This window comes from Geodermatophilus sp. SYSU D00742 (assembly GCF_054049935.1).
On sequence record NZ_JBJGYJ010000011.1, the window covers coordinates 1 to 57,671 of the forward strand.

The 57,671-nt window shown below is 74.4% G+C and carries 45 protein-coding genes and 1 pseudogene (1 of these 46 running past the window's edge); 23 read left to right on the forward strand and 23 right to left on the reverse strand.

What is annotated here, in order from left to right:
- Window positions 1-146: 146 nt before the first annotated feature.
- Together ACI78V_RS09655 and ACI78V_RS09660 are read right to left on the reverse strand one after the other, a co-directional pair.
- Complete coding sequence (locus ACI78V_RS09655) at window positions 147-2,117, reverse strand: BCCT family transporter (RefSeq protein ID WP_456850667.1); 1,971 nt, start codon at window positions 2,115-2,117, stop codon at window positions 147-149.
- Between the two features lie 256 nt (window positions 2,118-2,373).
- Window positions 2,374-5,124 carry a helix-turn-helix transcriptional regulator gene (locus tag ACI78V_RS09660; RefSeq protein WP_456850669.1) on the reverse strand — a complete coding sequence of 917 codons (2,751 nt, stop codon included), beginning with the start codon at window positions 5,122-5,124 and terminating at the stop codon, window positions 2,374-2,376.
- 74 nt (window positions 5,125-5,198) lie between these two features.
- Here ACI78V_RS09660 and ACI78V_RS09665 point away from each other — a divergent pair, with 74 nt between their 5' ends.
- Window positions 5,199-6,455: an FAD-dependent oxidoreductase gene (locus ACI78V_RS09665; RefSeq protein WP_456850670.1), complete on the forward strand. Its 1,257-nt coding sequence runs from the start codon at window positions 5,199-5,201 to the stop codon at window positions 6,453-6,455.
- Window positions 6,456-6,588: 133 nt separating this feature from the next.
- Here ACI78V_RS09665 and serA read toward each other — a convergent pair whose 3' ends face one another.
- Both serA and ACI78V_RS09675 read right to left on the reverse strand, forming a co-directional pair.
- The gene (gene serA, locus ACI78V_RS09670; RefSeq protein WP_456850672.1) at window positions 6,589-7,794 is read right to left on the reverse strand and encodes a phosphoglycerate dehydrogenase; all 1,206 of its coding nucleotides are present in this window, start codon (window positions 7,792-7,794) and stop codon (window positions 6,589-6,591) included.
- A 167-nt stretch (window positions 7,795-7,961) separates the two neighbouring features.
- Window positions 7,962-8,765, reverse strand: coding sequence for a PaaX family transcriptional regulator (locus ACI78V_RS09675; RefSeq protein WP_456850674.1), 804 nt, complete (start codon window positions 8,763-8,765; stop codon window positions 7,962-7,964).
- Window positions 8,766-8,990: 225 nt separating this feature from the next.
- Here ACI78V_RS09675 and ACI78V_RS09680 point away from each other — a divergent pair, with 225 nt between their 5' ends.
- The 4 genes from ACI78V_RS09680 to ACI78V_RS09695 all read left to right on the forward strand — a co-directional run bounded on the left by ACI78V_RS09680 (window position 8,991) and on the right by ACI78V_RS09695 (window position 15,196).
- Window positions 8,991-10,583 (forward strand): FAD-dependent monooxygenase, encoded by a 1,593-nt coding sequence (locus tag ACI78V_RS09680; protein ID WP_456850675.1) that lies wholly within the window; start codon window positions 8,991-8,993, stop codon window positions 10,581-10,583.
- A complete protein-coding gene (locus ACI78V_RS09685) occupies window positions 10,580-12,631 on the forward strand; it encodes an acetate--CoA ligase family protein (RefSeq protein ID WP_456850677.1) in 2,052 nt (683 codons plus the stop codon). Before ACI78V_RS09680 ends, ACI78V_RS09685 begins: the two co-directional genes overlap by 4 nt.
- The gene (locus ACI78V_RS09690; RefSeq protein WP_456850678.1) at window positions 12,628-14,325 is read left to right on the forward strand and encodes a (2,3-dihydroxybenzoyl)adenylate synthase; all 1,698 of its coding nucleotides are present in this window, start codon (window positions 12,628-12,630) and stop codon (window positions 14,323-14,325) included. Before ACI78V_RS09685 ends, ACI78V_RS09690 begins: the two co-directional genes overlap by 4 nt.
- Before the next feature lie 223 nt (window positions 14,326-14,548).
- Window positions 14,549-15,196: a cysteine hydrolase family protein gene (locus ACI78V_RS09695; protein ID WP_456850679.1), complete on the forward strand. Its 648-nt coding sequence runs from the start codon at window positions 14,549-14,551 to the stop codon at window positions 15,194-15,196.
- Between the two features lie 434 nt (window positions 15,197-15,630).
- On the opposite strand, the gene ACI78V_RS09700 is transcribed toward ACI78V_RS09695, so the two are convergent.
- Window positions 15,631-16,671, reverse strand: a complete 1,041-nt coding sequence (locus ACI78V_RS09700) for an NAD(P)-dependent alcohol dehydrogenase (RefSeq protein WP_456850680.1) — start codon at window positions 16,669-16,671, stop codon at window positions 15,631-15,633.
- A gap of 143 nt (window positions 16,672-16,814) precedes the next feature.
- Complete coding sequence (locus ACI78V_RS09705; protein ID WP_456850682.1) at window positions 16,815-17,837, reverse strand: zinc-dependent alcohol dehydrogenase family protein; 1,023 nt, start codon at window positions 17,835-17,837, stop codon at window positions 16,815-16,817.
- A 132-nt stretch (window positions 17,838-17,969) separates the two neighbouring features.
- Here ACI78V_RS09705 and ACI78V_RS09710 point away from each other — a divergent pair, with 132 nt between their 5' ends.
- Window positions 17,970-18,851: a helix-turn-helix transcriptional regulator gene (locus tag ACI78V_RS09710; RefSeq protein WP_456850683.1), complete on the forward strand. Its 882-nt coding sequence runs from the start codon at window positions 17,970-17,972 to the stop codon at window positions 18,849-18,851.
- A gap of 132 nt (window positions 18,852-18,983) precedes the next feature.
- On the opposite strand, the gene ACI78V_RS09715 is transcribed toward ACI78V_RS09710, so the two are convergent.
- Window positions 18,984-19,832, reverse strand: a complete 849-nt coding sequence (locus tag ACI78V_RS09715; protein ID WP_456850684.1) for an oxidoreductase — start codon at window positions 19,830-19,832, stop codon at window positions 18,984-18,986.
- Between the two features lie 203 nt (window positions 19,833-20,035).
- Between ACI78V_RS09715 and ACI78V_RS09720 the strand changes: the two genes are divergently transcribed.
- On the forward strand, window positions 20,036-20,467 hold the full coding sequence (locus tag ACI78V_RS09720) for a hypothetical protein (RefSeq protein ID WP_456850685.1): 432 nt from the start codon (window positions 20,036-20,038) through the stop codon (window positions 20,465-20,467).
- A 64-nt stretch (window positions 20,468-20,531) separates the two neighbouring features.
- Here the strand turns inward: ACI78V_RS09720 and ACI78V_RS09725 are convergent, their stop codons facing one another.
- Window positions 20,532-21,986 carry a sugar porter family MFS transporter gene (locus ACI78V_RS09725; protein WP_456850687.1) on the reverse strand — a complete coding sequence of 485 codons (1,455 nt, stop codon included), beginning with the start codon at window positions 21,984-21,986 and terminating at the stop codon, window positions 20,532-20,534.
- Window positions 21,987-22,319: 333 nt separating this feature from the next.
- Between ACI78V_RS09725 and ACI78V_RS09730 the strand changes: the two genes are divergently transcribed.
- A complete protein-coding gene (locus ACI78V_RS09730) occupies window positions 22,320-23,558 on the forward strand; it encodes an FUSC family protein (protein ID WP_456850688.1) in 1,239 nt (412 codons plus the stop codon).
- A gap of 102 nt (window positions 23,559-23,660) precedes the next feature.
- Here the strand turns inward: ACI78V_RS09730 and ACI78V_RS09735 are convergent, their stop codons facing one another.
- Together ACI78V_RS09735 and ACI78V_RS09740 are read right to left on the reverse strand one after the other, a co-directional pair.
- Entirely contained in the window at window positions 23,661-24,053 is a 393-nt protein-coding gene (locus tag ACI78V_RS09735; protein ID WP_456850689.1) for a tautomerase family protein, read from the reverse strand.
- Between the two features lie 201 nt (window positions 24,054-24,254).
- Entirely contained in the window at window positions 24,255-24,992 is a 738-nt protein-coding gene (locus ACI78V_RS09740; protein ID WP_456850691.1) for a GntR family transcriptional regulator, read from the reverse strand.
- A 217-nt stretch (window positions 24,993-25,209) separates the two neighbouring features.
- Here ACI78V_RS09740 and iolC point away from each other — a divergent pair, with 217 nt between their 5' ends.
- The 9 genes from iolC (at window position 25,210) to ACI78V_RS09785 (ending at window position 35,494) form a co-directional block, all read left to right on the forward strand.
- Entirely contained in the window at window positions 25,210-26,196 is a 987-nt protein-coding gene (gene iolC, locus ACI78V_RS09745; protein WP_456850692.1) for a 5-dehydro-2-deoxygluconokinase, read from the forward strand.
- Window positions 26,189-27,112, forward strand: a complete 924-nt coding sequence (locus ACI78V_RS09750; RefSeq protein ID WP_456850694.1) for a class I fructose-bisphosphate aldolase — start codon at window positions 26,189-26,191, stop codon at window positions 27,110-27,112. The genes iolC and ACI78V_RS09750 overlap by 8 nt, the downstream gene beginning before the upstream one ends.
- Window positions 27,113-27,131: 19 nt before the next feature.
- The gene (gene iolB, locus ACI78V_RS09755; protein WP_456850696.1) at window positions 27,132-28,076 is read left to right on the forward strand and encodes a 5-deoxy-glucuronate isomerase; all 945 of its coding nucleotides are present in this window, start codon (window positions 27,132-27,134) and stop codon (window positions 28,074-28,076) included.
- Window positions 28,073-30,022 carry a 3D-(3,5/4)-trihydroxycyclohexane-1,2-dione acylhydrolase (decyclizing) gene (iolD, locus tag ACI78V_RS09760; protein WP_456850697.1) on the forward strand — a complete coding sequence of 650 codons (1,950 nt, stop codon included), beginning with the start codon at window positions 28,073-28,075 and terminating at the stop codon, window positions 30,020-30,022. Before iolB ends, iolD begins: the two co-directional genes overlap by 4 nt.
- 24 nt (window positions 30,023-30,046) lie before the next feature.
- Complete coding sequence (locus ACI78V_RS09765; protein ID WP_456850699.1) at window positions 30,047-31,027, forward strand: sugar phosphate isomerase/epimerase family protein; 981 nt, start codon at window positions 30,047-30,049, stop codon at window positions 31,025-31,027.
- The gene (locus ACI78V_RS09770; RefSeq protein WP_456850701.1) at window positions 31,024-32,106 is read left to right on the forward strand and encodes a Gfo/Idh/MocA family protein; all 1,083 of its coding nucleotides are present in this window, start codon (window positions 31,024-31,026) and stop codon (window positions 32,104-32,106) included. The genes ACI78V_RS09765 and ACI78V_RS09770 overlap by 4 nt, the downstream gene beginning before the upstream one ends.
- Entirely contained in the window at window positions 32,103-32,978 is an 876-nt protein-coding gene (locus tag ACI78V_RS09775) for a sugar phosphate isomerase/epimerase family protein (protein ID WP_456850702.1), read from the forward strand. Before ACI78V_RS09770 ends, ACI78V_RS09775 begins: the two co-directional genes overlap by 4 nt.
- A gap of 29 nt (window positions 32,979-33,007) precedes the next feature.
- On the forward strand, window positions 33,008-34,501 hold the full coding sequence (locus ACI78V_RS09780) for a CoA-acylating methylmalonate-semialdehyde dehydrogenase (RefSeq protein ID WP_456850703.1): 1,494 nt from the start codon (window positions 33,008-33,010) through the stop codon (window positions 34,499-34,501).
- Between the two features lie 138 nt (window positions 34,502-34,639).
- Window positions 34,640-35,494: a mycofactocin-coupled SDR family oxidoreductase gene (locus ACI78V_RS09785; protein WP_456850704.1), complete on the forward strand. Its 855-nt coding sequence runs from the start codon at window positions 34,640-34,642 to the stop codon at window positions 35,492-35,494.
- Here the strand turns inward: ACI78V_RS09785 and ACI78V_RS09790 are convergent.
- From ACI78V_RS09790 to ACI78V_RS09805, 4 genes are all read right to left on the reverse strand, one after another.
- Window positions 35,448-37,091: a molybdopterin-dependent oxidoreductase gene (locus ACI78V_RS09790; RefSeq protein ID WP_456850705.1), complete on the reverse strand. Its 1,644-nt coding sequence runs from the start codon at window positions 37,089-37,091 to the stop codon at window positions 35,448-35,450. The two genes, ACI78V_RS09785 and ACI78V_RS09790, sit on opposite strands and share 47 nt — an antisense overlap.
- A gap of 70 nt (window positions 37,092-37,161) precedes the next feature.
- Window positions 37,162-38,280, reverse strand: coding sequence for a flavin-containing monooxygenase (locus ACI78V_RS09795; RefSeq protein ID WP_456850706.1), 1,119 nt, complete (start codon window positions 38,278-38,280; stop codon window positions 37,162-37,164).
- Between the two features lie 55 nt (window positions 38,281-38,335).
- Window positions 38,336-38,809 carry a DUF6010 family protein gene (locus ACI78V_RS09800; RefSeq protein ID WP_456850707.1) on the reverse strand — a complete coding sequence of 158 codons (474 nt, stop codon included), beginning with the start codon at window positions 38,807-38,809 and terminating at the stop codon, window positions 38,336-38,338.
- A gap of 116 nt (window positions 38,810-38,925) precedes the next feature.
- Window positions 38,926-41,643, reverse strand: a complete 2,718-nt coding sequence (locus ACI78V_RS09805; protein ID WP_456850708.1) for an ATP-binding protein — start codon at window positions 41,641-41,643, stop codon at window positions 38,926-38,928.
- Window positions 41,644-41,771: 128 nt separating this feature from the next.
- Between ACI78V_RS09805 and ACI78V_RS09810 the strand changes: the two genes are divergently transcribed.
- On the forward strand, window positions 41,772-43,334 hold the full coding sequence (locus ACI78V_RS09810; RefSeq protein ID WP_456850709.1) for an MFS transporter: 1,563 nt from the start codon (window positions 41,772-41,774) through the stop codon (window positions 43,332-43,334).
- A gap of 350 nt (window positions 43,335-43,684) precedes the next feature.
- Complete coding sequence (locus tag ACI78V_RS09815) at window positions 43,685-44,317, forward strand: GNAT family N-acetyltransferase (protein ID WP_456850710.1); 633 nt, start codon at window positions 43,685-43,687, stop codon at window positions 44,315-44,317.
- Window positions 44,318-44,462: 145 nt separating this feature from the next.
- Here ACI78V_RS09815 and ACI78V_RS09820 read toward each other — a convergent pair whose 3' ends face one another.
- The 5 genes from ACI78V_RS09820 to ACI78V_RS09840 all read right to left on the reverse strand — a co-directional run bounded on the left by ACI78V_RS09820 (window position 44,463) and on the right by ACI78V_RS09840 (window position 50,627).
- On the reverse strand, window positions 44,463-45,209 hold the full coding sequence (locus ACI78V_RS09820) for an SDR family oxidoreductase (RefSeq protein WP_456850711.1): 747 nt from the start codon (window positions 45,207-45,209) through the stop codon (window positions 44,463-44,465).
- A gap of 125 nt (window positions 45,210-45,334) precedes the next feature.
- On the reverse strand, window positions 45,335-47,440 hold the full coding sequence (gene tkt, locus ACI78V_RS09825) for a transketolase (RefSeq protein ID WP_456850712.1): 2,106 nt from the start codon (window positions 47,438-47,440) through the stop codon (window positions 45,335-45,337).
- A 43-nt stretch (window positions 47,441-47,483) separates the two neighbouring features.
- Window positions 47,484-48,011: a ribose-5-phosphate isomerase gene (locus tag ACI78V_RS09830; RefSeq protein WP_456850713.1), complete on the reverse strand. Its 528-nt coding sequence runs from the start codon at window positions 48,009-48,011 to the stop codon at window positions 47,484-47,486.
- Between the two features lie 45 nt (window positions 48,012-48,056).
- On the reverse strand, window positions 48,057-49,784 hold the full coding sequence (locus ACI78V_RS09835) for a dihydroxyacetone kinase family protein (protein ID WP_456850714.1): 1,728 nt from the start codon (window positions 49,782-49,784) through the stop codon (window positions 48,057-48,059).
- A gap of 72 nt (window positions 49,785-49,856) precedes the next feature.
- Window positions 49,857-50,627, reverse strand: a complete 771-nt coding sequence (locus ACI78V_RS09840) for a GolD/DthD family dehydrogenase (protein WP_456850715.1) — start codon at window positions 50,625-50,627, stop codon at window positions 49,857-49,859.
- A gap of 195 nt (window positions 50,628-50,822) precedes the next feature.
- Between ACI78V_RS09840 and ACI78V_RS09845 the strand changes: the two genes are divergently transcribed.
- The 4 genes from ACI78V_RS09845 to ACI78V_RS09860 all read left to right on the forward strand — a co-directional run bounded on the left by ACI78V_RS09845 (window position 50,823) and on the right by ACI78V_RS09860 (window position 55,577).
- Window positions 50,823-52,358, forward strand: a complete 1,536-nt coding sequence (locus ACI78V_RS09845) for a sugar ABC transporter ATP-binding protein (protein ID WP_456850716.1) — start codon at window positions 50,823-50,825, stop codon at window positions 52,356-52,358.
- 40 nt (window positions 52,359-52,398) lie between these two features.
- Complete coding sequence (locus tag ACI78V_RS09850) at window positions 52,399-53,418, forward strand: ABC transporter permease (protein WP_456850717.1); 1,020 nt, start codon at window positions 52,399-52,401, stop codon at window positions 53,416-53,418.
- 95 nt (window positions 53,419-53,513) lie between these two features.
- Window positions 53,514-54,554: a substrate-binding domain-containing protein gene (locus ACI78V_RS09855; RefSeq protein ID WP_456850718.1), complete on the forward strand. Its 1,041-nt coding sequence runs from the start codon at window positions 53,514-53,516 to the stop codon at window positions 54,552-54,554.
- A 156-nt stretch (window positions 54,555-54,710) separates the two neighbouring features.
- A complete protein-coding gene (locus tag ACI78V_RS09860) occupies window positions 54,711-55,577 on the forward strand; it encodes a DeoR/GlpR family DNA-binding transcription regulator (RefSeq protein WP_456850719.1) in 867 nt (288 codons plus the stop codon).
- Between the two features lie 248 nt (window positions 55,578-55,825).
- Here the strand turns inward: ACI78V_RS09860 and ACI78V_RS09865 are convergent.
- From ACI78V_RS09865 to ACI78V_RS09880, 4 genes and pseudogenes are all read right to left on the reverse strand, one after another.
- Window positions 55,826-56,206, reverse strand: a pseudogene (locus ACI78V_RS09865) (acyl-CoA dehydrogenase family protein); the annotation flags it as partial.
- A gap of 57 nt (window positions 56,207-56,263) precedes the next feature.
- Window positions 56,264-57,016 (reverse strand): SDR family NAD(P)-dependent oxidoreductase, encoded by a 753-nt coding sequence (locus ACI78V_RS09870; protein WP_456850720.1) that lies wholly within the window; start codon window positions 57,014-57,016, stop codon window positions 56,264-56,266.
- Window positions 57,017-57,307: 291 nt separating this feature from the next.
- Window positions 57,308-57,553 (reverse strand): ANTAR domain-containing response regulator, encoded by a 246-nt coding sequence (locus ACI78V_RS09875; RefSeq protein WP_456850721.1) that lies wholly within the window; start codon window positions 57,551-57,553, stop codon window positions 57,308-57,310.
- 6 nt (window positions 57,554-57,559) lie between these two features.
- Window positions 57,560-57,671 carry the end of a GAF domain-containing protein gene (locus ACI78V_RS09880; RefSeq protein ID WP_456850722.1) on the reverse strand. It continues 341 nt past the right edge of the window, so only the last 112 of its 453 coding nucleotides appear in the window; the start codon falls outside the window, past its right edge; the stop codon is at window positions 57,560-57,562.

Sequence of the window (57,671 nt, forward strand, 5' to 3'; positions counted from 1 at the left end):
CGTGTACGGGCCGCGCAGGCGGCGGTGCGCGCTCACGACGGCGAGCGCCGGCGGCAGGTCCAGTCCGGCGGTGTCGAGCGTCGGGGCCCCCCGCCCCGCGGCGGCCCCCCCCCCCGCGGGGGGGGGGGGGGGGCGGGGCCCCGGGCCTAGTCGCGCGGGTCCTGCGGGCGGCCGACGGTCTCCGCCTTGGCCTGACCCTGCGCGGGGACGGCGGCGCCGCCGGCAGGCGGCGACACGAAGTTGCCGTTGGGGGTGATCGACACCGGGCCCTCGGCCTCCGGGCCCGCCGGGGTCGGCTGCGTCGCGGCGTCCGACGGTGATCCCGGGGTCTTCTCCACGACCAGGACGAAGTCGTCGCCGTGGCGGCTGATGCCGTCGACGACGGCCTGCTCGATCGCCAGGGTGGCGTAGTTGCCACGCAGCACGATCGGGTCGCGGCGGAGGTCCTTGACCAGACTCACCGCCATCGCCGCCATCACGAGGGCGAACGGCAGGGCCGCGATGATGGTCAGGTTCTGCAGGCCGGTCAGGGCCGCACCGTCCTCGCCCAGGAGGAGCATGATCGCGGCGACCGAGCCCATCACCACGCCCCAGAAGACGACGACCCAGCGGCTCGGCTCCAGGGTGCCGCGCTGGGAGAGCGACCCCATGACGATCGAGGCGGCGTCCGCGCCGGACACGAAGAAGATCGCCACGAGGACCATCACGAGCACGGTCGCGGCGGTGGCCAGCGGGTACTGGCCCAGGACGGCGAACAGCTGCCCCTCGGTGGTGCCCTGGCCGGCGACGTCGGCGCCGTCGCGCTGGGCGGCGATCCCGGCCCCACCGAAGACGGCGAACCACAGCAGGCTGACCAGGCTGGGCACCAGGAGCACGCCGGTGACGAACTGGCGGATGGTGCGGCCGCGGCTGATGCGCGCGATGAACAGCCCGACGAACGGCGTCCAGCTGATCCACCAGGCCCAGTAGAAGACCGTCCAGCCGCGCAGCCAGGCGGCCATCGGGTCGCCGCCGGTGGCCTCGGTGCGCGCGGCCATCTCGCCGAGGTCGGAGAAGTAGCTGCCGACCGCGTCGGGGATGAGGTTGAGGATGAAGATCGTCGGCCCCGCGAGGAAGACGAACAGGGCGAGCACCAGGGCCAGGACCATGTTGGTGTTGGACAGCCACTGGATGCCCTTGGCGATGCCCGAGACGGCGGAGGCGACGAACGCCGCGGTCAGCACCGCGATGATCGCGACCAGGACGCCGTTGCCGACGTCCCCGGCCCAGCCGAGGATCTCCACCCCGCTGCCGATCTGCAGGGCACCCAGGCCGAGGGAGGCCGCCGACCCGAACAGCGTCGCGAAGATGGCCAGGACGTCGATGACCCGGCCGGCCGGGCCGGTGGCCCGCCGCTCGCCCAGCAGCGGGATGAAGGCGGAGCTGATCAGCTGCCGGCGGCCGCGCCGGAAGGTCCCGTAGGCGATGGCCAGGCCGACGACGGCGTACAGCGCCCACGGGTGCAGCGTCCAGTGGAACAGCGTGGTGGCCATCGCCGTCTGGATGGCCTCGGACGACTCGGCCTCGGTCGTGAGCGGCGGCGGGGCGACGAAGTGCGACAGCGGCTCGGCGACGCCGAAGAACATCAGGCCGATGCCCATGCCGGCGCTGAACATCATCGCGATCCAGGAGATCGTGCGGAACTCCGGCCGTTCGTCATCGCGCCCCAGCGGGATCCGCCCGTACTTGCTGGCAGCCAGCCAGATCACGTAGATGACGAACGCCGACGCCAGGAGCACGAACAGCCAGCCGAGGTTCCCGGTGACCCAGCCGAGGACCGACCCGCTCACCGTGCCCAGCCCCGTGGGCGTCGCGAAGCCCCACACCACGAAACCCAGCGCCATGGCCGCGGCGACGGCGAACAGCACCCGGTCCACGGCCCAGTGGCGGTCGGCGACGCAGGGTGGCGGCTCCGCGATGGCGGGGTGGGTCCCGGTGGCCGACACCCCCGTCGCCGGGACCGAGCGCTCCTCCCCCGCCACGCCGGCGCCGTCGACAGGGGTCGGATCGGCGCCCACGTCCAGCGCCTCGCTCAGCGGGTGCGGGCGCGAGCCGTGCTCGCGGCGCGGTTGCTCCATGACACTCCCCAATCGTGTTGCGTCATTCGAGACTCACTTCGCAAGAGGGAACCAGAGGCGCTGTCCCAGAACAAGGGCCCGAAGTGATTCTCCACACACCCCGGCACCACGGGACGGCGTGTGCTGCGGGGGCCACGAGATGCCCGTTCTGATCGCCGGTCCCGCCGCGGCACCTCGGGCCCGGTCTCCGGCCGGGGGCACGCGTCCCCCGCCCTGCCCGGGACAGGCTCTCGGCCTGCCGACGGCACTGCCCACCTCAGAGGTCGTGGGACGTCACCGCCCGGACGAGCTCGCTCCTCCCGCCGAGGCCCAGCTTGGTGAACACCTTGTGCAGGTGGTACTCCACGGTCTTGCGGGAGAGGAACAGCTGCACGGCGATCTCGGGGTTGGAGGCGCCGCCTGCGGCCAGCCGCGCGATCTGCAGCTCCTGCGGCGTGAGGCGGGCCCAGTCGGTGGCCTGCCGCCGGCCGAGGGTCTCCCCTGTGGCACGGAGCTCCGCGAGCGCCCGGTCCGCCCACGGCACCGCGCCCACGCGGTCGAAGGCCTCCGCGGCCGCGCGCAGTGCGACCCGGGCGTCCACCCTGCGCCGCAGCCGCCGCAGCGTCTCGCCGTAGGACAGCCGGGTACGGGCCTCGTCGAGGGGCCGGGTCGCCGCGTCGTGTTGCTCCAGCGCCTCCTCGTAGCCGACCGGGTCGCCGCCCGCGAGCTGCGCGGCGCCCCGGCGGGCGAGGGCGAGCCCCCAGGGCGTCCCGGCGCGCCGGGCCCAGCCGCCGAACCGCTGCAGCGCAGCGCGCCCGTCCTCGGGACGACCGGCCCGTGCCGCGGCCTCGACCAGGTCGGGGGTCGCCCACAGCGCCACTCCCGGGTGGCTCAGCCCCCGACGGGCCACCACAGGAGCGAGTCGCACGAGCGCCTCCTCCGGCCGGCCGAGACCGAGCTCGAGCAGGCCGAGCGCCCACGACGCCCCGGCCCCGACGGCCCCCAGCCGATGCGCCTCCGCCTGCGCCGTCGCGTCTCGGACGTGCCGCCGGCACGACTCCTCGTCGCCACGCCAGGCGGCGACGAGGGCGAGCACGACGTCGGCCGTGGCCGACTGTTGACCCAGCTCGCGGGCGAGCCGGAGACCCTCCTGACACGTCGTCACGGCGTCGTCGAGCAGCCCGGACTGCGCGTAGGAGAAGGCGAGCCGGTTGAGCGTCGTGGCCAGCAGACCGATCGTCCCGGTCCGGCGCACCGTCGCCTGCGCCCGCAGGTAGAAGCGGCGGGCCGCGACCTCGTCACCGACCAGCAGGGCCGCCTGTCCGGCGCGCAGCAGCGTCAGGGGATCCTCGGCCTGCCCGGCTCGGCTCACGACCCGGCGCAACCGGGCGGTGCCGTCCCCCCACTCCCCCGCGCAGAGGTCGGCGACCCCGGTCAGCAGGTCGACCACCGGCTCCCCGTCACCCGCGGCCCCCGGCACGAGCTGTCCGACCAGGCGGCCGAGCTCGACGGCCCGCTCACCACCGGCGAGCGAGGCGGCCTCACCTGCGAGTGCGAGGTGCGCCAGGGCAGCGGACCGGTCTGCGGCCTCCTGCGCCGCGGCGACGAGGAGCGGGTAGGCGGTGTCGGGCGATCCGCCGCTGAGCTCGATCAGCCCGCGCAGGCCGCGGAGGGACGCCCGCTGGTCCGGGTCCCGGAGCAGCGGTCCCCCCTCGTCCAGCAGCTGGAGGGCGCGGGCGGGCCAACCGGCGGCCCAGCTCGCCTCGGCCGCCGCCACGAGCCGCCGGCCACGCCGGTCGGGCGCCCCGGTGAGCGTCGCGGCCCGGCGGAGGGCGGCCGCGGCCGCGGCCGGCCCGGACCGGGCCCGTGCCCGCTGGGCCGACGACTCCAGGAGGTCGGCCACGGCGTCGTCGGGCGCCACCGCCGCCGCCGCGAGGTGCCAGGCCCGGCGGTCGACGTCCTCGGCACCGTCGAGCGCCGCCGCCAGGCCGCGGTGCGCTGCCTGCCGCCCGGCGTGACCGGCATCCTGGTACACGGCCGAGCGCACCAGCGGATGGCGGAACTCCACCCGGTCGCCGGTGACCCGCACCAGGCCCCGCGCCTCGGCGGTGGCGAGGTCGGCCGTGTCCAGGCCGCACACGGCGGCCGCACGACCGATCACGTCGAGCCGTCCGGTGTCGTCCGCGGCCGCCAGGACCAGCAGCCGGCGGGTGGGCACCGGCAGCTGCGCGGCCAGGTCGGCGAAGACCCGCTCGATGCCGGTGCCGACCGGCAGCGGGTCGGGCAGGGGCTCCAGCCCGGCCAGCTGTCCGGGCGTCAGCACCCCGGGCAGCTCGACCAGCGCCAGCGGGTTCCCGCCGGTGCCCTCCACCAGCCGCCGACGGACCGGCTCGGCCGCCGTGGGCGCCCGTGCGGCGACCAGGGCATCGGCCGCCTGCGGGTCCAGGCCCCCGAGCACGAGCTCCGGCAGCCCCGCGGCGGCGAACGCGTCCCCTCCCGGGGCGCGGGTCGCGGCGATCAGCACGACACCCTCGGCCTCGAGCCGCCGGGCCGCGAACACCAACGCCCCCACCGACGCGGGGTCCGCCCACTGCGCGTCGTCGACCAGGCAGACCACGCCGGACTCCACCGCCACCTCGGCCAGCAGCGACAGCACGCCCACCGCCACCAGGAACCGGTCGCCGCCCCGTGCCGGCCCCAGGCCCAGCGCCCCGCGAAGGGCATCGGCCTGCACCGGGGGCAGCGCCTCGATCCGGTCGACCACCGGGAGGAGCAGCTGGTGCAGCACGGCGAACGGGAGGTCGAGCTCGGATCCCACACCCGCGGCCCGCAGACAGCGGGCGGTCCCGGCCTGCTGCGCGGCCCAGGAGAGCAGCGCCGACTTCCCGACCCCCGGCTCGCCGCGGACGACCAGCACCTGGCTGCGCGACGTCCGCGCACCCGCGAGCGCGTCGTCGAGGCGCATGCGCTCGGACCTCCGGCCGAGCAGCAGCCGACCGGGCTGGTGCTGCAGCACTGGGGAGGTCATGGATGCGACCGCGGCTCCCGGCCGACCACCCTGACCACCGGCACAGGTCCAGGGAGGGACGAGGGGAGCCGGCCATGTCCGACCACGCCGACGAGGAACCCGGGGCACGGGAGCACGAGGACCTCCCCCGCATCGCCGTCGTCGGCGGCGGCCCCGCGGGCTTGGTGGCGGCCATCGCGCTGGCGCGGCGCGGGATCCGGACGACCGTCCTGGAGCGCGACGGGCACCCGGAGCTGACCCCGCGGTTCAACCCCGACCGCTCCTACACCATCGACATCACCGGGCACGGCCTGCGGGCCCTGCGGCACATCGACGCCACCGGGTACTTCGACGCCCGCCTGCTCCCGTTCCGGGGCATCCAGTACGCCGGCCGGGTGGTGGAGGACTGGCCGGGACCAGGGTGGACCGGCTCGCGCGGCGACATCCTCCGGGCGCTCACCGCGGTGGTGACCGACCGCCACCGGGACGCCGTCGAGGTCGAGTACGGCTGCCGCGTGACCCATGTCGACGTCCGCACCGGAGCCGTCTCCGCCACGGCGCCGGGCGGGGAGCCGGTGACGCGACAGTTCGACCTGGTCGTCGGGGCGGACGGGGCCGGCTCGGTGGTCCGCCAGGCGATGCAGCGGCAGGTGCCCGGCTTCACCGTGGCCAAGAAGTCGCTGCCCAACCACGTGACGATGATCGCGCTCGACCGGCTCAGCGACCAACTCGACGAGACCCGCCTCCAGGCACTGGCGACCCGGCCCTTCTGCGTCGCCGGTGCGATCCCGGGCGACGAGGAGTCCGACGGCCCGCGCTGGTTCTGCGCGATCGGCACCCGCCGGCCGCTGTCGTTCTCCTCGGTCGGCGCGGCCCGCGCCTACCTCCGGCAGCACTGTCCTCGCGTGCTGGACCTCGCCAGCGACGCGGCCGTCACCGCGTTCGCCGGCCGGACCAGCCACCACATCGGCCAGAGACTGACGTGCTCCCGGCTGGCCGGCGGCCGGGCCGTCCTGCTGGGCGACGCCGCCGGGCCCTTCCCCCCGATCGGCCAGGGCGTCAACGCCGCCATGGAGGGGGCCATCGAGCTCGACCGGTGCATCGGCGCAGCCGGACCCGGCGCCGCCTCCCTGGCCGTCGCGGCGGCGGGCTACAGCGCGGCGTGGAAGCCGGAACTGGACGCCATCTCCTGGATCAGCGAGAAGATGCTCTTCGAGAACCGGCTGCACACGGTGCGGGCCAACGTGACGATGCGCTGGGGCGCCAACGTCATCGGCCGGGCCAAGATCGCGGAGGTCCCCTGGTCCCGGGTCCGGGCAGAGGCACGTCGCTGGGGTCCGCTGTGGTGGTGACCGCGGCAACGGAGGGTGAGGGGAACGCGAGACCCGGTCCTCCGCCACCCGCCGGTGCGGCTCCTCGCCCACCGGAGCCCCCGGAGCGGCGCACCGCTCTGCTCCTGCTCCGGTCGCACCCGGGGACCCGGGCTCAGGGGCGCTGGGGCAACGTCGTCAGGCGCACGGTCTCGGGCAGCGCCTCCAGGGCGGCGAGCAGGGCAGGGGGCATGTCGCCGCTGACGTCGGTGACGACGTAGCCGAGCTCGCCGCGGGTGGCCAGCACCTGACCGTCGACGTTGAGGCCGTGCTCGCCGACCAGCGCGTCGACCCGCGCCAGCACGCCGGGGACGTTGCGGTGCAGCAGCGCGAACCGGGCCGCCGAAGACCCGTGCAGGGCCACCGCGGGCAGGTTCACGCTCAGCGTCGTCGTCCCGGTGCGGCAGTAGTCGGCCAGCTTGCCGGCGACGAACCGCCCGATGTCGTACTGGGCCTCCTGGGTCGACCCGCCGACGTGCGGGGTGAGGATGACGTTGGGCAGCCCGCGCAGCACCGAGTCGAACGGGTCCCCCTGCTCGCGCGGCTCGTCGGGGAAGACGTCGACGGCCGCGCCCGCGATGTGGCCGCTCTCGATGTGCTCGCGCAGCGCCCGGTGGTCGACGACGAACCCGCGGGAGAGGTTGAGGAACAGGCTGCGCCGGCGCATCCGGGCGAACTGCTCGGCGCCGAACAGCCCCGCGTTGCCGGCCCGCCCGTCGACGTGCAACGTCACGGTCTCCGCGCGCTCGAGCAGCTCCTCCAGGCTGCCGCAGGCCTCCGCGTTGCCCAGGGCGAGCTTGTCCTCCAAGTCGTAGAACAGCACCCGCATGCCCAGCGCCTCGGCCAGCACCGACAGCTGGCTGCCGATGTTGCCGTAGCCCACGATGCCCAGGGTCCGCCCCCGGATCTCGTGGCTGCCCTTGGCCGACTTGTCCCAGGTCCCGGCGTGCAGCGCGCGGTCCCGGTCGACCAGCCGACGGGCCAGGCTGATGATCTCCGCGATCGCCAGCTCCACCACGCTGCGGGTGTTGGAGTACGGCGCGTTGAACACCGCCACCCCCGCCGCGGCCGCCCCGACCAGGTCGATCTGGTTGGTGCCGATGCAGAAGGCGCCCACGGCCGCCAGGTGCGGCTGGGCCTCCAGCACGTCGGCGGTCACCTGCGTCTTCGACCGGATGCCCAGCAGGTGGACGCCGTCCAGCGCGGCGGTCAGGTCGGCCTCGTCCAGCGCTCCCCGCAGCGACTCCACCTCGTAACCAGCCGAGGACAGCAGCTCCACCGCCACCGGGTCGATGTTCTCCAGCAGCAGAGCTCTGGGCATGTCGGTCTGATCTCCTCGAGGAATGCGGTGCCGCCGTTCCTCGACGTCGCGAGCGCGGGGGCCGGACCGGCGGACTCCGCTCCAGGCTAGGGGACGTGGATGTGTCGGGTTCCGCCCAGGCGGGGGTCGGGGCGCGGCGCCGGACACCCCCGGGCGTGCCGCCGGGCTCAGGGATCGTGCCGGCCCAGCACCGCCGTCACGAACGCGTCGGCCGGTTGCGCCAGCGCCTCGTGCGCCGCGACGAACAGCTCGTGCGCGCGGCGACCGGGCCAGTCCTCCGGCAGCAGCTCGGCCGGCAGGTCGGGGTCCCGGAAGGGGAAGTGCCGGTAGCCGGAGACCAGCTCGATCCGCAGTCGGAGTGCGTCCTGACCGGGCAGGGTGGCGAGCTCGGAGGTCGGGGGCAGCTCCTCCAGGCGGGTGACGAGGTCCTGGTAGTCGCGGCCGAGCGCCTTGAGGTCCCAGCAGCGCTCGACCATGTCCAGGTCGGTCGCCCGGTCACGGGAACGGCAGGTCAGCAGGTCCAGCCGTGCCGACGTGTCCGGCAGGGCGCGCTCCACCTCGTCGAGCCGCTCGTGCGGGCTGAGCCACGTCGCCGTCGCCAGCGGCCCGAAACCCAGCCAGGAGAGGGTGCGCCGCAACCGCTCCCGCTCGGCTCGGTCCTGCTCGGAGACCGCGTAGATGACCATGCGCCACTGGCCGTCCCACGGCGGGTGCGCGCGCTCGAAGATCCTGGTGCGCCCCTCGTCCAGCAGCTGCCAGGCCTTGTCCGTCAACGTGTAGACGGCGTGACGGCCCTCCCGGTGGGTGTCGAACCACCCCTCCTTCCGCATGCGGGCCAGGACGATGCGGGCGGTCGGCTCCCCGACGTCGAAGACCCCCAGCAGGTCGACCAGCGCCTGGATCCGCGCGGCGCCGCCGTGGTAGCGCAGGTGGTCCCCGAACAGGTCGAAGACGACGGACCGCGGTCTCATCCAGCTCCCATCGTGCGCGCGGCGACCGGTCTGGCCACTCCTCCCGATTGTCCGACCGGGACACCACGCCGGCGCTACGGGGCTGCGACACGCACCCGGTGCGGCACCCGGATCTGCTCGACCCGGCCGGCTGCCGGTGGCGGGTTGCCCCCGTGGCGCAACCTGTGTCAATCTCACGCTGCTCGACGGATATTGTGACACACCAGGGCGCGAGGGGGACGCACGATGCGCGTAGCGGTACTGGGCGGTGGTCCCGGGGGCCTGTTCGCCGCCACTCTCGCGAAGGCCGGCGCACCCGATCGCGAGGTCACCGTCTTCGAGCGCAACCGTGCCCAGGACACGTTCGGCTTCGGGGTCGTGTTCTCCGACGCCACGCTGGAGGGCATCCACGCGGCAGACCCGGTCGTCCGGGACGCACTGGCCGAGCACGGCGTGCACTGGGACCCGATCGAGCTGCGACTGCACGGCGAGCGATTCCTGTGCCACGGCAACGGGATGGCCGCCGTCGAGCGGAGGACGCTGCTCGACCTGCTGCAGCGGCGGGCGGTCGAGGCCGGCGTCGACGTCCGGTTCTCCACCGAGGTCGACCCCGAGGAGCTCCTGGCGGCCGGATACGACCTGGTGGTCGCCGCCGACGGGGCCAACTCGCGCCTGCGGGACCGGTTCGCCGACGTCTTCGGCCCGACCGCCGAGACCGCGACCGCGAAGTTCGTCTGGCTGGGCACCACGTACCCCTTCGAGGGGCTGACGTTCGTGCACGAGCGCGGCCCGCACGGGGTCTTCGCCGTCCACGGCTACCCGATCGGCGACGGTGTGTCCACGTTCATCGTCGAGACCGACGAGGACACCTGGCGCGCCGCGGGGCTGGACGAGTTCGACGTCACCCAGCCGCCCGGCCCCAGCGACGAGAAGACGCGCACCTACCTGCAGGAGCTGTTCGCCGAGCAGATCGACGGGCACCCGCTGCTGGTCAACAACTCCCGGTGGGGCAACTTCCGCACCCGCCGCGCCCGCCGCTGGCGACACCGGGTGGGAGGGACCGCGATCGCGCTGCTCGGCGACGCCGCCCACACCGCGCACTTCTCGGTCGGCTCCGGCACGAAGATGGCCATGGAGGACGCCGTCGCGCTGGTCGCCGCCCTCGACGAGCACCGGGACGACGTCGACGCCGCCCTGGCGACCTACGAGACGATCCGGCAGCCCCAGGTCGCGAAGATCCAGGACTCCGCGCGGCCGAGCCTGTCGTGGTGGGAGCACTTCGGCCGCTCCCACGACACCCTCCCGGCGTGGCAGTTCGCCTACCACTTCTTCACCCGCAGCCTGCCCGAGTCCAAGCTGCGCCGCCGCGACGACGCGTTCGTCGCCGGGGTCCACGACCGCTGGCGGGCGGTCCACGGGGCCGAACCGCTGGACAGCCCCCTCGAGGTCGCCGGTCAGCGGCTGACGGGGCGGGTCGTCGTGGTCGGCGACGGAGCGGCCCACCTGCCCGGTGGTCCGCTCCCCCTGCGGCCGGGGCCGACCGACGACGGCGGCCCCTGGGGCCTGTGGGTGGCCGCCCCGGACAGCGAGGACCGGTTGCCCGCCGCCCTGGACGCCGTGGCGAAGGGCGTGGCCGCCGGCACCGCCCTGGTCGCGGTCGGCGGCGGCACCGCGCTGACCCGCCGGCTGCTGTGCGAGGCGGCCCGGCTCGAGCACCGGGCGGTGAGCCTGCTGGTCGAGGAGGTCGACCCGGGGCTCGCTTCGGATGTCGCCGTCACCGCCGTGCTCTCCGGGCGCACCGACCTGGTGGGCGCACCCGTCGAGGAGGTCGGCTCGTGAGCCGTCTGGACCCGCTGTTCGCACCCCGCGGGATCGCCGTCGTCGGGGCCTCGCGCGACCCGGGCAAGCTGGGCGCGGTCATGGCCCGCTCCCTGAGCCGCTTCCCGGGCACCGTGGTGGGGGTCAACCCCCGCGACGTGGACCCGGCGGCCGGCCGGTTCGCCACCGTGGCCGACGCCGCCGCGGCCTCCCCCGACCCGATCGAGCTGGCGGTGCTCTGTGTACCCGCGGCCGTCTCCGCGCAGGCCCTGGCCGACGCGGCCCGGGCCGGCGTGCGGGCGGCCCTGGTCACCTCCGGCGGCTACGCCGAGGCCGGCGGCCCGGGTGTCGGCTATCAGCAGGACCTGCTGGCTGCCGCGCGGGACAACGGGGTCGCGCTGCTGGGGCCGAACACCTCCGGGTTCCTCGTCCTCTCGCGCGGCCTCACCGCCACCTTCGTGCCCGGTGCGGGCGCGGTGCCCGCCGGCCCGGTGGCGGTGGTCGCGGCCAGCGGCGGGGTCAACCACGCGCTGGCCTTCCTGCTCGCCGAGGCCGACATCGGCGTCTCGCTCGCCGTCGGGCTGGGCAATGCCGTCGACGTCACCGCCGCCGACGTGCTCACCCACCTGGTCGACGACGAGACCACGCGGGCCGTGGCCCTGCACGTGGAATCGGTCGCCGACGGCCCGGCGCTGACCGCCGCGGTGCGGGCCCTGAGCGCGCGGGTACCGGTGGCCGCGCTCGTCGTCGGGCGCAACGACGTCGCCGAGTTCGCCCGCTCGCACACCGGCGCCCTGGCCACCTCCTGGCGCACCACGCGTGCCGCGCTCCGGGCCGCCGGCGCCGTGCTGGTCGACGACGAGCGCGAGCTGGTCGACGCGGTCACCGCGCTCTCGGCGCTGCGGCTGTCCCCCGTCATCGACCCGGGGGTCGGGGTCCTCACCGCGCAGGCCGGGCCCGCGCTGCTGCACGTCGACGGGTTGCGCGGCCGCGGGGTCGCCGTCCCGCCGCTGGCCGACGCCACGCGGACCGCGGTGGCCGAACTGCTGCCGCCGCTCACCTACCAGGTCAACCCCGTGGACACCGGCCGCCCCGGCCCCGGCTTCGGCCAGGTGCTGGCCACGGTCGCCGCGGACCCGGGCATCGACCTCGTCAGCGTCTACGCCCTCGCCGAGCCCGACGCGCTCGACCTCCCGGCCGCCGTGGAGGGCGCGCTCGCCACCGGCGCCGGGCCGGTCGTCGTCGGGCTGGGCGGCCCGCCCGAGCAGGTGACGCCGCAGCGCCAGGCGCTGCGCAAGCTGGGCGTGCCCGCCCTCGACGGCCCCGCCGCGCTGACCGTCGCGGTCTCGGCCCTGGTCGACGACGCCCGCGCGCGGGGCCGCAGGAGCGGTGCGACCGAGCGGAGGCCCGTGCAGGTGCCCGTTCCGCACCGCGACCTCGACGAGGACGAGGCCAAGACCCTCCTCGGACGGCTCGGCATCCCCACGCCACCGCGGCGGGCCTGTGCCGACCGGGCGGAGGCGCACGGCGCCCTGGCCGACCTGCCCGGACCGCTCGCGGTCAAGCTGCTCGACGCCACGGTCACCCACAAGTCCGACGTCGGCGGCGTGCACCTGGGCATCCGGGACGCCGCCGGACTCGATGCCGCCCTCGACGCCCTCGAGGGGATCGGCGTCACGCGCTTCCTCGTCGAGTCCATGGCGCCCTCCGGCGTCGACCTCGTCGTGGGGGCCTCCCGCGACCCCGTCTTCGGGCCGGTCGTGCTCGTCGGGCTGGGCGGTGTCGTGGCCGAGGCACTGGCCGACGTCGCCATCGCCCCGGCACCGCTGGGTCCCGAGGCAGCCGGGGAGCTGGCCGACGAGCTGCGCGGCCGGGCCCTGCTCGACGGCTTCCGCGGCGGCCCGGTCGCCGACCGCACCGCCCTGGGCTGCGCGCTGGCCGCCCTCGGGGACCTGCTCGTGGGCCATCCCGAGATCGAGGCCGTGGAGGTCAACCCGCTGCGCGTGACCGCCGGCGGGCTGCTCGCGCTCGACGCCGTCCTGACCCTGGGCAAGGAGGCCCGTCCATGACCCGCACCCGCGCCGTTCCGCCCATCGCCGAGGGCGTCGTCCCCTGGCCCGACGACCTCGCGCACCTCTACACCGAGAAGGGCTGGTGGCGCCAGGTCGCCCTGGGCACCGAACTGCTGGCCGCCGCCGACGCACACCCCGACGCGGTCGCCCTGGTCGACGGTGACGTCCGGCTGACCCACCGGTCACTGGCCGCGCGCGCCGACGCCCTGGCCGGCCGGCTGGTCGACGACCTCGGCCTGCAGCGGGAGGACCGCATCGTCGTCCAGCTGCCCAACTGCTGGCAGTTCGTCGTCCTCACCGTGGCCTGCCTGCGCGCCGGGATCGTGCCGGTGATGGCCCTGCCGGCCCACCGGCAGCACGAGCTCGGCCACCTGGCCGCGCACAGCGCGTCGGCGGCGCTCGTGGTGCCGGCCACGCTGCGCGGGTTCGACCACGCCGAGATGGCCGAGGAGCTGCGCGCCGGATCGGACACCCTGGAGCACGTCCTGGTGGTCGGCGACCCGGTGCGGCCCGGCCACGTGGACCTCACCGCCCTGTGCGCCGAGCCCGACGACCCGGCCGCGGTCCGCGCGCGGTGGGACGCCGACCAGCCCGCCAGCCGGTCGGTGGCCGTCTTCCTGCTCTCCGGCGGCACGACGGGTCTGCCGAAGCTGATCGCGCGGACCCACGACGACTACGCCTACAACGCCCGGGCCAGCGCCGAGCTCTGCGGGCTCGGCCCGGACTCGGTCTACCTGGTGTCGCTGCCCGCCTCGCACAACTTCCCGCTGGCCTGCCCGGGCATCCTCGGCGCCCTCCTGAGCGGCGGGACGGTGGTCATGCTGCCCTCCCCCGAGCCCGAGCGGGCCTTCGCCACCATCGACGCCGAGGGCGTCACCGTCACCGCCGCGGTGCCGGCGGTCGCCCAGCGCTGGCTCGCCCACGCCGGCGAGAACGGTGCCGAGCAGCTGCGGTCGCTGCGGCTGCTGCAGGTCGGCGGCGCCCGGCTGGCCGACGAGATCGCCCGCACCGTCCGCCCGGTTCTCGGCTGCACCCTGCAGCAGGTGTTCGGCATGGCCGAGGGGCTGCTCAACTACACCCGTCTCGACGACCCCGAGGACGTCGTCTGCACCACCCAGGGCCGGCCCCTGAGCGAGGGCGACGAGGTCCGCGTCGTCGACGAGCTGGACCGGGACGTGCCCGACGGCACGCCCGGCGCCCTGCTCACCCGCGGGCCCTACACCCCGCGCGGCTACTACCGCGCCGCGGAGCAGAACGCGCGCGCCTTCACCGCCGACGGCTGGTACCGCAGCGGCGACGTCGTCCGGCGGCGGCCCGACGGCAACCTGGTCGTCGAGGGCCGCGACAAGGACATGATCAACCGCGGCGGCGAGAAGATCAGCGCCGAGGAGGTGGAGAACCTCGCCTACCAGCTCCTCCCCCAGGTCGCCCACGTCGCCGCCGTGGCCATGCCCGACCCCCAGCTCGGCGAGCGAGTCTGCCTCTACGCCGTCCTCAAGCCCGGCACCACCCTCACCCTCGACGACGTCCGCCGGGCCCTCGCCGCGGCCGGCGTCGCCACCTTCACGTGGCCCGAGCACCTCGAGATCGTCGACGAACTGCGCACCACCAAGGTCGGCAAGATCGACAAGAAGGCGCTGCGGGAGGACATCGCCGCGCGTCTGACCGCGCGACAGGACCCCGTGTCATGACGCGGCGACGGGGTTCCCGGTCCCGTCGACCGCGGTCGACGGGACCGGCCGGGATGCGGTCACGGCTCTGCCGCGGAGCAGGACCCTGCCGCCGGGGGGTGTCCCTCCTCCGCCTCCAGGTGTCACACTGACGACGTCCGATGTCGACATGACACATCGGAGCTGATCCGTTCCCGGCGGCCGACCGGCCGCGTCCCTCGTCCCACCTCACCCGGAGGTCGCCGTGCCCTACACCTTCGACCGCATCGACCCCGCCCGGACGGCGATGATCGTCGTGGACATGCAGAACGACTTCGTCGCCGAAGGGGCGGCACTGCAGTCCAAGCAGGCCCTCGCCATGGCCGACGAGCTCGCGCAGACGCTGGCGTTCTGCCGGGACAACGGGATCCGGGTCATCTACACCGCCCACGTCCACCGCGAGGACGGCTCCGACATGGGGCTGTACGACGATCTCTACCCGCCGATCGACCAGCGGGCCGCGCTCGTCGACGGCACGCCCGGCTCCGAGATCTTCCCGGCGCTGGCACCGGCGCCCGGTGAGCACGTGATCAAGAAGCACCGGTACAGCGGCTTCTTCGCGACCGACCTGGACCTGATCCTCCGCGAGTGGGGGATCGACTCGGTGGTGGTCTCCGGGACGACCACGGAGAACTGCTGCCACGCGACCGCGCGCGACGCCATGTTCCACAACTACAAGGTGGCGTTCCTGTCCGACGCCACGGGGACCTTCGACTACCCGGACGTCGGCTGGGGTGCCATGTCCGCCGACGACGTCCACCGGGCCACGCTGTCCATCCTCGCGTTCTCCACCGCCCACGTGATGACCGCGGAGGAGTTCCGACGGCTCGTGACGGGCCCCGCTGCCGAGTAGGCGCACCGCGCGCGTGGTGCCCGCCGCCGTGCGGTGACCGGGCACGGCGGCGGCGCCACCTCCCTGGTGCCCTCCCGCTCCGCGCCCGCCGGGCGCCGTGCCCTCCGTCCGGCCGGCGCGGCGACCGCAGGCCCCCGTCCCGGCCGCAGCGCCGGGCGGCTGCCGCCGGGTCAGCAGCGCCATCGCCGGTGCCCCGACGATCATGCCGACCGCGAGCACCGTGATGAGCAGCCCGGCCCGGGCCACGCTCACCTGCAGGTCGCCGGCGATCTCCGGGAGCAGGCCCGCGACGACGAACTCGGTGGTGAGCATGAGGAACGTGCCGACGGCCAGCACGTACACGACGAACGGGAGCCGCGCCGGCGGCCCACCGTCACCGGCCGGGCCGGCGGGCGGTGCCGCCGGCCCGGCCGGGCGGGTCAGGTGGCCCGCGGTCACCGCAGGGTGGCGGCGTCGATGACGAACCGGTAGCGGACGTCGGAGGCCAGCACCCGCTCGTAGGCCTCGTTGACCCGGTCGGCGGGGATGACCTCGACCTCGGCGCCGATGCCGTGCTGCGCGCAGAAGTCCAGCATCTCCTGGGTCTCGGCGATGCCGCCGATCATCGAGCCGGCGTACGTGCGGCGCCCGCCGATCAGCGACATGACGTCCAGGCTCAGCGGCTCGCCCGGGGCACCCACGTTGACCAGCGCGCCGTCCACCGCCAGCAGCGACAGGTGGGCGTCGACGTCGATCGAGGCGCTGACGGTGTTGAGGACGAGGTCGAACCGGCCGGCCAGCCGGGGAAACGTGTCCGGGTCGCTCGTGGCGAAGTAGGAGTCGGCGCCCAGCCGCAGGCCGTCCTCCTGCTTCTTCAGCGACTGCGACAGCACCGTCACCTCGGCGCCCATCGCGTGCGCGATCTTGACGGCCAGGTGGCCCAGCCCGCCGAGGCCGACGACGGCGACCCGCCTGCCCGGCCCGGCGCCCCAGCGGCGCAGCGGCGAGTAGGTGGTGATGCCGGCGCACAGCAGGGGCGCGGCCGCGGCGGGGTCGACGCCGTGGGGGACGCGCAGCACGAAGCCGGCGTCCACGACGACGTGGGTGGAGTAGCCGCCCTGGGTGGTGGTGCCGTCGCGGTCGGTGCCGGCGTAGGTGGGGACCATGCCGTCCAGGCAGTACTGCTCGTCGCCGGTGCGGCAGTTGGCGCACTCGCCGCAGGAGTCCACCATGCAGCCGACGCCGACGCGGTCGCCGACCCGGTGGGTGGTGACGTCGGCCCCGACCTCGGTGACGACGCCGACGATCTCGTGGCCGGGGACGACGGGGAAGGGCTGCGGCCCCCAGTCGCCGTTGACGGTGTGGATGTCGGAGTGGCAGACGCCGGCGTACTCGACGGCGATGAGGACGTCGTTCGGGCCGACGGCACGGCGCTCGATGGTGGTCGGGGCCAGGGGCTCGCCGGCGGAAGGGGCGGCGTAGGCGGGAACGCGCACGGGGAGGTGCTCCTCGTCGATGGTGGGGGTGGGTGTCGGTCGACGGCCGGGGCGGCCGCGTGGTGGGCGTCAGGTGCCGGTGGGCACGGCCGGCACGTCCCTCCCGCAGCACGCGGGAGCGACGGCCTGCCGTGACGGTGTGCTCAGGGGCGCAGCAGCGCCTTGATCGCGCGCCGCTCGTCCATCGCCCGGTAGCCCTCGGCGGCCTGCTCCAGCGGCAGCTCGAGGTCGAAGACCCGGCCCGGGTCGATGGCCCGGTTCCAGATCAGGCTGATCAGGTCGGGCAGGAAGCGGCGCACCGGCGCGGGCCCGCCGTGCAGGTGGACGCCGGAGAAGAACAGCTCCTCGCCGGGCAGCTGCACGTCGTGGGAGACGCCGACGTAGCCGACGTGCCCGCCGGGTCGGGTGGCGCGGATGGCCTGCAGCATCGACTCCTGGGTGCCGACGGCCTCGATGACCGAGTGCGCGCCCAGGCCACCGGTGAGCTCCCGGACCTCGGCCACGCCCTCGTCGCCGCGTGAGGTGACGATGTCGGTGGCCCCGAACTCGCGGGCCAGGGCCTGGCGGGGCTCGTGCCGGCTGAAGGCGATGATCCGCTCCGCCCCCAGCTGCCTGGCGGCCAGCACCCCGAGCAGGCCGACGGCGCCGTCACCGACGACGGCGACGGTCCTGCCCGGCCCCGCCTCGGCGGCGACCGCGCCGAACCAGCCGGTGCCCAGCACGTCGGAGGCGGCCAGCAGGCTCGGGACCAGGTCGGCGTCCGGCGTGCCCGGGGTGGCGACCAGGGTGCCGTCGGCCAGCGGAATGCGGGCGAACTCCGCCTGCGCGCCGGTCGGGCTGGCGAACTCGCCGTGCACGCACCGGGACTGGTACCCGGCCCGGCAGATCTCGCAGGTGTTGTCCGAGGCGAAGAACGAGCCGACGACGAACTGGCCGGGTGTGAGCGTGGTGACCTCGCTGCCCACCTCCTCGACCACGCCGACGTACTCGTGGCCCATCGGCCGCGGCCCGTCGATCGGCTCGATGCCGCGGTAGGGCCACAGGTCCGACCCGCACACGCACGCGGCGGTCACCCGGATGACCGCGTCGGTGGGCTGCTCGATCCGCGGCTGTGGACGGTCCTCGACCCGGACGTCACCGGGGGCGTGGAGTACGGCTCCTCGCAAGACGCTGCTCCTTCGGGAGTGGTGTGCTGTCCCCTCCACCGAACCCCGCCGGAGGCGGGCGCGGGGAGTCGCGTTTGTGGGGGTAGCGGCTCCACCCCCCTCCCCGGGCCCGGCCGACGTAGCGTCGACCGCGTGGACAACCGCTCCGACATCCGCGACTTCCTCGCCAGCCGGCGCGCCCGGATCACCCCCGAGCAGGCCGGGCTGCTCCCCGGGGGTGGCCGGCGGCGGGTCCCCGGGCTGCGCCGCGAGGAGGTCGCCGTCCTGGCCGGGGTGAGCACCGGCTGGTACGAGCGGCTGGAGAAGGGGCACATCGCCGGCGTCTCCGAGGAGGTCCTGGAGGCCGTCGCGCGGGCGCTCCTGCTGGACGAGGCCGAGCGGCTCCACCTGTTCAACCTGGCCCGCGCCGCCAGGCCGGCCCGCGCGGTCCAGCGACGCGGCAGGGCGCGGATCCAGCCGCGCGTGCAGTGGATGCTGGACTCGATGACCGGGTCCGCCGCGTTCGTCGCCAACGGCCGCCTGGACATCCTCGCGACCAACACCCTGGGGTGGGCGCTGCACTCACCGCTGTTCGAGGACCCTCGGCGGCCGGCGAACTTCGCGCGCTTCCAGTTCCTCGACCCGCGGGCGTGCGACTACTACTCCGACTGGGAGAGCGCGGCCAACATCACCGTCGCGCTGCTGCGCACCGAGGCCGGCCGCGACCCCCACGACAAGGACCTGCGCGAGCTGGTCGGGGAGCTGTCCACGGTCAGCGAGGAGTTCCGGACCCGCTGGGCCGCCCACGACGTCCGCATCCACCACGACGGCGCCAAGCAGTTCCACCACCCCGTGGTCGGCACCCTCGACCTCGGCTACTGCACCCTCGCCCTGCCCACCGAGGACCGCTCGGACCTCCGCCTGACCATCTACACCGCCGAACCCGGGTCACCGTCCGAGGACGCCCTCAAGCTGCTGGCCAGCTGGGCGGCGACCAACGCCGACGCGACGGTCCCCGTGACGGGTGCGCCGTGAGCGTGGCGTCGCAGACGCCGGCGTGCGGACCCCTGCGCTGACCTGACCCGCGCCGCCCCGACCGGAACCGCGGAGGCCCCGCAGGGTCGGACGTCGACCCGGCCGAGGGGACCCCGCGAGAGGCGACCGGCGTCACTCGGTGAAGTCGGTGCTGCGGCCGACCTCCTCCCACGCGTCCAGGTCGTCCCGCAGGGAGTCCAGCGCGGCGCGGATCGCGTCGGAGGCGTCGTTGCCGAGCACCAGCAGGTAGGGCGCCTTGCCCGAGTCCACGACGTCGACGAGTGCTGCCGCCGCCCGGGCCGGGTCACCCGGTTGCCTGCCGTGGCCGGTGTCGTGGTCCTTGCGGCGCCTGCCGGCGGTGTCGGCGTAGTCGGCGATCGGCGTCTCCGCCTGGGTGAGCGACCGGCCGGCGAAGTCGGTGCGGAAGCCACCGGGCTCGACGGTCATGGCGGTGATGCCGAGGGGGGCGACCTCCTTGCGCAGCGACAGCGTCAGCGCCTCGATCGCCGCCTTGACCGCCGAGTAGTAGCCCGACCCCTCGGGGCAGATCCGCGCGCCGATCGACGAGAGGTTCACGATCGTGCCGGAGCGGCGGCTGCGCATACCGGGCAGGACGGCCTTGACGGTGCGCACGGTCCCGAAGACGTGCGTGTCGAACAGCTGCCTGACCGGACCGTCCTCACCCTCCTCGACGGCCGCTCGATAGCCGTACCCGGCGTTGTTCACCAGGACGTCGATGCCGCCGAAGCGGGCCTCGGCCGCGGCCACGGCCGCGGTGACCTGCTCGTCACTCGTCACGTCGAGCGTGAGGGCCAGCGCGGTCTCCGGGTGGGCGTCGGCCAGGTCCTGGACCGCCGCGACGTCCCGGGCCGTCACGACGACGTTGTGGCCGCGCTCCAGGGCCGTCTCGGCGAAGGCCCGGCCGAGTCCGGTCGAGCAGCCGGTGATGAACCAGGTACGCACCTCGGCGTCTCCCCCCATACCGCTTCCTCCCATGCCGGTCATGCCTGCCGGATCGGCCGGGCGGACATCTCCACGGTGGTCAGCATGGTGGTCCAGGGGTGCCGACAGCACCAGGTGGGGTGGTCAGGGAGCGTGACGGTGCCCGGAAGGCGCTGGAGGCACCAGGGAGGCGTCCCACCGCAGTCGGAGCCGAGCGCCGCCCAGGCCATAGCATCGGCGAGATGCATGACCGCTCGCACGCCCAGGTTGCCCTGGGCCAGCAGCTGTACCCCGTGCTCGAGCAGTGCAGGAAGCCCGAGACGCTGTGGGCGAAGCTGGCCACGGGCAACTACGACTGGCTCGGCGTCCGCGGCAACGGCAAGTACGTGCTCGGACGGCCGCGGCTGTCCGCCGTCGTCCCGGAGGCGGACGGTCCGCCACCGGACGACGTCCGAGCGCCGCACCGCATCGAGGCACTGGGGCCGCTGCAGCGGATCCCGCGATGGGAGGCCTACGCAACGCCCGAGGAGGCCCGGGACACATTCCGTCGCCTGGCCCAGGGTGACCCGATCACCCCGCTGCGGACATCCGGCGTCTGGCGGGCGCGCCTGGTCCTCGATGGCCGTACGGTCGAGGAGCGGCTGGTCGTCCGCCCGCTCCCGCGGCTGTTCTGATCCGGACACGGCGGTGCCCGCCACCCCGGTGGAGGGGTGGCGGGCACCGCCGGTGGTGGACCGGTCAGCCGCCGTGGACGCCGACCGGGGCCTCGCGGACCTCGGCCGGGGAGTGGGTCCGGAAGTCGTCCTCGAGCTCCTCGAGCGAGCGCCCCCGGGTCTCCGGCGCGAACTTCATGATGAACATCAGCGACCCGATGTTGACCAGGGCGAAGAGCCCGAAGGTCGGAGTGGCGCCCAGGGCCTTCACCAGGGGCGGGAACGCGAAGGAGATCGCCGCGTTGACCGTCCACAGCACGAAGACGGCGATGCCCATCGCGAACCCGCGGATCGTCATCGGGAAGATCTCCGACAGCAGCAACCACACCAGCGTGCCGATGAACGTCTGCACGAAGAAGACGACGAAGAGCATCGCGGCGAGGATCAGGTAGCTGCGGAAACCCGACTCCGGCAGCAGGAACGACAGGGCCAGCACCGCGTGCCCGCCCGCGACCCCGGTGAAGCCGGTGAGCAGGAGCGGCCGGCGGTTGACCCGCCCGATCAGCCAGATGCCGAAGACCGTGCCGATGATCGCCACGACGCCGACCGTGATGGTCAGGACCAGCGACGCGCTGGCGCCCAGCCCGGTCGACCTGAGGATGGTGGGTGCGTAGTAGTTCACCGTGTTGATGCCGGTGGCCTGCTGTGCCGCCGCGAGCCCGCAGCCGATCCACAGGATCCGGCGCATCCACGGGTAGGCCCGCAGGTCGCGCACTGCCGCGCCCTTGTCCTCACTGACGTCGCGCTTGGCGTGCTCGGCGATGACGTTGTACTCCTCGGCCGCCTCCGCCGGGTCGCGGCTGAGGCCGAGGACGCGCCGGGTCTCGCCGAACCGCCCGCGCACGGCGTACCAGCGTGGCGAGTCCGGCAGGAAAAACATGCCGACGAAGAGGGCCACGGCGGGGACCGTGGCGACGCCGAGCATCCACCGCCAGACGTGGGGGTCCTTGATGAGCGCGTCGAGGAGGGCGTTCATCGCGAACGCCAGGAACTGCCCGGTCACGATCATCAACTCGTTGATGGTGACCATCCGCCCGCGCCGGTCCGCGGGGGCCATCTCGGCGAGGTAGAGGGGGCACGTCACAGCGGCGGCCCCGACGCCGAAGCCCAGGAGGATCCGCCCCGCGGTCATGACCGGCACGTTCGGCGCGATCGCGCAGATGAGGGCGCCGAACAAGAAGAGGCCGGCGCAGACCAGCAGGCTGCCCTTGCGGCCGAGTGCGTCGGCGAGCTTGCCGCCGAGGAGGGCGCCGAACGCCGCGCCGGGGAACAGCAGCGAACTGACGACCACGGCCTCGGTGACCGTGGTGAGGGCGAGGTCGTCCTTCATGTACAGCAGGGCACCGGAGATGACGCCGGTGTCGTAGCCGAACAGGAGACCGCCGAGGGTGGAGATCACGGTCAGCTTGACCAGGAAGCGGTTGTGCGCGGGCGATCGTTGCGCCGCGCTGGACGTCCCGGAGGACGAGTGGATCGACATGGCCGCTCTTTCGAGGAGGAGGGCGTCATGGCCCCGGGTACAGGTGTCGGGGGATCAGGAGGACGACCGCGGCGCCCCGTCGGGACGGGGACCCCCGGCCAGCGGACCGGTGGTCCGCGGGAACGCGTCGGCTGATCGGCTGGGCCCGGGAGCCGGGTCCCTGCCGCGCGGGCGGCCGCAGGGGGCACGCCGGCGGAAGGGGCCCTGAGCCCGGGCGACCGGCCTGCCGACCGGTGCGGCCCCGGAGAGCGGCTCGGACGAGGTCCGGCAGCGGGCGGGCGCCCGGCGGCGAGTCGGGTGTCGCGGCCCGGGGGTGTCGCGGAGGATGACCGCGTGGCTCCCTGGCGCCGGAGCGGGCGAGCGTCCGTCCGTGGACTCGCCGCCGGCTTCGTCGATCTGGTCCGCCGGCGCGGCCGGTCCGCGGCCTTCCGCGCGCTGCGGATGACCGGGGCCACGGTGGCCGCCTACGTCGTCGCCCAGGCTGCCGGACTGCACGAGCCGCCGCCGCTGATCGCGGCGCTCACCGCCCTGCTGGTCGTGCAGGCGACGCTCACCAGCACGCTCGTCAACGGGGTGCAGCGGGTGCTGAGCGTGGTCGCCGGCGTCGCCCTGGCGGTGTCGTTCGTCGCCGTCGTCGGTCTCACCTGGTGGAGCCTGGCGGCGCTCGTCGCGGCCGCGATCGTCGTCGGTCAGCTCCTCCGGCTGGGGCCGCACCTGGTCGAGGTGCCGATCAGCGCCATGCTGGTGCTGGGGGTGGGAGCCTCCGGCGCGGAGTCCGTCGGTGGCGACCGCGTCCTCGAGACGCTGATCGGCGCGGCCGTCGGCATGCTCGTCAACGTGCTGTTCCCCCCGGCCGTGCAGATCAGGTACGCGGTCCGGTCGGTCGAGAGGTTCGCCGACGAGATCGCCGCCCTGCTCGACGAGGCCGCCGGAGTCCTGGTCGCCGGCCCGGTGACCCCGGAACAGACCACTCGCTGGCTGCAGGACGCCCGGCGTCTCAACCGGCACGTCCCACGGCTGGACCGGGCCCTCGCCCATGCCGAGGAGAGCCGCCGGCTCAACGTGCGGGCCCTGCGGTCCCCGTGGGCGACCACCGGCGTGCGCGCCGGGCTGGACGCACTCGAGTACACGTCGGTGTCGCTGCGGACCCTGCTCCGCGCCATCGACGACGCCACGCGGGAGCGCACCGGTGTCCAGGACGACGCCGCCTACGCCGACACCGTCCGGCGCACCACGGCGAGCCTGCTGGAGCGCATGGGCACCGTCGTCCGGGAGTTCGGCCGGGTGCTGACGGCGGAGCCCGGGGAGGCCCGGCGCGCCGGGGAGGCCCGGCTGGCCGCCTCGCTCGCGGCCATGGCCAGCGGCCGTGCACTCGTGGCGGACCTGCTCATCGGTGACCCGCGCAGCCGGGCGGGGCTGTGGGAGCTCAACTCCGCGCTGCTCACGACCGTCGACCGCATGCTCGACGAGCTCGGCCCCGGGTCGGCGGACGGCGTCGCGACCGCGCCCGTCCGGACCCGCGGCACGCAGCGGGCGACGGAGCGGTTGCGTCTGGGCCGCCGTCCGTCCTGACGTCGCGGGAGGTCCGTCGACGACGACCGTCTCTCGTGCGGACACGTCTGCTCCCTTCCGGGGCGCGGGTGGACGGGGTCGGTCCGGGACAGGCATCCGGGGTCAGAGGTCGCCGTCGAGGAACTGGGCCCGGCCCAGTCCGAAGGACCAGTCGGCCCGGGTGTTGCCGACGACGGACACGACGAGGTCGCCAGGGGCGAGCCCGGTCGCCTCACCGAGCCGCCGGCACAGGCCCGCGTAGAGGGCCCGCTTCTGCTCGTCGGAGCGCCCCTGCTGGAACACCTGCAGCACGACCAGGTCGTCGCTGCGCTCGATGCCCAGCCCGGTGTCCTCGCAGATCAGCTGCCCGGGGCGGTGCTCGGTGATCACCTGGTAGCGGTCCCCGGGCGGGGCGGCGAAGACGTCGAGCAGGATTTCCTGGACCGTGTCGGCCAGCAGACGCAGCTGCTCGGTGCTGCGCCGTCCCTCGACGAGGTCGATGCGGACCAATGGCACGGGAGCCTCCCTCGGCGCGGTTGCGTCGGCGTGACGCCGGACACATGGCCGAGGACTATGTCAGGACATTAGGACTTTGTGAAGACCGACCTGCGAGGCCGGCCACGGCAGCACCGAGCCGCCACCGGACGGCCGGGCGGTCGTCGCCAGCGCCGCACCGGCGCTCGGTACGGACCCGCCGCCGGCGCCGGGTCGGTGGCGTCAGCGGCCGACGAGCGTCGTCTCGAAGTCGTAGCGGGAGGCGCGGTAGACGTGACGGCCGTGCTCGACGGGAGCGCCCTTGTCGTCGAACGCCGTGCGCTGCATCGTCAGGAGCGCCGAACGCGGGGGTTCGCCGAGCAGCCGCGCCTCGTCGGCCCGGGCCAGCCGCGCTCCGATCCGCTGGTGGGCGACCCGCAGATGGACACCCTGGCCGCGCAGGTACTGGTAGAGACCCCGGTCGGTGAGCTCGGCGGCCGTCGGCTCGAACCGCCCGGGCAGGTAGTTGGTCAGGATCGCCAGGGGCTCACCCCGGCTCCGGCGCAGACGACGGAGGACGACGACCTCCTCGCCCGTGGCGACGTCCAGCTCGGTGGCGACATCGGCGGGCGCGGGCACCCGCTCGAGCGAGAGGACCTCCGTCGACGGCGCCTCGCCGCCGCGTGCCAGATCGTCGTAGAGACTGGTGAGCTCCACCGACCGCCGGACGTGGGGCTGGATGACCTGGGTCCCCACGCCGCGCTTGCGGACGAGCAGCCCCTTGTCGACGAGCTCCTGCACCGCGCGGCGGACCGTCGGTCGCGACAGGCCGTAGTGCTGTGCCAGGAGGAGCTCGTTCTCGAGCTTGGACCCGGCCGGCAGGGCGCCGTCGGAGATGGCCCGCTCGATGGCCTGCGACAGCTGGAAGTACAGCGGGGTCGGGCTCGAGCGGTCGATGTCGAAGGCGGGCGTGACGGCCACCTCGTCCCCCCTCGTCCGATCCCGGCAGGACGGCGCCCGGCGGCACCGCCGGCCGCATCCTCGCACCCGGCGGCATGCCACCGCCTCCCCACGTCGGGGCATCCGGACGTGTGGATGTACTGCTGTCTTTATGTCCTGACAAAGTCTTGACGCGGTCGTGTGGCATGGCGCACAGTCTGCAGACACCGCAGGACGACGCACGAGGACGGAGCGCACCGTGCAGAAGGCACCCGACGTGGTGGTCATGGGCCGCAGCGGCGTGGACATCTACCCGTTGCAGGTCGGCGTGGGGCTCGAGGACGTCACCTCCTTCGGCAAGTTCCTCGGCGGCAGCGCGGCCAACGTCGCCGTCGCCGCGGCCCGCCTCGGCCACACCCCCGCCCTCGTGACGGGGGTCGGCGAGGACCCCTTCGGCCGCTTCGTCCGCCGGGCGCTGCGCGAGCTGGGGGTCGACGACGGCCACGTCGTCGTCGACCCGGACCACCCGACGCCGGTGACCTTCTGCGAGATCTTCCCCCCGGACGACTTCCCGCTCTGGTTCTACCGCCGGCCCACCGCGCCGGACCTCCAGGTGCGCCCCGCCGACCTCGACCTGGAGGCCATCCGAGATGCCCGGCTGTTCTGGGCCACCGTGACGGGCCTGTCCGAGGAGCCCTCCCGCTCGGCCCACCACGCCGCCTGGGAGGCCCGCGGACGGCGGCGGCACACCGTGCTCGACCTCGACTACCGGCCGGTGTTCTGGTCCTCGCCGGCGGAGGCCTCGGCTCGGGTCCGAGCGGCGTTGCCGCACGTCACCGTGGCCGTCGGCAACCGCGAGGAGTGTGAGGTCGCCACCGGGGAGACCGATCCCGACCGGGCCGCCGACGCCCTGCTGGACGCGGGTCTCGAGCTGGCCGTCGTCAAGCAGGGGCCCCGCGGGGTCCTCGGCAAGACGCGCAGCGAGCGGGTGGTCGTGCCCCCCACACCGGTCCAGGTGGTCAACGGGCTCGGCGCCGGTGACGCCTTCGGCGGCTCGCTCGTGCACGGCCTGCTCTCCGGCCTGCCGTTGGAGCAGGTGCTGCGCAACGCCAACGCGGCCGGGGCGATCGTCGCCTCCCGGCTGGAGTGCTCGACCGCCATGCCGACCGCCGACGAGGTCGCCGCCCACGTGGCGGCGCACGCCCACTCCCCCGCCGCCAGCCCCATGGAGAGCACCCGTGTCTGACACCGCCCTCGACCTGCCCGACGTCGGGACGAGCGCGCCGCTCTGTTCCTCCTACGCCGAGGTCACCGAGCTGCGCAGCCGGCACCCCGAGGTGATCGCGCACGCGCTGGCCACCCGGCGGCGGCGCCCGTCGTTCCTCCCCGAGGACGGCCGGCTCATGCTCGTCGCCGCCGACCACCCCGCCCGTGGCGCGCTGGCCGCGCAGGGCCGACCGACGGCGATGAGCAGCCGTACCGACATGCTCGACCGGCTGCGCACCGCGCTGGCCCGGCCGGGCGTGGACGGCCTGCTGGCCACCGCCGACATCGCCGAGGACCTCCTGCTGCTGGGCGCCCTGGAGGACAAGGTCGTGGTCGCCTCGATGAACCGCGGCGGCCTGGCCGGCTCCGCCTTCGAGCTGGACGACCGGATGACCGCCTACGACGTACGGGGCGTGGTCGAGGCCCGCTTCGACGCCGCGAAGATGCTCAACCGCTTCGACCTCGACGACCCGGGGACCGTGGCCTCGATGGAGTCGGCCGGCCGCGCGGTGACCGACCTGGCCCGCGCCGGCGTGATCGCCATGCTCGAGCCGTTCCTGTCCCGCCGGGTGGACGGCCGCGTGGTCAACGACCTGTCGCCCGACGCGGTCATCAAGAGCGTCCACATCGCCCAGGGCCTCGGCGCGACCTCGGCCTACACCTGGCTGAAGCTCCCGGTGGTCGACCAGATGGCGCGCGTCATGGACGCGACCACGCTGCCCACGCTCCTGCTCGGCGGTGATCCGTCGCGGCACGCGGAGGAGACCTTCGCGCAGTGGCGCGACGCCCTCGCCCTGCCGTCGGTGCGCGGCCTGGTCGTCGGCCGGACGCTGCTCTACCCGCCCGGCGACGACGTCGCCGCCGCCGTGGACACCGCGGTGTCCCTCGTCCACTGAGCCGGCCCGGAGACCACCCGTGACCACCGCCGCCCGTGACACCCGCACCCTGCACCTGCCCGCCGGGAGCGCGGCCACCCAGGACTACGCCCTCGAGGTCACCCCCGAGTCGGCCGGCTGGAGCCACTCCGGCCTGCGCGTCCTGCACCTGACCGCCGGTGGCAGGCACACGCTGCACACCGGCGAGGACGAGGTCGTCGTCGTCCCGCTCTCCGGCGGCCTCGACGTCTCCTGCGACGGCCGGAGGCTGACCCTCGCGGGCCGCACGGACGTGTTCGCCGGTCCCACCGACTTCGCCTACCTCCCCCGCCGCGCCACCGCCGAGCTCTCCAGTGAGGGCGGCGGCCGGTTCGCCCTCTGCGCAGCGCGTGCCCGCCGCACGCTGCCGCTGCGCCACGGGCCGGCGTCGGGCGTGCCGGTGGAGCTGCGCGGGGCCGGCTCCTGCAGCCGGCAGGTCAACAACTTCGCCACCGCCGACGTGTTCGAGGCCGACTCGATCATCGCCTGCGAGGTGATCACCCCGGGTGGCAACTGGTCGAGCTATCCGCCGCACAAGCACGACGAGACCTCCGACGTGGAGAGCGAGCTCGAGGAGATCTACTACTTCGAGGTCGCCCCCGGCCCGCAGGGCCAGCCAGGCCTGGCCTACCACCGGGTCTACGGGACGCCCGAGCGGCCGATCGACGTGCTCGCCGAGGTGCGGGACCGCGACGTCGTCCTGGTGCCCCACGGGTGGCACGGGCCGTCGATCGCCGCGCCCGGCCACGACCTCTACTACCTCAACGTCATGGCCGGCCCCGGCCCCGAGCGGGCCTGGCGCATCGTCGACGACCCGGCCCACACCTGGGTCCGCGACGCCTGGACCGACCAGGACGTCGACCCGCGGCTGCCCCTGCACCCCACCGACCGCGCAGCCGCACCCGCCTCCACCCGCCCCGACCAGAACGGAGCGACCCGACCATGAGCGCGCCGTCCCACCCCCCGGCCCGGACCGAGACGGTCCGGCTGACCGTCTCCCAGGCCGTCGTCCGCTTCCTCGCCCAGCAGCACACCGAGCGTGACGGAGTGCGCCAGCGGTTGTTCGCCGGTTGCTTCGGCATCTTCGGCCACGGCAACGTGGCCGGCCTCGGCCAGGCCCTGCTGCAGGCCGAGATCGACCAGCCCGGCGCCCTGCCCTACGTGCTGGGCCGCAACGAGCAGGCCATGGTGCACACCGCCGTGGCCTACGCCCGGGCGAGGGACCGGCTGCAGACCTGGGCCGTCTCCACCAGCGTGGGTCCCGGTGCGACCAACATGGTCACCGGCGCCGCGCTGGCCACGATCAACCGGCTCCCCGTGCTGCTGCTGCCGGCCGACACCTTCGCCACCCGCTCCGCCGGGTCACTGCTGCAGGAGCTGGAGCTGCCCGCGTCCGGTGACGTCACCGTCAACGACGCGTTCCGCCCGGTGTCGCGGTACTTCGACCGCATCTGGCGGCCGGAGCAGCTGCCCAGCGCCCTGCTGGCGGCCATGCGGGTGCTCACCGACCCGGCCGAGACCGGCGCGGTCACCCTGTGCTTCCCGCAGGACGTGCAGGCCGAGGCCTTCGACTGGCCGGTGGAGCTGTTCGCCGAGCGCACCTGGCACGTGGGCCGGCCGCTGCCCGAGGCGGCCGCGCTGGCCCGCGCCGTCGAGGTCATCCGCTCGGCCCGCCGGCCGCTCGTCGTCGCCGGTGGAGGCGTCATCTACTCCCACGCCACCGACGCCCTCGACGCGTTCGCCACCGCCACCGGCATCCCGGTCGGGCAGACCCAGGCCGGCAAGGGCGCACTGCCCTTCGACCACCCCCGGTCGGTGGGCGCCATCGGCTCCACCGGGACCACCGCGGCCAACGCCCTGGCCCGCGACGCCGACGTCGTCATCGGCATCGGCACCCGCTACCAGGACTTCACCACCGCGTCGCGGACCGCCTTCAGCGACCCGGACGTGCGCTTCGTCAACGTCAACGTCGCCTCGCTGGACGCCGTCAAGCACGCCGGTGTGTCCGTGCAGGCCGACGCCCGCGAGACCCTCACCGCGCTCACCGGCGCACTGGCCGGCTGGGCGGTCGACGACCGGTACCGCGCCCGCACCGCCGAGCTGGCCGCGGAGTGGGAGCGCACCGTCGAGGCCGCCTACCACCCGGCGACGCCGAGTGCCGGCGACGGCGGCCGGCTCACCCAGAACGAGGTCATCGGACTGGTCAACGAGGTGTCGGGCCCGCGCGACGTCGTCGTCTGCGCCGCCGGGTCGATGCCCGGTGACCTGCACAAGATGTGGCGGGTCCGCGACCGCAAGGGCTACCACGTCGAGTACGGCTACTCGTGCATGGGCTACGAGGTCGCCGGGGGCCTGGGCGTGGCCATGGCCGACCCCGACCGCGACGTGTTCGTCATGGTCGGCGACGGCTCCTACCTCATGATGGCCACCGAGCTGGTCACCGCCGTGCAGGAGGGCGTCAAGCTGGTCGTCGTCCTGGTGCAGAACCACGGCTTCGCCTCGATCGGTGCGCTGTCGGAGCAGCTGGGCTCCCAGCGCTTCGGCACGCGCTACCGCTCCCGGTCGGCGAACGGCCGGCTCGAGGGCGGCGTCCTCCCGGTGGACCTCGCCGCCAACGCCGCCAGCCTCGGCGTCGACGTCCTCACCGCCCAGGACGGGCCCAGCCTCGAGGCCGCGCTGCGCAAGGCCAAGTCGAGTGAGCGCGCCACCGTCGTCCACGTCGAGACCGACCCGCTGGTCGACGCCCCCTCCAGCGAGTCGTGGTGGGACGTGCCGGTCAGCGAGGTCTCCACCCTCGAGTCCACCCAGCGGGCCCGCGCCGTCTACGAGCAGTGGAAAACGCGCCAGCACCCCTACCTGACGCCGTCCGAGCGCGGTCCCGCGCACTCCTGAGCAGCCCACCCGAGGAGAGATGACATGACCGCGCAGCACTCCGCGGCCCCGGCCCCGCAGACGACGGGCCGCGCCCGGATCCGGGTGGGGTCGGCGCCCGACTCGTGGGGCGTCTGGTTCCCCGACGACCCCCAGCAGGTCCCCTGGCAGCGCTTCCTCGACGAGGTCAGCGCCGCCGGCTACGACTGGATCGAGCTGGGCCCCTACGGCTACCTGCCCACCGACCCGGCGAGGCTGGGCGACGAGCTCGCCGCCCGCGGTCTGCGCGTCTCGGCCGGCACGGTGTTCGAGCACCTGCACCGCCCCGACTCCTGGGACGACGTGTGGCACCAGGTCGGCGACGTCGCGACGCTCACCCGCGCGATGGGGGGCACCCACGTGGTGGTCATCCCCGACGTCTGGCGTGACCACAAGACCGGCGCGGCCATCGAGCCGCGCGAGCTCACCGGCGAGGCCTGGCAGCGCCTGGCCGCCGGCATGGACCGGCTCGGCCGGGCGGTGCAGGAGGAATACGGCCTGGACATCGCCTTCCACCCGCACGCCGACAGCCACGTCGGGCACCAGCGGGACATCCAGCGCTTCCTCGCCGAGACCGACCCGCGGTACGTCCCCCTGTGCCTGGACACCGGCCACGTCAGCTACTACGGCGGCGACAACCTCGACCTGATCCGCCGCTTCCCCGAGCGGATCGGCTACCTGCACCTCAAGCAGGTCGACCCGGCCGTGATCGAGCGGGTGCACGCCGAGGACATCCCCTTCCCCCAGGCGGTCCAGCTCGGCGCCATGACCGAGCCGCCCAACGGTGTGCCGGACCTGCCGCCGCTGCTGGAGGAGGTCGAGCGGCTCGGGCTCGACGTCTTCGCCATCGTCGAGCACGACCTCTACCCCTGCCCGCCCGACGTGCCGCTCCCGATCGCGCAGCGCACCCACCGGCTCATCGGTTCCTGCGGGCTGCGCTCGATGGAGATCGGCCGTCCCCGCGCCACCGCCGAGGAGCGCGCATGACCGCCACCGCCGTCGTGCCCGGTGTCGCGGCAGCCGGACCGCTCACCGCGGACCTGCGCGTCGCCGTCCTCGGCGTCGGGCTCATGGGAGCCGACCACGTCGCCCGGCTGCACCGCCGCGTCTCCGGCGCCCGCGTGGCCGTGGTCAGCGACGCGGCCACCGACCGGGCCGACCAGGTCGCCGCCGGGGTCCCCGGTTGCCGCGTGGTCCACGACCCGCTGGCCGCCATCGCCGACCCCGAGGTCGACGCGGTCGTCGTCGCCAGCCCCGGCCGCTTCCACGAGGAGCAGGTGCTCGCCTGCATCGAGCGTGGGATCCCGGTGCTGTGCGAGAAGCCGCTGACCATGGAGGCCGCCAGCTCACTGGCCGTCGTCCGGGCCGAGGACGCGTACGCCGCCCGCACCGGACGGCGGCTGGTGCAGGTCGGGTTCATGCGCCGCTTCGACCCCGAGTACGCCCAGTTGCGGGAGCTGATCGCCTCCGGCGCCATCGGGGAGCCGCTGCTGGTGCACTGCGCCCACCGCAACCCCGCCGTCCCCCCGGCCGTCACCAGCGCGTCGGTCGTCCAGGACTCCGTGGTGCACGAGGTCGACGTCGCCCGCTTCCTCCTCGACGAGGAGATCGCCGCGGTCACCGTCCTGCGGCCACGCTCGACGCGGCACGCCGTCGAGGGGTTGTCCGACCCCCTGCTGGTGCTCCTCGAGACGACCGGCGGCCGGATGGTCGACGTCGAGTGCTTCGTGAGCACCGGCCTGGCCTACGAGGTCCGCACCGAGGTCGTCGGCGAGGACGGCAGCGCGATGATCGGCCTGGGGCAGGGTCTGGTCCGGCAGTCCGCCGGTCCGGGCGGGGCTGTCCGCAGCACCGCGGTCACCCCGGGCTTCCGCGAACGCTTCGGCCTGGCCTACGACCTGGAGTTCCAGCGCTGGGTGGACGCCGCCCGCCGCGGCACCGTCGACGGTCCCGGCGCCTGGGACGGCTACGCCGCCCAGGCGGTGTGCGCCGCCGGCGTGGAGGCGCTGCGCACCGGACGCCGCACCGAGGTGCGGCTCGAGTCACGGGAGGACACCCGGTCATGAGGATCGCCCTGGACCCGCAGATGCTGCGGTCCACGCCGCTGCTGGACCTGCCCGACGTGGTGGCCGGCATGGGTTACGAGTGGATCGAGCTCTCGCCCCGCGAGGACTTCATCCCCTTCTTCAAGCACCCCCGGGTGGACACCGCCACCGTGCGGGCGTTCAAGGACCGGCTGTCCGACGCCGGCGTCGGGATCACCTCGCTGCTGCCGGTGATGCGCTGGTCCGGCCCCGGTGAGGCCGAGCGGCAGGCCGCCGTCCGGTACTGGAAGCGGGCCATCGAGATCTGCGCCGAACTGGGCGTGGACACGATGAACAGCGAGTTCAACGGCCGACCCGAGGCACCCGAACTCGCCGAGGCGATGTTCTGGCGGTCGATGGAGGAGCTGCTGCCCGTCTTCGAGCGGGAGGGGATCAGGCTCGCCCTCGAGCCGCACCCGGACGACTTCATCGAGCTCGGTCACCCCGCGATCGACATGGTGCGCGGCATCGACAGCCCCTGCGTGTCCTTCCTCTACTGCCTGCCGCACACGTTTCACCAGGGCGACGACGCGCCGGGCATCATCGCGCACGCCGGCGACCTGCTTACCCACGTCCACGTCGCCGACTCGATGGACCACACCGCCTCCGACGGGCTGCGGTACATCACCAACCCGCCCGGCAACCCCGTCCGCGTCCACCAGCACATGGAGATCGGTCGGGGGGACGTCGACTTCGACGAGGCCTTCGCCGCCCTGGCCGGGATCGGCTTCGACGGCGTCCTGACCACCTGTGTCTTCGGCTGGGACGAGCAGGCCCGTGAGTCCGGCACCCGGATGCTCGCCGCCATCCGCGAACTGGTCACCAAGCACTTCCCCGACGGCACGACCCCCTGACCCGTCCCGCACTCCCGAGAGGCAGCACCATGGCCCAGCACATCCCCCACTGGATCGACGGCGCCCGCCGCGAGGGCACCAGCGGCCGCACCGGCGAGGTGACCGACTCCGCGACCGGCGAGGTCGTCGGCGAGGTCGCGCTCGCGTCCACCGACGAGGTCGACGCGGCCGTCGCCGCGGCGACGGCCGCCTTCCCCGGCTGGCGGGACACCTCGCTGGCCCGGCGCACCGCGGTGCTGTTCCGCTTCCGCGAGCTGCTCAACGCCCGCAAGCCCGAACTGGCCGCGATCATCACCGCCGAGCACGGCAAGGTCCTCGACGACGCCCTCGGTGAGATCTCCCGCGGCCAGGAGGTCGTCGAGTACGCCTGTGGCGTGCCCTCCCTGGTCCGCGGCGGGTTCACCGAGAACGCCTCGACCAACGTCGACGTGTTCTCGATCCGTCAGCCGCTCGGGCCGGTCGCCGTGATCAGCCCGTTCAACTTCCCGGCGATGGTCCCGATGTGGTTCTTCCCCATCGCCATCGCCACCGGCAACACCGTCGTCCTCAAGCCCAGCGAGCAGGACCCCTCCGCAGCGATCTGGATGGCCGAGCTGTGGAAGGAGGCCGGCCTGCCCGACGGCGTCTTCAACGTCGCCCAGGGCGACAAGGTGGCCGTCGACCGGCTGCTCGAGCACCCCGACGTGAAGGCCGTGTCCTTCGTGGGGTCCACCGCCATCGCCCGCTACGTCTACGAGACCGGTACCCGGCACGGCAAGCGCGTGCAGGCGCTCGGCGGCGCCAAGAACCACATGGTGGTGCTGCCCGACGCCGACCTGGACCTCGCCGCCGACCAGGCGGTGAACTCCGGCTTCGGGTCCGCCGGTGAGCGGTGCATGGCCATCAGCGCGGTGCTCGCCGTGGGCGGGGTCGGCGACGAGCTCGTGGCCCGCATCGCCGAGCGCACGAGGACCCTGCGCACCGGCGACGGCCGCAAGGGCTGTGACATGGGACCGCTGATCAGCAAGCGGCACCGCGACCGCGTGGAGTCCTACGTGGAGGCCGGGGAGCAGGAGGGCGCGAAGGTCGTCGTGGACGGCCGCCAGGTGCAGCCGGACGGCGGCGAGGACGGCTTCTGGCTCGGCCCGACGCTGGTCGACCACGTCGAGCCGCACATGAGCGTCTACACCGACGAGATCTTCGGCCCCGTCCTCTCGGTGCTCCGGGTGGACACCTACGAGCACGCCGTCGAGCTGATCAACCGCAACGAGTACGGCAACGGGACGGCGATCTTCACCAACGACGGCGGCGCCGCCCGGCGCTTCCAGCACGAGGTGGAGGTCGGGATGATCGGCATCAACGTGCCCATCCCGGTGCCGATGGCGTACTACTCCTTCGGCGGGTGGAAGAACAGCCTGTTCGGCGACTCCCACGCCCACGGCGCCGAGGGCGTGCACTTCTTCACCCGGGGCAAGGTCGTCACCTCCCGCTGGCTGGACCCGAGCCACGGCGGTCTCAACCTCGGGTTCCCGCAGAACGCCTGACGAAGGCCCCCGGACCGGCCGGCGCCGGCGAGACACGTCTCCGCCGGCGCCGGTCAGAGCCCACCACCCGCCCAGACAGACAGACAGACAGACAGACAGACAGACAGACAGACAGACAGACAGACAAGGACCAGGGACATGGCCGGACCGTCGTTCGACCCCGACCGCTTCGCCGGCAGGGTCGCCTTCATCAGTGGCGTCGCCCGCGGACAGGGCCGGCAGTTCGCCGTCGACCTCGCCAGGGAGGGTGCCGACATCATCGGCTTCGACATCTGCGAGGACATCCCGGGGGCCAGCACCCCCATGGCCACGAAGGCCGACCTCGAGGAGACCCGCGCCGCGGTCGAGGCCAGCGGACGCCGGATGGTGGCGGAGCAGGCCGACGTCCGGGACTACGCCGCGGTCGAGGCCGTGCTGCACAAGGGACTCGCGGAGTTCGGCCGCGTGGACGTGGTCGTGGCCAACGCCGGCATCCTGGCCGGCGCCGGCCCCTTCTGGGAGATCGGCCTGGAGGACTGGAAGGCCACCATCGACACCGACCTCACCGGCGCCTGGCACACCGTGCGCGCGGCGACGCCGGCCTTGATCGCGGGCGGCCGCGGCGGGGCGATCATCCTGGTCGCCTCCGCCGGCGCGACGAAGGGCTTCCAGAACATCACCCACTACGTGGCGGCCAAGACGGCGCTCGTGGGCATGCTCAAGCCGATGGCCGCCGAGCTCGGCCCGCACTTCATCCGGGTCAACGCGCTGTCTCCCACCAACGTCAACACGGCCATCTACATGACCGAGACCAACAAGCGGCTGTTCCTCCCGGACAACCCGAACCCGACGGAGGAGGAGTACGAGGTCGCGTCCCGGCCGCAGCACGTGATCCCCATCGGCTGGATGGAGACCAGGGACACCTCGGCCGCGCTGCGCTTCCTCGCCTCCGACGACGCCCGCTACGTCACGGGGCTGGAGATGCGGGTCGACGCCGGCGTCGTCCTGCGCTGACGGCCGTCGGGCTGCTCCCCGGGTCGAGCGGCGCGGTGCGGCGGTCCCACCACGCGGCGAGGCTGCGCGCCGCCCACCCCACTCGCGTCGCTGCCGCGCCGGTCACCCGGCGCAGCGCGGGGCCCGCCGGACCACCGCCGACGTGGACGGGGACGGCGTGGATGCCGCGCACGCCGTGCGGGAACGGCGTGGCCGTGGCCGCGTCCTGCCACTGGCCGGTCGTGGTGCGGCAGCGCACCCGCAGCTGGTGCCTGCCCAGAGTTGGGGACCAGGTGGCCGTCCAGGGACGCCAGGCGTCCGGGCCGAGGTCGACGCCGAGGGTGGCGTCGGTCCACGGACCGTCGTCGACCTGCAGCTGTACCCGGTCGACGCCGACCGGTGGTGCCCAGGCGTAGCCGCGCACGGTCGCCTCGCCCGGCGGGAGGTGGGCGTGTGTGCCGGGGGCGTCGATGCGCGAGGCCGGGTGGACCGGGTAGGTGCCGTCGGCCCAGCCCCGCCGTCCCCAGTAGGACAGCGGCGGAGCGCCGGTGACCGTGAGTCGCCGCAGCCACTTGAGGTTGCCGTCCTGCCCGTGGCGGCCGGAGACGAGCAGCCGGGCGGGGCTGCCGTGCTCGCGGGGCAGCGGCTGCCCGGCCATGCCGACGGCGAGGAAGCCGTGGGCGCGGGCGACGGCGAGGGGCAGCACGTTGGTGTAGCCGTCCACGGCCTCGGCGACCAGCCACCCGTCGTCGTCGCGAACGCCGGCCCGCTCGAGCAGGTCGGCCAGGCCGATGCCGGTCCACCGGGCGCAGCCCATCCGGGCGCCGCCGACCGGGTTGTGCACGCAGACCACCAGCAGGTCCCGCTCCTCCAGCGGCAGGGCGAGCACCTCGTCCAGCGGGAGCGACAGGGGCCGCTCCACCTCGCCACCGACCTCCAGCCGCCAGGCGCCGGGGTCGGTCCTGGGCTCGGGCACGGTGACGTCGATGACGACCAGCTCGCCGGGCCGCGCGAGCAGCGGGGCGACACCGTCCTGCGGTGCGGCGTCGGCGGAGGGTACCGGCGGCAGCGCCCGCGCGGGGACGGGCAGCGCCACCCGGCGCCGCAGCGCGGCGGCGCCGCGGCGGCGGGCCCGCCGGTCGGCGACCACGACCGCCCCGGTGGCGGCTGCGGCGGCGGCCAGCGTCGCCGACGGCAGCACGCGCAGCGGGGCGACCGCGGTCGCGGCGGTGAGCATGCCGGCGGCCGCGGCGGCGGCGGTGTCCCGCGCGGAGGCGTCGCCGCGGCGCACCGCGAGGTAGCCGCCGAGGGCGTGCGGTGCCGCGGCCACGGCGGCGCCGAGCAGCGGTCGGCGGCCGGCCAGGGTGCCGGCGGCGGCCGCGGCCAGGCCGCTGGCGCCGGCCGCGAGCACGGCCAGCCCGGGCTTGTCGGCGCGGCCGACGAGGGCGACGCCGCCGTCGACCAGCATCGCCGGGGCGGCGTCGACCAGGCCACGAGCCACCCCGGAGGACGGTGAACGGCCGCGGCGGGTGGCGGTCGCGGTGAGCTCGCCGGTCGCCGCGGCCAGCAGGCCGGCGAGCACGCCGAGGGTCGGGCGGGTGGCGTGGGAGGCGGTCATCGGATGCTCCTCGGGCGGTCGGCGGAGGGACGGTGTGTGGGCTGTGGGCGAGGCCGGGGACGCGGCGGCGTCATGCCGGGGCGACCGCCGGGTGCGACTGCTGCGGGCGGGCGGTGTCGGCGGCCAGGCGGTCGGAGAGGGCGGCGGCGTCGGCGCCGACGAAGCCGAGCAGCGCCGAGCCGCGGCAGGTCTGCCAGGGCAGCCCGAGGAAGTACAGACCCGGCACGTCGGTGACCCCGGCGGTGTGGCGGACCTGCCCGTCGACGACGACGCCGGGAACCTGCAGCCAGGAGTGGTCGGGGCGGTAGCCGGTGGCCCACACGACCGCGTCGACGTCGACGGTGCTGCCGTCGGCGAAGGTGGCGGTGCGGCCGGCGAGGTCGGTCAGCCGCGGCCGGAAGTCGATCCCGCGGCGCCGCAGCGCCCGGCTGCGGGTGCCGATGACCAGGTCGCCGCGGGCGCGCAGCCGGCGGGCGGTGCGGGTGTGCGCGGGCACGGTGAAGAACCCCGACCTCGTGAGCCAGGTGAAGAGGTCGCGGCCGGCGATCCGCTGGGGCAGCTCGGTCGGGCGGGTGCCGACGGCGACGGTGACCGGTCGGGTGGCGGCCAGTTCGGCGGCGATCTGCAGGCCGGAGTTGGCCGCGCCGACCACCAGCACCCGGCCGGCGCCGGTCAGCTGGGCCGGGTTGCGGTACTCGGCGCTGTGCAGCCGCGGCACGCCCGGGTCCAACCGATCGGACAGGGCGGGGACGTGCGGGGTCTGGAAGGGGCCGGTGGCGACCACGACCTGCCGGGCCCGCAGCGTCCCGGCCGGGGTGGCGGCAGTGAACGTGCCGTCGGCGTCGCGGTGCAGCCGCAGCACGGGGGTGTCCAGCCGCACCGGCAGGGCGAAGTGGGCGGCGTAGGCGGCGAGGTAGTCGGCGACGTCGTCCTTGCCGGGATGGGTGTCGGCCGGCGCGGGGAACGGGAGGCCGGGCAGCGAGTCGTACTGGGCGGGGCTGAACAGCCGCAGCGAGTCCCAGCGGGAGCGCCACGAGTGCCCGATCTCGGGGCCGGCGTCCAGGAGCAGGAAGTCGGCGTCGCGGCGGGCGAGGTGGTGGCCGAGGGCGAGGCCGGCCTGACCGGCGCCGATGACGAGCACGTCGAGGAGCTCGCGGTCATCGGCGGGGCAGGGCATGGGCGTGGGCACGGGTTCTCCGGGGAGGCGAGGGCGGACGGGGGGCGAGCTGCTGAGGGGCCGGCGGTCAGACGAGGCCGACGGTGAGCAGGGCGGTGGCGATGGTGAGGTCGGCGACCAGGCAGGTCTCGGCGTACCAGCGGGGCACGACCCGCCCGAGGCGGTGGTGGACGACGTCCCAGGCGGCGTGGGCGAGCCAGCCGGCGGCCAGCACGTACGGGGCGGCGTCGAGGTCGACGGCGACCGCCACCATGGCCACCGCGCCGAAGCCGAGCACCGCGGTGGTCTGCGCGGTCAGCAGCCGCCGGTCGCCGAGGTCGCCGCGGGCGGTGGTGCCCCAGGTGAGGTAGATGACGGCGGCGAGCAGCACGCACCAGGCGCTGACGCAGGCCTGCGGATGCTCGGGCAGCTGTGCGACGAGCACGAAGCCGGGAACGGCGGCGACGGCGCCGAGCGCGGTCGGCCATCGGCAGGCGAGCGCGTTCCGCACGCCGGCGGCGCGGCGGATGGTGGGCGACGAGGTCGCGGCGGTGCCGGTCATGCGGGGCTCCTCCGTCCGGGCTGGGTCCGGCTCGGACGTTAGGAGCGGGCCGGCGGCCTCACGCCGGGAGAACCGCCGGGTCGGACACCGGGCGCTGCGCCGGACCGCCGACCGGGTCAGAGGTCGAGCGGCAGCGCGGTCAGCTCGGCGCGGGAGGCCACGCCGAGCTTGCTGAACACGTTGCGCAGGTGGAAGTCGACCGTGCGGGGGGACACGAACAGCCGCGCCGCGACGTCCCGGTTGGACAGGCCCTGCCGCACCAGCCCGGCGACCTGGCGTTCCTGCGCGGTCAGCTCCGTGGTGGTGGTGACGTCGCGGCGGCGGGCGGTCTCCCCCGAGGCACGCAGCTCCTGGGCGGCGCGTTCGGCGTGGGGCGCCGCGCCGAGCTCCTCGAACAGGGTGAGCGCGGCCCGCAGGTGCTCGCGGGCGTCGACCCGCCGCCGGGCGCGCCGCAGGTGTTCGCCGAAGGCCAGGTGGGTGCGGGCCCGGTCGGGCAGGCGCGGGGAGGCGGCGTGCGCGTCCAGCGCGGCCAGGAAGTGCTTCTCGGCGTCGGGGTCGTCGGCGAGCAGGGCGCGGCCGTGCTCGGCCACGGCGACTGCCGAGGCGGTGCCGGTGCCGGCGGCGAACTGCTCGATCTCGGCCAGCCAGGTGCGGGCGACGTCGGTCCGGCCGGCCCGGACGGCGATGTCGAGCGCGTCGAGGGTGGCCAGGCGGCGCAGCATCGGGAGCTGCATCTGCTCCAGGTGGTGCAGCGCCGGTGCGGGCTGCCCGCCGGTGCGCAGCGCCTGCGCCCAGTGCGCCAGGTCGGCCACGAGGCCGTCGGTGATGCCGACCGGGTGCGCCGTGCGGATCGCGGCGACCTCGGCGAGGTGGCGGTCGGCGGCGTCGTCGCCCCGCAGCGCCGCGACCACGGCCAGCTGGACGGTGGGCAGCGCGGTCAGCCCGGTGGAGCCGGTGCTGGCGGCCAGGGGCAGCGCCTCGGCGGCGGCAGCGGCGGCCCTCGTCCACGCGCCGGTCGCCAGCTGGGCGTGGAAGCCGCGGGTGAGGGCGTGCTCCACCATGTTCAGCGCGCCGGCGCGGCGGGCGGCGGTCAGTTGCTCCTCGTGCAGCCGCAGGTTGCGTTCGTCGTCGTCGATCTGCCAGGCGGCGATGCCGAGGTTGGGCTGCAGGACGTGGTCGCCGTCGAGCGGCTCGGCGTCGGTGAGGTCGAACGCGCGCCGGAAGCACGCGGCGGCGGTCGCCCAGTCGCGGCGGCCGACGGCGGCGAACCCCTGCAGCAGCGCCCAGGCGGTCCAGGCCGTGTGGGGTGCGTCGGCGGCGGGCTCGGGAGCCAGCGCGGCCGGGTCGACCGGACGCGGCGAGCGTGCCCCGAACGCCGACAGCGACGCAGCCAGCATCGCCAGCGGCCGGGCCGTCGCCTCGTCGGACTCGGCGGCGAGTTCGGCGGCCTGCAGGACGAGGTCGTAGCCCTCGCTGAGGGAGTGGGTGTTCCACTCGATCTGGCCCTGCAGCAGGAGCAGCCGTGCCCGCTGCACCGGCTCGGTCACGTCGGCCGCCGCGGCGGCCGCCAGCCCGGCCGCCCGCGACGGATGGGCGCCGCGCCAGGCCGAGGAGGCGGCCAGGAACAGTCGCCGGCCGCGGGCCTGGCTGTCGACGGTGAGCTCGGCGGCGCGGGCCCAGGCGGCGGAGGCGCCCTCGTGGCCGCCGCGGGCGGCGGCGCGCTCGGCCACCCCGTCCAGTGCCGCGACCACCGACGCGTCGGGGCGGTCGGCGGCCGCGGCGAGGTGCCAGGCGTGCCGGTCGGGATCGGCGCCGAGGACGTCGGCCAGCGCCCGGTGCACGCCTCGGCGCTGCGCGCTGGTGGCCGCGCGGTACACCGCCGAGCGCACCAGGGGGTGGTACAGCGTCAGACTGTCGCCGTCGACGCGGAGCAGCCCGACCCCTTCGGCCTCGTCGAGGGCGTCGTCGCCGAGGTCGAGGCGTCCGGCGGCGTCGCGGACGACGGTCAGCCGGCCGGTGTCGTCGGCCGCGGCGAGCAGCAGGAACCGCTGCGCGTCGGTCGAGAGGCGACGGTACCGGTCCAGGAACCCCCGTTCGACGCCGCCGGTCAGCGGCAGCGGCGTCGGCAGCGGCGCCCGCCCGGCCAGCTGCTCGCCGGTCAGGGCGGCGGCGAGCTCGCCGAGCGCGAGCGGGTTGCCGCCGGTGGCGGCCACCAGCCGGTCGCGCACCGCCGGGTCGACCGCGCCGCCGGCCCGCGCGGACAGGATCGCGTCGGCGTCGGCCGCGCTCACCCCCCCGAGGACGGCGGTGGGCAGGTCGGGGGCGTCGAAGTCGTGGGCCTCGCCGTCCCGGGCGGCGAACAACAACGCGACCCGTTCGGCCTGCAGCCGGCGGGCGACGAACAGCAGCGCCGCGGCCGAGACGTCGTCCAGCCAGTGCGCATCGTCGACGACGGCGAGCACCGGGGACTCCTCGGCGGCGTCGGCGAGCAGACTCAGCGTCCCCAGGAACGCCAGGAACCGGTCACCCTCGCCGGCCGCTTCGCCCAGTGCCGCGCGCAGCGCCGTGGCCTGCGGCGCCGGCAGCGCGTCGAGGCGGGCACGCAGCGGCCACAGCAGCCGCTGCAGCGCGGCGAAGGCCAGCGGGGACTCCGACTCCACGCCCGACGTGCGCAGGACGCGCATGCCGGAGGCGGCGGCGACGGCGTCTTCCAGCAGCGTCGACTTCCCCGACCCGGCCACACCGCGGACCACCAGGGCGCCGCCGGCCCCGCTGCGGGCGGCGTCGAGCAGCGCGGCGATCGCCGCGCGTTCCCGGTCCCGTCCGGCCAGCACGAACGGGACCGTACCGTCCGCCGCGGACGGGTCCAGGAGGTCGGACCCGGCGGAATTCCCGGCGTGACCGGTCCCGGCGGCGGCGAGCGTGGGCGGAGATCCCGCAGTCCCCACCCCCAGGAGGAACCATGTCGGCCCGTCCCACCGCCGTGCCGGCGGCCCGCGCCCACGAGCACCGGCCCGCCCCCGGAGCCCCCCACGTCCACGGGCACCCGGCCCACCACGTCGCCGGCCACCCGTCGCCGGGGACGGCCCCGGACGACCCGCGCCGGCCGTGGACGGTGTTCGCGCTGATGATCGCCGCCCAGTTCATGGTCATCCTGGACGTGTCGGTGGTGAACGTCGCGCTGCCGTCGATCAGCGACGCGCTGCACCTGTCCGCCGGCGACTACCAGTGGACGATCAGCGCCTACGTGCTGCTCTCCGGTGGACTGCTGCTGCTCGGCGGCCGCATCGCCGACCTGCTCGACCGGCGCCGCGCCTTCCTCGCCGGCATCGCGCTGTTCACCACCGCGTCGCTGGTCAGCGGACTGGCGCAGACCCCGCTGACCCTCGTCCTGGCCCGCGCCGCGCAGGGAGCCGGTGCGGCGCTGCTCACCCCGGCCGCGCTGTCGATCATCATGACCGCCTACGCGGGGAAGCAGCGGCAGACCGCGCTCGCCGTCTGGGGCACCGTCGGCAGCCTCGGCATCGCCGCCGGCGTCCTGTTCGGCGGGGTGCTGACCAGCGCACTGGGCTGGCGGACGGTGTTCTTCATCAACGTGCCGATCGGTGTCGCGGTGGTGCTCGGCACGCTGCGGGCCGTGGCCCGCGGCGGAGCCCGGCCGGGGGCGCTGCGCCGGCTCGACGTGCCCGGCGCCCTCACCCTCGTCGGCGGGCTGCTGGCGCTGGTGTCCGGCATCGAGGCCACCCGGTCGGCCGGCTGGACCGCGCCGCGTACCTGGCTGGCGCTGGCCGCCGCCGTGGTCCTGCTGAGCGCGTTCGCCCGGCTGGAGCGCCGGGCCGCCGACCCCCTGGTGCCGCCGGCGACCTGGCGGATGCGGTCGCTGGTCTCGGCCTCGGCGGTGATGGCCGGGGTGACCGGCGTCGTGGTCGGCGCGATCTTCCTGACCTCGTTGTACCTGCAGGCGATCGTCGGCTCCTCCCCGGTCGTCGCCGGGTTGCAGTTCCTGCCGCTGGCCGCCGCGATCACCCTGGCCGCCGCCGCCGCGTCCAAGGTCATCGGCCACCTCGGCGCCCGGCCGCTGGTCCTCGGCGGGCTGGTCGTGATGGCCGCCGGGGTGCTGCTGCTGGCCGCGAACGCCGGCGGCACCTCCTACACCGCCGACGTGCTGCCCGGCTCCCTGCTCGTCGGCGCCGGCGTCGGCCCGATGTTCGTCGCCATCGCCGTCGCCGCGATGAGCGACGTGCCGGCGGAGAAGTCCGGCCTGGCGAGCGGGGTGATGATGACCGGCCACGAGATCGGCGCCGCCCTCGGCGTGGCCGCGCTCACCGCCGTCGCGGGCGACCTGGCCACCACCGCCGGCCTCGTCGACGGGTACGGCCGCGCGTTCGCGGCCACCGCCGCCGTCCTGGCCGGGCTGTTCGTGCTCACCGCGCTCGCCGTCCCCGGCGGCAAGCCGGTGGCCGGCACCGCCGGCCACGGCCACGGCCACGGGCACGGCCACGGGCACGGCACCCACGGGCACTGACCCGGCCGAGGCCGGTGCCGATCCCGGCGGTTTCCCCGGCGAGAGGCACCCAGCTGCTCACCGACCCTCGTCACCGGACGCACCACCACCACCGTCGACCCGACCGGCGGCACGGCCACCGCGTCCTGCCCTGACCGCCCGGCGGCGGGGGCACGCACCGCTCCCGCCGCCGGCCCCCCGACCGCCACCTCCCGAAGGGACACCCGCCGTGAACCTGCTCTACGAGGAGCTCTTCCGCGCCCGCGAGGCCGAGCTGCTCCGCGACGCCCGCCTCCGCTGGCTCGCCCGGCCGGCCGAGGCCCGCTCCCCGCGCCGGCGCACCCGCTGACCCGTCCGCAGCTGGAGCACCGATGACCCTGCACCTGCGCCCCGCCACGGCCGGCGACGCACCGGCCGCGGCCGCCGTCCTCGCCGACGCCTTCACCGACTACCCCTGGACCCGCTGGACCGTCGCCGCCGACGACCACACCCGGCGGCTGACCGCGCTGCAGCAGCTGTACCTCACCGCCGTCGCCGTGCCGTACGGGCACGTCGACCTCGGCCACACCGACGGGGCCCTGGTCACCGTCGCCGTCTGGTTGCCCAGCACCGCCGTCCCGGAACGGGTGTGGAGCGAGGTCGGTCCGGCGGCCGCCGCCGCGGCCGGCGACCGCGCGGCCGCCGTGGCCGCCGCCGAGGACCTGCTCGCCCCGCACCGGCCCAGCGACGAGCACCTGCTGCTGGCCAGCATCGGCGTGGCCCGGGCCAGGCAGGGGCGCGGCCTGGGTGCTGCCGCTCTGGAGCCCGGGCTGTCCCGGGCCGACCGAGCGGGGCTGCCGGTGCACCTGGAGACCAGCGCGCAGCGCAACGTGCGCTTCTACCAGCGGCTCGGCTTCACGGTCACCGCCGCCGTCGACATGCCCGACGGCGGCCCACGCACCTGGCTCATGCGCCGGCAGCCCGGCGCCGCACCCGCTCGGACGGCGGACGACACGGCTCGGTGAGCGGCGTCCCGCTCGGGCTCGTCGTCCGCGGAGGGCCACCACCCGCCCCGCACTCCCCCGTCGGGTCGTCCGGGACGGGCCGTCGCGGGCCCCGGCTCCCGCAGGGCGGGCGACCCCCGGTGGGGTGCCCGGCGCTCGTGGCAGGTCAGCCGCGGCCGAGGAACGGCATGCCGGTGGCCAGCACCGTGGTGAACGGCACGCTGACGTCCAGGGGCAACCGCGCGATGTGCACGACCGTGCCGGCGACGTGTGCCGGGTCGAAGGTCGGCTCGGGCCGGACCGAGCCGTCCGGCTGCCGGGCGCCGGTGGCGATGCCCGCGGTCATCTCCGTGGCCGCGTTGCCGATGTCGACCTGCCCCACGGGGATGCCGTGCGCGCGGCCGTCGAGAGCCAGGGCCCGGGTCAGCCCGGTGACCGCGTGCTTGGTGGCGGTGTAGGCGACACTGCCCGGCCGCGGCACGTGCGCCGAGATGGAGCCGTTGTTGATGATCCGCCCACCGGCGGGGTCCTGCGCCTTCATCAGCCGCACGGCGGCGCGGCTGCAGAGGAACATCCCGGTGAGGTTGACCTCGACGGTGGCCCGCCAGTCGGCGACCGCGATCTCGTCGACCTCGCCGGACGGGCCGAACGTGCCGGCGTTGTTGACCAGCAGGTCCAGCCGGCCCCAGGCGTCGCGCACCGCGGTGAAGGCCTCGTCGACCTGCCGCTCGTCGGTGACGTCGGTGGGCACGACGAGCGTGGTGCCACCGCCTGCCGCCGTTGCCTCGAGCCCGGCGCGGGTGCGGCCGAGCAGTGCGACCGACCACCCGTCGTCGGCCAGAGCCCGGGCGATGGCGCGGCCCAGCCCGGATCCGGCCCCGGTGACGACGGCGGTGCGCGACGGCTCGGCCACGGGAGGAGCCTGCCACGGGCGCGCCCGTGCCGGCCTGGGCGAGTGCTGGCCGTCGAACCGCCCCAGGAGGCGGTCGGGGGACGACCACCGGGGTCCTCGTCCGCGCGGTCTGTGCGCGGCCTCCCTCACCCCTCCCTGGTTCGGGCGACCACGAGCTCGCGGGCGGCCGACGTCACCGCCTCTGGGGTGAAGCCGAACTTCGACTGCAGGTCCTTGAGCGGAGCCGAGGAGCCGAAGGTGCTCATGGCGATGATCCGGCCACCCGGTCCCACCCAGCGGTCCCAGCCGAAGGACGAGGCCTGCTCGACGGCGACGCGCGCGGTGATCGACGGCGGGAGCACCTCGTCGCGATAGCTCTGCGGCTGCCGGTCGAACAGCTCCATCGACGGCATGCTCACCACCCGGGAGGCGATGCCCTCCGAGACCAGCTGCTCGTGCGCGGCCACCGCGAGTGCGACCTCGCTGCCGGTGGCGATCAGGATGACGTCGGGAACGCCGTCCGGATCGCCCGCGAGCACGTAGGCGCCCCGCGCCACACCGGCCGCGGAGGCGTACCGATCGCGGTCCAGCGTGGGCAGCGCCTGGCGCGAGAGCACGAGGGCGACCGGCTCGTGCCGCAGGGGCATGATCGTCCGCCAGGCCTCGACCACCTCGTTGGCGTCGGCGGGCCGCAGATCGATCATCCCGGGCATCGCGCGCAACGACGCCAGGTGCTCGACCGGCTGGTGGGTGGGGCCGTCCTCGCCGACGCCGATGGAGTCGTGGGTGAACAGGTGGATCACCGGCAGTTCCATCAGCGCCGAGAGCCGCACCGCACCGCGCTGGAAGTCGGAGAAGATGAGGAACCCGGCCTGGTAGGCGCGCACCTTCGACAACGCCAACCCGTTGGCCACCGCCGCGGCGGCGTGCTCCCGCACGCCGAAGTGCAGGTTGCGCCCGCCCCGGTCGCCGCCGAAGTCCCCGGCAGCGGGGAACGCGAGTCGGCTCTTGTTCGACGGCGCCAGGTCCGCCGACCCGCCCAGCAGCCAGGGCACCCGCTGCGCGATCGCGTTGAGCACCTTCCCGCTGGCATCTCGCCCCGCCATGCCCTTCGGGTCGGCGGGGAACTGCGGCAGGTCGGCGTCCCAGTCGTCGGGCAGCAGGCGGCGCTGCATCCTGTCCAGCGCATCGGCGAGGTCGGGGTACTCAGCGGCGTAGCGGACGTAGAGCTGTTCCCACGTGGTGCGCAGGTGCCGGCCGCGGCTGCGGACACCCTCCTGGAAGTCCGCGTAGACGTCCTCGGGGACCAGGAACTGGGCATCCTCCGGCCAGCCGAAGAACCGCTTGGCCGCCCGCACCTCGTCCTCACCCAACGGCTCCCCGTGCGCCGCGGCGGTGCCCTGCTTGGTCGGTGCGCCGTAGCCGATGACGGTGTCGACGATGATCAGCGTGGGCCGGTCCGCGGTGTTCTTGAACGAGGTGAACGCCCGTCCGAGCGCGGCCAGGTCGTTCGCGTCGGTCACGTGCTCCACGGCCCAGCCGAGGGCGGTGAAGCGACCGGCGACGTCCTCGCTGAAGGCCAGGTCGGTACTGCCCTCGATGGTGATGCGGTTGCTGTCGTAGATCCAGCAGAGGTTCGACAGCCGCAGGTGCCCGGCCAGCGACGCCGCCTCGGCGCCGATGCCCTCCATCAGGTCGCCGTCGCCGCACAGTGCGTAGACGTCATAGTCGAACAGCTCGAAGCCGGGCCGGTTGAACGTCGCCGCCTGCCACTGACCGGCGATCGCCATGCCGACGCTGGTGGCGATGCCGGTGCCCAGCGGACCGGTGGTGCACTCGACACCGGAGGTCCACCGGTACTCGGGATGCCCCGGGGTCTTGGAGTCCAGTTGCCGGAAGCGCCGCAGGTCGTCCAGCGAGACGGCCGGTTGCCCCAGCGTCTCGTACTGCGGGTTCACCGACTCGACCCCCGAGAGGTGGATCAGGTTGTAGAGCAGCGTCGAGGCGTGTCCCACCGAGAGCACGAACCGGTCCCGGTTCGCCCAGATCGGCAGCTCCGGGTCGTAGCGCAGGTGGTTCTGCCACAGCGTGTACGCCACCGGCGCCAGCGCCATCGCCGTTCCCGGGTGCCCGGAACGAGCAGCCTGGACCGCGTCCATCGCCAGGGTCCGGATGGTGTTGACCGACCGCCAGATGCGGTCGGTGTCGACGGCGGCTCCTCCGGGGGCGGCTGCGGTGCTGCTCTCGGTCATGCTCTCGCTCTCGCGTGTGCGTCGGGGTCCGGTCGGATCGAGGTCAGTCGCAGCGTGCCCGGGCGATGTCCTCCTCGAGCGCGATCTCCGCCCTGGAGTCGGCCCGGCCGGTCGCGGCCTCGTAGCCGCGGATCGCGTCCACCTTCGCCGCCGACGCGGAGCCGGGGTCGAAGCGGTAGCCCACGTACTCGCGGACCAGCCGCCGGGCCAGTTCGACGCCGATGACCCGCTGGCCCAGGCACAGCACCTGGGCGTCGTTGCTCAGCACGGCCCGCTCGACCGAGAAGCTGTCGTGCGCGGTCACCGCCCGGATGCCCGGGACCTTGTTGGCGCTGATCGCCACGCCCAGTCCGGTTCCGCAGACCAGCACCGCCCGGTCGGCCTCGCCCTTGGCGATCAGCTGCGCTGCGGCCACCGCCACGTGCGGGTAGGCGGTGGTGTCGTCGACGTCCACGCCCACGTCGATCACCTCCGCGACCCGCTCGTCGCCCTGCAGGTCCGCCTTCAGCGTCTCCTTGTACTGCAGCCCCGCGTCGTCGGACCCGACGACGATCCTCAGCCGGTCGGCCATGTGCACGCTCCTCTGTTCGTTCGTCGTTGGGAAGGGCGACGGCCGTCAGGCCTGGCTGAGGACGCGGCCGACCGTTCGCAGACACGCGGCCAGGGAGACCGCCCCGGCGTCGGGCGTGCCGACGCTGCGCTCGGCCAGCGGACGGGCCCGGCCCACCCTCGGCCGGAGGGCAGCGGTGTCCTGGGCGGCCTGCTCCGACCGCCGCGCGGCCTCGGCCCACGCCGGCCACAGGTCCTGCCCGCCGTCCACCGCCGCGGACAACGCCTCGGTGAAGGGCAGCAGGGCGTCGAGCATGGTCTTGTCCCCCGGCTGGGCCTTGCCCAGCCGGACCAGGGCGTCGTAGCCGTCGCGGACCGCGGCGGCGACCACCCCCGGGGTCGGGACGCCGGAGTCGCCGATCCGCTGACCCACTGCGGCCAGCGCCGCGCCCCAGAGGACGCCGGAGGTCCCGCCGGCCTTGGCCGCCCAGGCGTCGCCCGCCTGGACGAGCACCGTGCCGGGGCCGGCACCGGCGTCGAGTGCGGCGCGGGCGGCTTCGCGGGCGGCCGCGGTGCCGCGCACCATGCCCCGGCCGTGGTCCCCGTCGCCGGCGACGGCGTCGATGCGGCCGAGTTCCTCCTCCATCGCCGCCATGTCCTGGGCCATCGCCGACACCGCGGCCACGACGCGCACGGCGCAGTCGCGGGTCGCCTCGTCCACGACGACGGCTCCGGTGGTGCCGGCGGCGCTCGCAGCGGCCTCGTCGGCCGAGCGGCGCTCACCGCCGTCCTCGGCCCCGACCGCGCCCTTGCGGTATGCCGGGGTGTCGGCCGGCGCGCGCCAGAAGCGGTCGAGCTCCTCGTCGAGCCACATCAGGGTGAGCGAGCACCCGGCCATGTCGAGGCTGGTGACCAGCTCGCCGACCTCGGGCTCGACGACCTCGAGTCCGGCCTCACGCAGCCGGCGGGCCACGGACGACCAGACGATGAACAGCTCCTCGTACTTGGTACGCCCGAGCCCGTTGAGGATCGCCGCGACGCGGGTGCCGGCGCCCGTCGGTGTCTCGGCGAGCACCCCGTCGACCAGGATCCCGGCGAGCTCCGAGGCGGTGGGCATGGGCTGCTCGGCGACACCGGGCTCACCGTGGATGCCCAGGCCGAGGCCCATCATCCCCTCGGGCACGGTGAACAGCGGCTCCTTGGCGCCGGGCATGGTGCACCCGTCGAAGGCCACGCCCAGGGTGCGGGTGCGGTCATTGGCCAGCCGGGCCACCCGCTCCACGCCGCCGAGGTCGTACCCCTCCTCCGCCGCCGCCGAGGCGCACTTGAAGACGGTGAAGTCACCGGCGATGCCGCGCCGCTTGGCGATCTCCGAGGCCGGCGCGCTGGCCACGTCGTCGGTCACGGCGAAGTACCTGGCGTCGATGCCCTCGGACCGCAGCCGGTCCACCGCGAGCCCGAAGTTCATCACGTCGCCGGCATAGTTCCCCGTGGTCAGCAGCACGCCCGCGCCGGCGTCCACGGCCCGGCCGACCGAGGCCGCCTCCGCGGCCGACGGCGAGGTGAACACGTTCCCGATCACGGCCCCGTCGGCGAATCCGGGGCCGACCACGCCGCAGAAGGCCGGGTAGTGCCCGGACCCGCCACCGACGACCACGCCGACCTTCCCGGGCCGGGGTCGGGTCGCGCGGACGACGCCACCGGGGACGCCGACCACGCGCCCGGCGTGGGCGTCGAGGAAACCGATGACCATGTCCTCGGTGAAGTTGGCCGGGTCGTCGTAGAGGCGGGTCACGGACGTCCTCCCATGGACGAGGTGTGAGGGATGCGGGGGCCGCCGGTCCGGATCAGGAGCCGGTGCCGGCGGTCAGCGGATGGTGTAGCCGCCGTCGACCAGGAGGTCCGCGCCGTTGACCATCCGAGCGGCGTCGGAGGCCAGGAAGACGGCGGCGGCGGCGATCTCCTCCGGCAGGGCGAAGCGGCCGGTCGGGATCAGCTCCTTGAGCGCGTCGCCCTTGGGGCCCTCCCAGGCCTTGCGGCCGAGCTCGGTGAGGACCACGGTCGGGGAGATGGAGTTGACCGTGACCCCGCGGCCGGCCCACTCGGCGGCGAGCACCTTGGTCACGCCGACCACACCGAACTTCGACGCGCAGTACGCGACGTGCTGGTCGAGGGCGACCGAGGCCGCCTGGGAGGCCAGGTTGATGATCGTGCCCCGCCCGGCGGCGAGCATGTGCCGCCCGACCGCCTGAGCCACGAGGAAAGTGCCGGTCAGGTTCACGTCCAGGGTCGTCCGCCAGGCCGACACGCCGATCTCCTCGGCCGGTGCGAGCAGGACGACCCCGGCGCTGTTGACGAGCACGTCGATGCGCCCGAAGGCCTCGATCGCCGCCGCGACGGCGGCTTCCACCGAGTCCGGGTCGGACACGTCGCAGCTGAACGCACGGGCGCCGTTGCCGACCGCGTCGGCGTGCCGCTGGGCCACCTCGCCGTTCAGGTCGACGATCGCCACCTGCGCGCCCTTGGCCGCGTACGCCGAGGCGATCGCCCCGCCGATCCCGGACGCACCTCCCGTGACGAGGGCGACCTTCCCGTCCAGGGCGAACGACAGGTCCACGGGCGGGGTGGCGTCGGGCATGGGTCGGCTCTCCTTGGAGAAGGAAGGGACGTGATCACACGAGTCCGGCAGCAAACAACACCGCAGCTGCGCGATGAAACATCTCAGATGTGACAACCGCCGTCAACAGTCTTTACATCTCACACCGCGCTCGTTACCTTCCCGCCATCGCCACGTGGTAGGGGCCGCGGGCGGAAGACCCTCCGGGAGATCTCCATGGCAACCAGTCCCGCGCTCGAGGTGCGTGACCTGCACAAGGCCTTCGGCGGCGTGCCGGTGCTCCGCGGGGTCAGTTTCTCCATGCACCCGGGTCGGCTCATCGCCCTCGCCGGAGAGAACGGGGCCGGCAAGTCCACCCTGATGAAGATGGCCACCGGCCAGGTGCGGCCGGACGCCGGACAGGTCCTCATCGACGGTCACGTGCTGACGCACCACGACCCACTGCACGTGCGCAAGCTGGGTGTGGCAATCGTCCCGCAGGAGCTGGCGCCCTACCCGGACCTGACGGTCTACGAGAACCTCTTCGTCGGCCGCGAGCGTCGGACGCCGGCCGGGACGCTCAACCGGCGCGCGATGATCGCCGAGGCCCGCAAGATGCTCGAGGTGTTCGACGTCGACGTCGACCCCCGCACGAAGATGAACCGGCTCTCGGTGGCCCTGACCCAGATCGTCGAGATCGCCAAGGCCACCACCTGGGGGGCCAAGGTGCTCTTCCTCGACGAGCCGACGTCGTCCATCCCCGAGCGCGAGGTCGACCGGCTCTACGCGGTCGTTCGACGCCTCAAGGAGCAGGGCGTGGCGATGCTCTACACGACCCACCGGATGGCGGAGATCCAGGAACTCGCCGACACCGTCGTCGTCCTCCGCGACGGGCAGCTGGTGTTGGACGCGCCGCTCGGGGAGACGTCGGAGGACGGGATCGTCCGGGCGATGATCGGCCGCGACCTCGGCGACCTGTTCCCCGAGACCGGTCCGGTGTCGTCGGAGGTCGGGCTACGGGTGTCCGGGCTCCGGCTCGAGCGGGGCGGCTCCTCCGTGGACCTCGCCGTCCGGAAGGGCGAGATCCTCGGGCTCGGTGGCCTGGTGGGCGCCGGGCGGACCGAGATCGTCGAGGCGCTCTTCGGGATCCGCCACTCGGCGGAGGGCACGGTGGAGGTCGACGGCCGCCCGGTCACCCGCAATGCGCCGGCGGAGGCCATCCGAGCCGGCGTCGCCCTGGTCCCCGAGGACCGCAAGGGAGCAGGGCTGGTCCTCACGCGGTCCGTGCTGGACAACGGCAGTCTCCCGCACCTGTCGTCGTTCTCCGTGGCCGGTTGGATCCAGGGACGGCGTCGCCGGGAGGCGGTGGGCAAGGCGACCGAGTCGGTCTCACTGCGCTCTCGTGGCCTGGACCAGACCGTCGGGACGCTGTCGGGCGGCAACCAGCAGAAGGTCGTCCTCGCCCGCTGGCTGACACACAACACCACCGTGCTGCTGCTCGACGAACCCACCCGTGGCGTGGACGTCGGCGCCCGCGGGGAGATCTACTCGATCATCCGCGACCTGGCCGCCTCCGGGCTGGCGGTCGTCCTCGTCAGCTCCGACATGCCCGAGCTGATCGGGTTGAGCCACCGGGTGCTCGTCGTCCGCGCCGGGGGCATCGCCGGTGAGCTCGACCGGGCCGCCCTCGACCGGGACGACGCCCAGGAGCAGATCTTCCGCCTGGCCAGCGGCCAGGTCGCCCCGGTTGCCGACGGCTCGTCCGCCGCCTGAGCCCCCCTCGTCCCCGCCCACACCGTCCAGGAGACCTCCCGTGAGCACATCCACGACCGTCACCACACCGGGCCTGCCCGCGCCCGACCAGGCGCCTTCGACGTCTCGCTGGAGCCGGGCGCGGATCGAGGAGCTGCTGATCCGCAACTCCATGGTCATCGTCCTGCTGCTGGTGATGGCGTACTTCAGCTACGAGAGTGCGCGGTTCGCGACTCCCGCCAACTTCCGCACGATCCTCATCGCCGCGGCTCCGTTCGCGCTCGTCGCCCTCGGTCAGACCCTGGTCATCCTCACCGGCGGCATCGACCTGTCGGTGGGCAGCGTCATCGCCCTCAGCGCCATGACCGGCGCCTCGGTGGTCCTCGGCCATCCGGAGCGGCTGTGGCTCGCGGTGGCCGCCGGGGTGGGGGTCGGCATCCTCGCCGGCCTGATCAACGGGTTGATCATCAGCCGACTCAACGTCGCGCCCTTCGTGACCACGCTCGGCATGTTGACCGCCGCGTCCGGTCTGGCGTACGTCATCGGTGGCGGCGCCCCGATCAACGGTCTGCCGAGCGAGTACGGCCGGATCGCGAACACCCAGATCCTCGGCCTGCAGGCGCCGGTCATCGTCATGGTCCTGGGGTTCATCGTCCTCGGCGCCGTCATGAAGCGGACCGCCTTCGGCCTGCGCGTCTACGCCGTCGGCGGCAACCGGACCGCGGCCGAGGTCGCCGGTGTCAACACCCGCCGAACGCTCACCAGCGTCTACGTCATCAGCGGGGCCCTCGCCGGCCTGTCCGGCATCATCCTCTCCTCCCGCGTCATCTCAGGGCCGCCCAACCTGGGTGCCGGGTACGAGCTGGACGCCATCGCCGCCGTCGTCATCGGCGGGGCGAGCCTCATGGGCGGCCGCGGCACCATCTGGGGCACCCTGCTGGGCCTCCTGCTGATCCAGACGCTCAACAACGGGCTCGACATCCTCGTCGTCCCCGCGTACTGGCAGGCGGTCATCAGCGGTGTCCTCATCGTCAGCGCCGTGGCCGTCGACATGTGGGCCACCAAGCGCCGCTCCAGTTGACCCACCTCGGCCCGGTCCTCCCGGGTCGCACACCAGCCAAGCCCCGGGGCTCGACCGTGCCCCGTGTCCCGAGCACGACAGCAAAGGAGCAACCGATGTTTCGAGGAACGATGCGCCGGGGGGCGGTCGCCCTGGGGGGTGTCCTCCTGCTGGGCACCGCCGCCTGCGGCGCCGGTGACGAGTCCGTGAACGCCGACGGTGAGGGCCCCATCCGGGTCGGCGTGACCGTGTACGACATGTCGTCGTTCATCACGCAGGGCCAGGAGGGGATGGAGGCCTACGCGGAGGCCAACGACATCGAACTGCTGTGGAACTCGGCGGGCAACGACGTCGCCACCCAGGCCAGCCAGGTCGACCAGCTGGTCAACGCCGGCGTCGACGCCATCATCATCGTCCCGGTCCAGGCCGACTCCCTCGGCCCGCAGCTGCAGGCGGCCCAGGCGGCGGACATCCCGGTGATCGCCGTCAACACGACCCTCACCGACGAGACCGCGATCACCAGCTCCGTCCTGCCCGACGACGTCGCGGCCGGCGCGCAGGAGATGCAGATGATGGCCGATGCGCTCGGCGGCCAGGGCAACATCCTGGTCCTGCAGGGCCCGCTCGGGTCCTCCCCGGAGCTGGACCGCACCGCGGGCATCCAGTCCGTCCTCGAGGAGAACCCGGGCATCAGCATCCTCGCGATGGACACCGCGAACTGGAAGCGTGACGAGGCCGTCAACAAGGTCAAGAACTGGATCTCCAGCTTCGGTGACCAGATCGACGGCGTCGTCGCCGAGAACGACGACATGGGGCTCGGTGCCGTGCAGGCCCTCAACGAGGCCGGGATGGACGTCCCGGTCGTCGGCATCGACGGCATCGAGGACGGCCTGCAGGCGGTCAAGAACGGCGACTTCATCGGCTCGTCCCTGCAGCACGGCCGGGTGGAGCTCGCCGCGGGCCTGGCCGTGGCCAAGCGCGTCGTCGACGGCGAGCAGGTCGAGAAGCAGTACACCTACGTCATGCCGCCCATCACTCCGGAGAACGTCGACCAGTACCTGGCCAACGTGGCGACGGAGAAGGACGCGTTCCTCCAGCGCCTCCCGGAACTGATCGAGCAGAACCTCGAGTCCGGGGACATCGCGAACGAGCAGTGACACCGGCAGTGGGGGGGGGGGGGGGGGGGGCGGGGCGCCCCCCCCCCCCCCCCCCCCCCCCCCCCCCCCCCCCCCCCCCCCCCCCCCCCCCCACTCCCGTCGGCGCCGAGCGTCACTCGTGCCGACATCCATCGCGTGGTAGGGAGTGCAGACAGGATGTCCAAGTCTGTCCGGAGGAACTCTGTGCCCGCAGGCCCGGGAAGCACCGATCAGCCCCGCGCCCCCCACCACCTCCGCCCGAGCGAACGGCACGACGCGATCACCGAACTCGTGCTCAGCGCGGGGTCGATGCGCATCGAGGAGCTCGCCGAGCGCTTCGGCGTGAGCACCATGACGGTGCACCGGGACCTCGACACGTTGGAGGCCCGGGGGATCCTCCGCAAGTCACGCGGTGTGGTGACCGCCGTGGCCACCAGCCTGTTCGAGTCGAGCCCGGAGTACCGGGACCGGGAGAACCGGCAGGAGAAGGAGGCACTGGCCCGGGCGGCCTTCGGCCTCGTGGAACCCGGGCAGGCGGTGATCCTGGACGACTCGACGACCGGGCTGCACCTGGCCCACATGCTCCCCCAGCGGCAACCGCTGACGGTCATCACCAACTTCCAGCGCGCCATCACCGAGCTCGTCGGGCACCCGGGTATCGCGCTGATCGCCCTGGGTGGCCAGCACTACCAGTGGTGCGACGCGTACATGGGAAGCGTCACGCTCAACGCCCTCCGCTCCTTGCGCGCCGACGTCCTCTTCATGTCCACACCGGCGATCACCGACGACACCTGCTTCCACCAGCACCACGACGCGGCACTCGTCAAGCGGGCGATGTTCGAGGCGGCCGCCACGCGCGTCCTCATGGTGGACCACTCCAAGTTCACCAAGCGGGCGCTGCACGCGCACATCGCCGTCCCTGAGTTCGACGTGGTCGTCGTCGACGCGGCCACGTCCGCGGACGACGTCTCGCGGCTGCGGGACAAGGGCGTCACGGTCCTGGTCGCGGACGCCGAGCCGATGCCCTCCGCCGTCGACTTCTAGCCCGGTCACCGGACGGGCGAGCCGAGCCGGACAGGCCCTGGGACCTCCGTGGTGCACCGGGCCGATCACTCCGGAGAGCCCGGGAGCGGTCCCCGAGTGGTCGGCGCCTCCCGTGGCTTGCAGCTCGGCGAGTCCACGACGGACGACCACCGGTATCGGGACCCGAGGCGCTCCGCCGGTGACCGTTGCCGTCCTCCGGCCCCGTTGCTGTCCCCCTTGCCGTACGCATGCGAGAGGTGGGCCGGCCATCACGGCCGACCCGCCTCCGAGCTGCGGTTCCCGCTGTCGGGGCTGGGCGGACTGCCCACCCACCGGCCCTCGTCCCGGAGGCTGGGGCCCGGGACGCGCTCCCCGGGTCGGACCAGCGGGGACCGCGGCAGCAGACGGGCGCTGATCGTCCGCTTCCGGATCTCGCTGGTGCCCTCGACGATCGTGGTGAGCCGGGCGTCACGCCAGTGTCGCTCCACCTGCCGCTCGGTGGTGTAGCCGTTGCCGCCGTCCAACTGCATGGCCTGGTCGGTCACCCGCACCGACATCTCGGTGGCCTCGAGCCCCACCATCGAGGCCACCCGCTCGCACGGGACGCCGAGGTCGAGCAGGTGGGCCACCTGCCGGTAGGACGCGCGGGACTGCTCGACCTCCGGCCCCCGCTGTGGGGTCGGCTACGGGCAGCGACGGCCCGGCTGCTACTGCGCCGTGTAGCCGCCGTCGACGACGTACTGCGCTCCCGTGACGAAGGCAGCGGCGTCCGACAGGAGGAACGTGACCACCTCGGCCACCTCCTCCGCCGTGCCGAGCCTGCCGATCGGGTGCCGTTCCGCCAGGGCGTCGTACGCCTCTGCGGGCAGCGCCTGCAGCAGCGGGGTCTCGATGTAGCCCGGGTGGACGGAGTTGACCCGGATGCCGCGAGCGGCGTAGCCGAGTGCCGCCGCCTTCGTCATGCCCGCGACGCCGTGCTTCGCGGCGACGTACGGCAGTGCCGCCGGGGTGCCGACGACCCCGAGGATCGACGACATGTTCACGATCGCCCCGCCACCTGCCTCGAGCATCGGGGGGATCTCGTACTTGAGCCCGAAGAACACCGAGTCGAGGTTGACGGCCATGAGCTCCCGGTAGCCGTCGATGTCGATGTCGGCGACATCGCCCCGCGGGCCGCCGATCCCGGCGTTGTTGACGGCCAGGTGCAGTCCACCGAACTCGCTCAGCGCGAGCGCCACCGCGCCCTCCACCTGGCCGGGATCGGTCACGTCGCCGACCGCCGCCACTGCCGCGCCGCCGTCCGAGACGATCTGCTCGACCAGCCGATGCGCGCCGTCCTCCGAGCGGTCGCTCGCGACGATGCTGGCCCCGCCGGCGGCGAGCCGCAGCGCGACGGCCCTGCCGATGCCCGATGCCGCGCCGGTCACCAGCGCGGTCCTGCCCGTGAAGTCGAATGCCACGCCCCTGTTCCTCCCGTGTCGATCCTCCGCCGGCCTCGCGCCCACGCCTGTCGCCTGGACCGCGGCGGTCCCGGTGGATCTTGGCCCGACCGCCGTCTCCCTGAGGCACCGGGCGTGCACCGCAGGCGCGGCCCGCGTGACCAGCCGCCGGCTCCGGTGAACGCTCCGGCCGTCGAGCGCCTCGTGCGGTGGCGGCGAGCTGCACGTGCACGCCCGTCCACCGCACCCTCGCCGACGGCCGGCCCTCCGCCCGCACGTTCGACATCGAGTCAGCCTCCCGGAGGGCCCTGACTACGCCTCGCTGCCCGGGATGCTGCTCACACCGTCGACGATGGCCTCGGCGATGTCGCGGAGCTTGCGGTTGGACCGCTGCGAGGCGGCCGCGAGCAGCTGGAAGGCCTCTGCCGCGGTGCAGCGTCGCTGGCTCATCAGGATGCCCTTGGCCTGTTCGATGACGGCCCGCGTCTGCATGGCGCGGTCCAGGTTCTCGGCGAGCTCACGGGTGCTCTCGTAGAGGTGCATGTTGTGCACCGCCACGGCGACTTAGGAGGCGAACGCCCGGGCGACGTCCCTGGCCTCGTCGTCGAAGGCGTCGGCCTCGACCGCGTAGAGGTCCAGCCCACCGTGGACGGCCTGCCGTACCGGTACGGGGACC

Excerpts from the sequence above, each read along its gene's own strand:
- ACI78V_RS09855 (WP_456850718.1), top strand. The coding sequence starts at position 53,514 with ATGTTTCGAGGAACGATGCGCCGGGGGGCGGTCGCCCTGGGGGGTGTC.
- ACI78V_RS09780 (WP_456850703.1), top strand. The coding sequence starts at position 33,008 with ATGGCCCAGCACATCCCCCACTGGATCGACGGCGCCCGCCGCGAGGGC.
- ACI78V_RS09815 (WP_456850710.1), top strand. The coding sequence starts at position 43,685 with ATGACCCTGCACCTGCGCCCCGCCACGGCCGGCGACGCACCGGCCGCG.
- ACI78V_RS09790 (WP_456850705.1), bottom strand. The coding sequence starts at position 37,091 with ATGACCGCCTCCCACGCCACCCGCCCGACCCTCGGCGTGCTCGCCGGC.
- iolD (WP_456850697.1), top strand. The coding sequence starts at position 28,073 with ATGAGCGCGCCGTCCCACCCCCCGGCCCGGACCGAGACGGTCCGGCTG.
- ACI78V_RS09660 (WP_456850669.1), bottom strand. The coding sequence starts at position 5,124 with ATGACCTCCCCAGTGCTGCAGCACCAGCCCGGTCGGCTGCTGCTCGGC.
- ACI78V_RS09785 (WP_456850704.1), top strand. The coding sequence starts at position 34,640 with ATGGCCGGACCGTCGTTCGACCCCGACCGCTTCGCCGGCAGGGTCGCC.
- ACI78V_RS09690 (WP_456850678.1), top strand. The coding sequence starts at position 12,628 with ATGACCCGCACCCGCGCCGTTCCGCCCATCGCCGAGGGCGTCGTCCCC.
- ACI78V_RS09720 (WP_456850685.1), top strand. The coding sequence starts at position 20,036 with ATGCATGACCGCTCGCACGCCCAGGTTGCCCTGGGCCAGCAGCTGTAC.
- ACI78V_RS09655 (WP_456850667.1), bottom strand. The coding sequence starts at position 2,117 with ATGGAGCAACCGCGCCGCGAGCACGGCTCGCGCCCGCACCCGCTGAGC.
- ACI78V_RS09840 (WP_456850715.1), bottom strand. The coding sequence starts at position 50,627 with ATGCCCGACGCCACCCCGCCCGTGGACCTGTCGTTCGCCCTGGACGGG.
- ACI78V_RS09810 (WP_456850709.1), top strand. The coding sequence starts at position 41,772 with ATGTCGGCCCGTCCCACCGCCGTGCCGGCGGCCCGCGCCCACGAGCAC.
- ACI78V_RS09770 (WP_456850701.1), top strand. The coding sequence starts at position 31,024 with ATGACCGCCACCGCCGTCGTGCCCGGTGTCGCGGCAGCCGGACCGCTC.
- ACI78V_RS09830 (WP_456850713.1), bottom strand. The coding sequence starts at position 48,011 with ATGGCCGACCGGCTGAGGATCGTCGTCGGGTCCGACGACGCGGGGCTG.
- ACI78V_RS09775 (WP_456850702.1), top strand. The coding sequence starts at position 32,103 with ATGAGGATCGCCCTGGACCCGCAGATGCTGCGGTCCACGCCGCTGCTG.
- serA (WP_456850672.1), bottom strand. The coding sequence starts at position 7,794 with ATGCCCAGAGCTCTGCTGCTGGAGAACATCGACCCGGTGGCGGTGGAG.
- ACI78V_RS09765 (WP_456850699.1), top strand. The coding sequence starts at position 30,047 with ATGACCGCGCAGCACTCCGCGGCCCCGGCCCCGCAGACGACGGGCCGC.
- ACI78V_RS09800 (WP_456850707.1), bottom strand. The coding sequence starts at position 38,809 with ATGACCGGCACCGCCGCGACCTCGTCGCCCACCATCCGCCGCGCCGCC.
- ACI78V_RS09715 (WP_456850684.1), bottom strand. The coding sequence starts at position 19,832 with ATGGGGGGAGACGCCGAGGTGCGTACCTGGTTCATCACCGGCTGCTCG.
- ACI78V_RS09725 (WP_456850687.1), bottom strand. The coding sequence starts at position 21,986 with ATGTCGATCCACTCGTCCTCCGGGACGTCCAGCGCGGCGCAACGATCG.
- ACI78V_RS09665 (WP_456850670.1), top strand. The coding sequence starts at position 5,199 with ATGTCCGACCACGCCGACGAGGAACCCGGGGCACGGGAGCACGAGGAC.
- ACI78V_RS09675 (WP_456850674.1), bottom strand. The coding sequence starts at position 8,765 with ATGAGACCGCGGTCCGTCGTCTTCGACCTGTTCGGGGACCACCTGCGC.
- ACI78V_RS09845 (WP_456850716.1), top strand. The coding sequence starts at position 50,823 with ATGGCAACCAGTCCCGCGCTCGAGGTGCGTGACCTGCACAAGGCCTTC.
- ACI78V_RS09680 (WP_456850675.1), top strand. The coding sequence starts at position 8,991 with ATGCGCGTAGCGGTACTGGGCGGTGGTCCCGGGGGCCTGTTCGCCGCC.
- tkt (WP_456850712.1), bottom strand. The coding sequence starts at position 47,440 with ATGACCGAGAGCAGCACCGCAGCCGCCCCCGGAGGAGCCGCCGTCGAC.
- ACI78V_RS09860 (WP_456850719.1), top strand. The coding sequence starts at position 54,711 with ATGTCCAAGTCTGTCCGGAGGAACTCTGTGCCCGCAGGCCCGGGAAGC.